General features: G+C 56.9%; 44 protein-coding genes, 4 tRNA genes and 3 pseudogenes (1 of these 51 cut by a window edge). 26 read left to right on the top strand and 25 right to left on the bottom strand.

Going from position 1 to position 52,431, the window contains the following annotated elements; all coding sequences use genetic code 11:
* Both A7Q00_RS06710 and A7Q00_RS14050 read left to right on the top strand, forming a co-directional pair.
* Window positions 1-401: pseudogene (locus tag A7Q00_RS06710) on the top strand (IS630 family transposase); the annotation flags it as partial.
* 51 nt (window positions 402-452) lie between these two features.
* Window positions 453-608, top strand: a pseudogene (locus A7Q00_RS14050) (2-oxo acid dehydrogenase subunit E2); the annotation flags it as partial.
* Window positions 609-786: 178 nt separating this feature from the next.
* On the opposite strand, the gene A7Q00_RS06705 reads toward A7Q00_RS14050, so the two are convergent.
* From A7Q00_RS06705 to A7Q00_RS06695, 3 genes are read right to left on the bottom strand one after another with little or no spacing between them, the layout of a single operon-like run.
* Window positions 787-1,653 carry a peptidyl-prolyl cis-trans isomerase gene (locus tag A7Q00_RS06705; protein ID WP_064089818.1) on the bottom strand — a complete coding sequence of 289 codons (867 nt, stop codon included), beginning with the start codon at window positions 1,651-1,653 and terminating at the stop codon, window positions 787-789.
* A 36-nt stretch (window positions 1,654-1,689) separates the two neighbouring features.
* Window positions 1,690-1,968 carry a BolA family protein gene (locus A7Q00_RS06700; RefSeq protein ID WP_064089817.1) on the bottom strand — a complete coding sequence of 93 codons (279 nt, stop codon included), beginning with the start codon at window positions 1,966-1,968 and terminating at the stop codon, window positions 1,690-1,692.
* A complete protein-coding gene (locus A7Q00_RS06695) occupies window positions 1,965-2,255 on the bottom strand; it encodes a YciI family protein (RefSeq protein WP_003824304.1) in 291 nt (96 codons plus the stop codon). The genes A7Q00_RS06700 and A7Q00_RS06695 overlap by 4 nt, the downstream gene beginning before the upstream one ends.
* Before the next feature lie 492 nt (window positions 2,256-2,747).
* Here A7Q00_RS06695 and A7Q00_RS06690 point away from each other — a divergent pair, with 492 nt between their 5' ends.
* The 4 genes from A7Q00_RS06690 (at window position 2,748) to A7Q00_RS06675 (ending at window position 7,049) form a co-directional block, all read left to right on the top strand.
* A complete protein-coding gene (locus tag A7Q00_RS06690; RefSeq protein WP_064089816.1) occupies window positions 2,748-4,862 on the top strand; it encodes a FimV/HubP family polar landmark protein in 2,115 nt (704 codons plus the stop codon).
* A gap of 420 nt (window positions 4,863-5,282) precedes the next feature.
* A complete protein-coding gene (gene truA / locus A7Q00_RS06685) occupies window positions 5,283-6,092 on the top strand; it encodes a tRNA pseudouridine(38-40) synthase TruA (RefSeq protein WP_064089815.1) in 810 nt (269 codons plus the stop codon).
* 10 nt (window positions 6,093-6,102) lie between these two features.
* Entirely contained in the window at window positions 6,103-6,348 is a 246-nt protein-coding gene (locus tag A7Q00_RS06680; protein ID WP_064089814.1) for a glutaredoxin family protein, read from the top strand.
* An 89-nt stretch (window positions 6,349-6,437) separates the two neighbouring features.
* On the top strand, window positions 6,438-7,049 hold the full coding sequence (locus tag A7Q00_RS06675; protein WP_064089813.1) for a phosphoribosylanthranilate isomerase: 612 nt from the start codon (window positions 6,438-6,440) through the stop codon (window positions 7,047-7,049).
* A 419-nt stretch (window positions 7,050-7,468) separates the two neighbouring features.
* On the opposite strand, the gene A7Q00_RS06670 is transcribed toward A7Q00_RS06675, so the two are convergent.
* The 4 genes from A7Q00_RS06670 to glmM form a co-directional block, all read right to left on the bottom strand.
* On the bottom strand, window positions 7,469-7,834 hold the full coding sequence (locus A7Q00_RS06670; RefSeq protein ID WP_064089812.1) for a hypothetical protein: 366 nt from the start codon (window positions 7,832-7,834) through the stop codon (window positions 7,469-7,471).
* A 390-nt stretch (window positions 7,835-8,224) separates the two neighbouring features.
* Complete coding sequence (locus A7Q00_RS06665) at window positions 8,225-9,853, bottom strand: FAD-dependent oxidoreductase (RefSeq protein WP_064089811.1); 1,629 nt, start codon at window positions 9,851-9,853, stop codon at window positions 8,225-8,227.
* 115 nt (window positions 9,854-9,968) lie between these two features.
* Window positions 9,969-10,649: a DedA family protein gene (locus tag A7Q00_RS06660; protein ID WP_064089810.1), complete on the bottom strand. Its 681-nt coding sequence runs from the start codon at window positions 10,647-10,649 to the stop codon at window positions 9,969-9,971.
* A 27-nt stretch (window positions 10,650-10,676) separates the two neighbouring features.
* On the bottom strand, window positions 10,677-12,008 hold the full coding sequence (glmM, locus tag A7Q00_RS06655; RefSeq protein ID WP_064089809.1) for a phosphoglucosamine mutase: 1,332 nt from the start codon (window positions 12,006-12,008) through the stop codon (window positions 10,677-10,679).
* A 396-nt stretch (window positions 12,009-12,404) separates the two neighbouring features.
* Between glmM and A7Q00_RS06650 the strand changes: the two genes are divergently transcribed.
* Window positions 12,405-12,935 carry an inorganic diphosphatase gene (locus tag A7Q00_RS06650; protein WP_003824323.1) on the top strand — a complete coding sequence of 177 codons (531 nt, stop codon included), beginning with the start codon at window positions 12,405-12,407 and terminating at the stop codon, window positions 12,933-12,935.
* Window positions 12,936-13,060: 125 nt separating this feature from the next.
* On the opposite strand, the gene A7Q00_RS06645 is transcribed toward A7Q00_RS06650, so the two are convergent.
* The 6 genes from A7Q00_RS06645 to A7Q00_RS06620 all read right to left on the bottom strand — a co-directional run bounded on the left by A7Q00_RS06645 (window position 13,061) and on the right by A7Q00_RS06620 (window position 20,443).
* On the bottom strand, window positions 13,061-13,723 hold the full coding sequence (locus tag A7Q00_RS06645) for an esterase/lipase family protein (protein WP_064089808.1): 663 nt from the start codon (window positions 13,721-13,723) through the stop codon (window positions 13,061-13,063).
* A gap of 4 nt (window positions 13,724-13,727) precedes the next feature.
* Window positions 13,728-14,084, bottom strand: coding sequence for a SpoIIAA family protein (locus A7Q00_RS06640; RefSeq protein WP_023887131.1), 357 nt, complete (start codon window positions 14,082-14,084; stop codon window positions 13,728-13,730).
* A 422-nt stretch (window positions 14,085-14,506) separates the two neighbouring features.
* Window positions 14,507-15,127 (bottom strand): ATP-dependent Clp endopeptidase proteolytic subunit ClpP, encoded by a 621-nt coding sequence (gene clpP / locus A7Q00_RS06635; RefSeq protein ID WP_064089807.1) that lies wholly within the window; start codon window positions 15,125-15,127, stop codon window positions 14,507-14,509.
* Window positions 15,128-15,327: 200 nt separating this feature from the next.
* Window positions 15,328-16,632 (bottom strand): trigger factor, encoded by a 1,305-nt coding sequence (gene tig, locus A7Q00_RS06630; protein WP_064089806.1) that lies wholly within the window; start codon window positions 16,630-16,632, stop codon window positions 15,328-15,330.
* 519 nt (window positions 16,633-17,151) lie between these two features.
* A complete protein-coding gene (locus A7Q00_RS06625; RefSeq protein WP_064089805.1) occupies window positions 17,152-18,789 on the bottom strand; it encodes a SulP family inorganic anion transporter in 1,638 nt (545 codons plus the stop codon).
* Between the two features lie 400 nt (window positions 18,790-19,189).
* Window positions 19,190-20,443, bottom strand: coding sequence for a M48 family metallopeptidase (locus A7Q00_RS06620; RefSeq protein WP_064089804.1), 1,254 nt, complete (start codon window positions 20,441-20,443; stop codon window positions 19,190-19,192).
* Window positions 20,444-20,499: 56 nt separating this feature from the next.
* Here A7Q00_RS06620 and A7Q00_RS13495 point away from each other — a divergent pair, with 56 nt between their 5' ends.
* Entirely contained in the window at window positions 20,500-20,700 is a 201-nt protein-coding gene (locus tag A7Q00_RS13495; RefSeq protein ID WP_156503764.1) for a hypothetical protein, read from the top strand.
* 294 nt (window positions 20,701-20,994) lie between these two features.
* Here the strand turns inward: A7Q00_RS13495 and A7Q00_RS06615 are convergent, their stop codons facing one another.
* Both A7Q00_RS06615 and A7Q00_RS06610 read right to left on the bottom strand, forming a co-directional pair.
* On the bottom strand, window positions 20,995-22,110 hold the full coding sequence (locus A7Q00_RS06615) for a phospholipase A (RefSeq protein ID WP_064089803.1): 1,116 nt from the start codon (window positions 22,108-22,110) through the stop codon (window positions 20,995-20,997).
* A gap of 103 nt (window positions 22,111-22,213) precedes the next feature.
* On the bottom strand, window positions 22,214-23,014 hold the full coding sequence (locus A7Q00_RS06610) for a BUD32 family EKC/KEOPS complex subunit (RefSeq protein WP_082887776.1): 801 nt from the start codon (window positions 23,012-23,014) through the stop codon (window positions 22,214-22,216).
* Between the two features lie 97 nt (window positions 23,015-23,111).
* On the opposite strand from A7Q00_RS06610, the gene A7Q00_RS06605 reads away from it, so the two are divergent.
* The 3 genes and pseudogenes from A7Q00_RS06605 to A7Q00_RS13490 all read left to right on the top strand — a co-directional run.
* Window positions 23,112-24,971 (top strand): histidine kinase, encoded by a 1,860-nt coding sequence (locus A7Q00_RS06605; protein ID WP_064089802.1) that lies wholly within the window; start codon window positions 23,112-23,114, stop codon window positions 24,969-24,971.
* A gap of 127 nt (window positions 24,972-25,098) precedes the next feature.
* Window positions 25,099-25,746, top strand: coding sequence for a response regulator (locus tag A7Q00_RS06600; protein WP_064089801.1), 648 nt, complete (start codon window positions 25,099-25,101; stop codon window positions 25,744-25,746).
* Between the two features lie 233 nt (window positions 25,747-25,979).
* Window positions 25,980-26,086 (top strand): annotated as a pseudogene (locus A7Q00_RS13490) (IS5/IS1182 family transposase); the annotation flags it as partial.
* Between the two features lie 31 nt (window positions 26,087-26,117).
* Here the strand turns inward: A7Q00_RS13490 and A7Q00_RS06595 are convergent.
* Window positions 26,118-26,879 (bottom strand): HesA/MoeB/ThiF family protein, encoded by a 762-nt coding sequence (locus A7Q00_RS06595; RefSeq protein WP_064089823.1) that lies wholly within the window; start codon window positions 26,877-26,879, stop codon window positions 26,118-26,120.
* Between the two features lie 91 nt (window positions 26,880-26,970).
* On the opposite strand from A7Q00_RS06595, the gene A7Q00_RS06590 reads away from it, so the two are divergent.
* The 4 genes from A7Q00_RS06590 to A7Q00_RS06570 all read left to right on the top strand — a co-directional run bounded on the left by A7Q00_RS06590 (window position 26,971) and on the right by A7Q00_RS06570 (window position 32,458).
* On the top strand, window positions 26,971-27,534 hold the full coding sequence (locus tag A7Q00_RS06590; protein WP_064089800.1) for a riboflavin biosynthesis intermediates N-glycosidase: 564 nt from the start codon (window positions 26,971-26,973) through the stop codon (window positions 27,532-27,534).
* 310 nt (window positions 27,535-27,844) lie between these two features.
* A tRNA-Gly gene (locus tag A7Q00_RS06580) sits at window positions 27,845-27,918 on the top strand.
* A 279-nt stretch (window positions 27,919-28,197) separates the two neighbouring features.
* Entirely contained in the window at window positions 28,198-29,538 is a 1,341-nt protein-coding gene (locus tag A7Q00_RS06575; protein WP_064089798.1) for an anaerobic C4-dicarboxylate transporter, read from the top strand.
* A 607-nt stretch (window positions 29,539-30,145) separates the two neighbouring features.
* Window positions 30,146-32,458 (top strand): TonB-dependent siderophore receptor, encoded by a 2,313-nt coding sequence (locus A7Q00_RS06570; RefSeq protein ID WP_064089797.1) that lies wholly within the window; start codon window positions 30,146-30,148, stop codon window positions 32,456-32,458.
* A 111-nt stretch (window positions 32,459-32,569) separates the two neighbouring features.
* On the opposite strand, the gene A7Q00_RS06565 is transcribed toward A7Q00_RS06570, so the two are convergent.
* Window positions 32,570-33,373, bottom strand: a complete 804-nt coding sequence (locus tag A7Q00_RS06565) for a tetratricopeptide repeat protein (RefSeq protein ID WP_064089796.1) — start codon at window positions 33,371-33,373, stop codon at window positions 32,570-32,572.
* 123 nt (window positions 33,374-33,496) lie between these two features.
* Complete coding sequence (gene hemC / locus A7Q00_RS06560; RefSeq protein WP_064089795.1) at window positions 33,497-34,435, bottom strand: hydroxymethylbilane synthase; 939 nt, start codon at window positions 34,433-34,435, stop codon at window positions 33,497-33,499.
* 127 nt (window positions 34,436-34,562) lie between these two features.
* Between hemC and A7Q00_RS06555 the strand changes: the two genes are divergently transcribed.
* Complete coding sequence (locus A7Q00_RS06555; protein ID WP_064089794.1) at window positions 34,563-34,940, top strand: hemerythrin domain-containing protein; 378 nt, start codon at window positions 34,563-34,565, stop codon at window positions 34,938-34,940.
* Between the two features lie 222 nt (window positions 34,941-35,162).
* Here the strand turns inward: A7Q00_RS06555 and folD are convergent, their stop codons facing one another.
* Window positions 35,163-36,026, bottom strand: a complete 864-nt coding sequence (gene folD, locus A7Q00_RS06550; protein ID WP_064089822.1) for a bifunctional methylenetetrahydrofolate dehydrogenase/methenyltetrahydrofolate cyclohydrolase FolD — start codon at window positions 36,024-36,026, stop codon at window positions 35,163-35,165.
* Window positions 36,027-36,415: 389 nt separating this feature from the next.
* Here folD and A7Q00_RS06545 point away from each other — a divergent pair.
* The 7 genes from A7Q00_RS06545 (at window position 36,416) to rplI (ending at window position 38,337) form a co-directional block, all read left to right on the top strand.
* Window positions 36,416-36,493, top strand: a tRNA-Pro gene (locus A7Q00_RS06545).
* Window positions 36,494-36,531: 38 nt separating this feature from the next.
* Window positions 36,532-36,608, top strand: a tRNA-Arg gene (locus A7Q00_RS06540).
* 11 nt (window positions 36,609-36,619) lie between these two features.
* Window positions 36,620-36,695 (top strand) — tRNA-His (locus A7Q00_RS06535).
* A gap of 252 nt (window positions 36,696-36,947) precedes the next feature.
* Window positions 36,948-37,322, top strand: coding sequence for a 30S ribosomal protein S6 (gene rpsF, locus A7Q00_RS06530; RefSeq protein ID WP_049259193.1), 375 nt, complete (start codon window positions 36,948-36,950; stop codon window positions 37,320-37,322).
* 10 nt (window positions 37,323-37,332) lie between these two features.
* Window positions 37,333-37,629 carry a primosomal replication protein N gene (priB, locus tag A7Q00_RS06525; RefSeq protein ID WP_064089793.1) on the top strand — a complete coding sequence of 99 codons (297 nt, stop codon included), beginning with the start codon at window positions 37,333-37,335 and terminating at the stop codon, window positions 37,627-37,629.
* Window positions 37,630-37,634: 5 nt separating this feature from the next.
* Complete coding sequence (rpsR, locus tag A7Q00_RS06520; RefSeq protein WP_064089792.1) at window positions 37,635-37,865, top strand: 30S ribosomal protein S18; 231 nt, start codon at window positions 37,635-37,637, stop codon at window positions 37,863-37,865.
* 19 nt (window positions 37,866-37,884) lie between these two features.
* Window positions 37,885-38,337, top strand: a complete 453-nt coding sequence (gene rplI, locus A7Q00_RS06515) for a 50S ribosomal protein L9 (RefSeq protein WP_064089791.1) — start codon at window positions 37,885-37,887, stop codon at window positions 38,335-38,337.
* Window positions 38,338-38,800: 463 nt separating this feature from the next.
* Here rplI and A7Q00_RS06510 read toward each other — a convergent pair whose 3' ends face one another.
* From A7Q00_RS06510 to A7Q00_RS06485, 5 genes are all read right to left on the bottom strand, one after another.
* Window positions 38,801-40,834 (bottom strand): M3 family metallopeptidase, encoded by a 2,034-nt coding sequence (locus tag A7Q00_RS06510; RefSeq protein WP_064089790.1) that lies wholly within the window; start codon window positions 40,832-40,834, stop codon window positions 38,801-38,803.
* A 227-nt stretch (window positions 40,835-41,061) separates the two neighbouring features.
* Window positions 41,062-41,313, bottom strand: a complete 252-nt coding sequence (locus A7Q00_RS06505) for a hypothetical protein (RefSeq protein ID WP_064089789.1) — start codon at window positions 41,311-41,313, stop codon at window positions 41,062-41,064.
* A gap of 489 nt (window positions 41,314-41,802) precedes the next feature.
* Window positions 41,803-43,293 (bottom strand): efflux transporter outer membrane subunit, encoded by a 1,491-nt coding sequence (locus A7Q00_RS06495; RefSeq protein WP_064089787.1) that lies wholly within the window; start codon window positions 43,291-43,293, stop codon window positions 41,803-41,805.
* 61 nt (window positions 43,294-43,354) lie between these two features.
* Window positions 43,355-46,603: an efflux RND transporter permease subunit gene (locus A7Q00_RS06490; protein ID WP_064089786.1), complete on the bottom strand. Its 3,249-nt coding sequence runs from the start codon at window positions 46,601-46,603 to the stop codon at window positions 43,355-43,357.
* Window positions 46,604-46,617: 14 nt separating this feature from the next.
* Window positions 46,618-47,892, bottom strand: a complete 1,275-nt coding sequence (locus tag A7Q00_RS06485) for an efflux RND transporter periplasmic adaptor subunit (protein ID WP_064089785.1) — start codon at window positions 47,890-47,892, stop codon at window positions 46,618-46,620.
* 261 nt (window positions 47,893-48,153) lie between these two features.
* Between A7Q00_RS06485 and mtrR the strand changes: the two genes are divergently transcribed.
* Entirely contained in the window at window positions 48,154-48,828 is a 675-nt protein-coding gene (gene mtrR / locus A7Q00_RS06480) for a multidrug efflux system transcriptional repressor MtrR (RefSeq protein ID WP_064089784.1), read from the top strand.
* Between the two features lie 352 nt (window positions 48,829-49,180).
* Complete coding sequence (locus A7Q00_RS06475) at window positions 49,181-50,416, top strand: chloride channel protein (protein ID WP_064089783.1); 1,236 nt, start codon at window positions 49,181-49,183, stop codon at window positions 50,414-50,416.
* 137 nt (window positions 50,417-50,553) lie between these two features.
* Here A7Q00_RS06475 and A7Q00_RS06470 read toward each other — a convergent pair whose 3' ends face one another.
* Window positions 50,554-51,678, bottom strand: a complete 1,125-nt coding sequence (locus A7Q00_RS06470; RefSeq protein WP_064089782.1) for a polyamine ABC transporter substrate-binding protein — start codon at window positions 51,676-51,678, stop codon at window positions 50,554-50,556.
* A gap of 401 nt (window positions 51,679-52,079) precedes the next feature.
* Between A7Q00_RS06470 and A7Q00_RS06465 the strand changes: the two genes are divergently transcribed.
* Window positions 52,080-52,431: the beginning of a metal ABC transporter ATP-binding protein gene (locus A7Q00_RS06465; protein ID WP_064089781.1), read on the top strand. It continues 377 nt past the right edge of the window; 352 of the gene's 729 nt are visible here — the first part of the coding sequence; it begins with the start codon at window positions 52,080-52,082; its stop codon lies beyond the right edge, outside the window.

The following is a 52,431-nucleotide window of genomic DNA, read 5'->3' as shown; positions in this document are numbered from 1 at the left end:
TCAGCCCGAAAGGGCAAATAGTGAAAGCGCAGATAAGTGGAAAAAGATACCAACGCTTATCTCTGGTGTCCGCACAAGTCGGCAACCGGCTGATTGCTCCGATGGTTTATCAAAATACGATGACCGGCGTCTTTTTTGAAGCGTGGTTTCAGCAATGCCTACTGCCCGCATTGACTCAAAAATCGGTGATTATTTTAGATAATGCACGATTTCACCGTATGGGTGTCTTACGGGAAATGGCAGAAAAATTGGGACATAAGGTATTGCCTCTTGCACCTTATTCACCCGAACTCAACCCGATTGAGAAGGTGTGGGCGAATATTAAGCGGTATCTGCGAACCGTATTGTCTGATTACGCCCGATTTGACGATGCGCTACTGTCCTATTTTGATTTTAATTGACTAATAATTATGAATCCTAAAAGTAGCCTCTCGGGTGTGGGCAAATTGTAGATGGAATCAGCGTGGAACGGTTCTGTCTGCAAACCGTGCCTGATGTGCCTCTTGAGCCTATTGTTTGACCACCGCGTGATCGACGGCGCAGCGGGTATGCGTTTCACCATGTTCCTGGCCAACCTGCTCAAAGACTTCTGTCGCATTTTCCTGTAAGCGTTTGGGCATGATTATAGTGGATTAAATTTAAATCAGGACAAGGCGGCGAGCCGCAGATAGTACAAATAGTACGGCAAGGCGAGCCAACGCTGTACTGGTTTAAATTTAATTCACTATAAAAGGCTACCTGAAAGTTTTCAGGTAGCCTTTTCTAATCTAGATAATGCTTAAGTGTTTAGTGGATATTGGCCTGCTGGTAGAGGCGGGCAATTTCTTGCTCGATTAGCAGGTTTTGCAAATCTTGTTGGATTTGCGGTTTCATTTGGGCAAACGGCGGTACGCGAACGGGGCGTTTGGCTTCCATATAGAAGATGGCGAAAATGCCGTTGTTTTCCACCGGAGTCTCGGTAAATTTGCCCTGGCCGAGCGATTTCACAGCGTTGTACACCATGGGTGCGCCTTCTTCCAAATCTTTCAGCGGAGTAAAGGTGGGGCTGATGCCGCCGTTGGCGCGGCTTTGCGTGTCGATGGTGTATTGGCGGGCAACATCGGTGAAGCGGCGGCCGCGTCGGAGATCGGCTATGGCTTTTTGGGCGTTATCGCGGTTGTTGAGGATGATTTCGCCGAGTTTTACTTCCTGCGTGCCGTGATAGCGGTTGGTGATTTCCTGATAAGCCTGCTGCACTTGGGCTTCGGTTACAGGATTAGAGCGCAGGATGTGCGCCACCAGGGCTTGGGCGGTTACGTTGCCTTCGAAGGTTTCCCAATCTTGGCGGAAGGTGGGTTTGCGGTCTTCGCCACTGGTGCGGGCATCGGTGCGGGCACGTTCGATGATTTGTTTGAATTCGGGGCTTTCGTTTAGGCGCAGGCGGCGTGATTCTTGAATCATCAGTTCACGGGTAACAAGGCGGCGGGCGATGTTTTCACGCAGTTCCGGCGTGTCGGCCACCTGGCCGTTGCTCTGTTCGTTAATAATCTTCACCTGCTGGTCGATTGCGGAGCTGTCGATGCGGGTATTGTTTACGGTTACAACAGTTTGAGCAGCCAGCGGGGCAGCAGCCAAAGCAGTGGTCAGCAGTAGTGCGAGTGAAGTTTGTTTCATGTTGTCGTCCTCAAGTTCAAAATGGTTATAGCCGGATTATAAAGGATTTCCCGGCTGGTATTCTTCCGGTGTTTGCGCACGGATGCTCAGTGCGTGGATTTGGGAGGGGTATAAATCGTGCAATGCCTGTTGGATGGTACGTTGGCGGGCAATGCGGTTCATGCCGGCAAATTGGGTACTGACGATATGAACCCGGTAATGTCCGCCGCCTTGGTTGCCGGCGTGGCCGATGTGCAAATGGCTCTCATCGGCCAGTTCGAGCAAGCTGGGAGAAAAGGCAGCTTCCAAACGCTGACGGATGGTTTGCGCGCTCATGCAGGCAACACTTTCTTAAACGGGCGAATGAGGATTTCGGCATATACGCCTGCTTCCACATAGGGGTCTTGCCCCGCCCATTCTTCAGCTTCGTCTAAAGAGGCAAAGTCTGCCACGATAAGGCTACCTGAAAAGCCGGTTTCGCCCTCGGGCAAGGGGCAGGGACCGGCCAAAACCAGCCGGCCGGCTTCGGCCAGCTTTTCCAGTCTGGCCAAATGAGCGCTGCGGGCAGCTAATCTGGCTTCAGTGGAGTCGGCCACATCGGAGGCCATCAGCATGAACAACATATTCGGTATTCTCTTGATCAATAAATTCGGAAAATTAGGCAAAGGCGTTTGCCGCCATTTAATCTGTAGATAAATTTGCCTGGCTGCCCACAGCTTGCATCATTTTGTATCCGGTCATTGGCAAGTGCGAGATTGGGTGTTTATCTTAAAGCAAATATGGAAATTCTGCACTTACAATATCGAAAAGCCGGGGATTGGGGGTATGTATTGGCAACAGTGTAAATATGCCAGAATATAAATGGGGGTCTATTAAATAATTAAAAATGTTTCATTCCTGTATAGAAAATCGGGCTAAATAGCAGAAATGGCTTGGCATAAATAGGAAATAAACGATATGATACCTAGGTTTAGAGATTTTAATCCGTTGCACGACAGCAGCTTTCAGGCCGGAATTTTGCTTACTTGGTTCTGTATTTCTCTGTTTATTCAGAAGGTTAGTTGTGCATTACTTTAGGTTGTAAGGGGGATTTGATGTTTTGTAAGCAGTATAAAATGAAGCTGATCGCGGCTTCACTGAGTTTGGCAGCCTCTGTTGGTGCCCATGCCGCTTTGGGCGGCCTGCAGGTTCAGTCACGCTTGAACGAGCCGTTTTCTGCCACGGTGGTGGTAACGGGTGACGAGGCGCGTGCTTTGGCTTCGGCCAAGCCAACCATCAACGGTGCCGACCTGCAAGCCACGGTATCGCGCCGAAGCGGTGACCGTGCCGTTATTCGCCTGCGCTCCAGAACACCGATTAAAGAACCGGTGATGACTTTCTGGTTGGGTGTGGGGAATCAAAACCACCAATATACTGCCATGCTGGATCCCCGGGATTACCATGCCTCCGGCAGCGCCCGTTCACGCCACGAGCGCCGTGCTGAAGCTGAGCCTGGCCGTCGCCATTCCGCTGAATCTAGACGGCACCGCCGCGCTGCCAACCGACGCGAAGCACCGGTGCAGATTAGCGGGGAAAGCTATCAAATTAAAGATGGCGAATTGCTGGTGGATATTGCACAACGTGTTAAACCGGCCGGCATGACTTTGCGTCAAACCATCAACGCCTTGGTGGCTGCCAACCCGCGTGCTTTCCGTAACGGCAACCCAGATTTGATGTATCGCGGCGCTACCCTTACCATCCCTGACGGCGATACCCTGCGCCGTTTGGCACACAATCCGCCGCGCCGCGTAAGCACCCGTGCACAGGAAGAACGCCCGGCAGCGGATACCGCTCCGACACGCCAACAGCCGCAGGTAGAAGCCCAACCGACTCCGCCGGTTACACCGCCTGCGCCCCCCGCACCACCTGTTGAGCCGACGCAACCACAGCCACAACAACCTCAACAACAAGCACAACCGCAGCAGCCTGCTCAGCCGCCGCAGCCCGCCCAGCCACCGGTTCAGCAGCAGCCTCAAGAACAGCAGCCTGCCGTTCCGCCTGTGGCTAGCGACACAGTTCCCGAAACGCCGGCTTCTGCCGCTCTGCCCGATATGGGTGTCAGCCAGCCTGAGCAGGCCTCCGATATGATGGTGTCCGAGCCGGCTGTGGAAACACCTCCGGTTGAGGTTGCCCCGCCGGTGGTGGAAACCCCGCCGATGGAAGAAGAGGGCATGGACATCACCCAGATGGCACTCTACGGTGGTGGCGGCCTGTTGGCATTGGGTGGCTTGGCTTATCTCTTGATGAACCGTCGCCGTAAAGGTGCTGCTCCTGCCCGTGGTGACGACCATGAGGATGATGACGATGGCCTCTATTTTGAAAATGTGACCGACCATTCCGATAGTCTGTCCTCCACTCCGACTGTTGTGCCGACTGCCGCCGCTCCGGCTCCCCAACCGGCTGCCCCTGCCGCAGCACAACCTGCAACGGTGAGCGAACAGGATTTGGGCTTGGATTTGAGCTACTTGGACGAACAGCAGCAACTGGGCAGCACGCCCAGCACTGAAGCGGCCGCCCAGCAAGCCGAAGCCGATGACTGGAGCTGGTTGGAAGAATCCGAACAGCCTGCCGCCCCGGCTGCGCCTGCCGCTGCCGAACCTGCCGCCTCGGATGACGACTGGCTGAACTTTGCCGCTGAAGAGCCTGCCTCGGCTCAAGCTCCCGTACAGCCGGCGCCTGAGCCGCAGGCTGCGCCGGTTGCCCCTGAAGAGTTGGATTGGGTATTGGACGAGACTCCAGCCACCCAAACCTTCCAGGCGGAAGCCCCGGCTACCGTTGAAGTGGCAGAACCTGCCCAACCGGCCGCACCGGAAATGGACAACACCATTGCCTTCGATGTACCGAGCCTGGATACTGAAAGCGTAAGCAGCGTGGCCGAAGAAGCTGCTGCCCCTGCTGCCGCATCCAATGTGATGGATTTTAATTTGGACTTTGACAGCACTCCGGCTGCCCCGGCACAAGCCGCTCCGGTGGAAGTCAGCCAGCCGGCTCCGGCAGCACGTACCGAACCGGTTAGTGCCGCCCCGCTGCCGAAAGAGGCACTGGAAGCCAAATTGGAATTGGCTAAAATGTATCTGGAAATCGACGATGCCAATACTGCCCGTCAGACCCTGATGGAACTGATTAACGAATCAGAAGGCAGCAGCATTCAGGCTGAGGCGCAGCAGTTGTTGAACGACATCGGCCAGTAATCCGGCCAGCCACAGCAACCCGGGCAGTTCCGCCCGGGTTTTTCTATACGGGGCAGCTTTTGCCGGTGTTGTTTCCGTTTTCAGGTAGCCTTCTCAAGCAATATCGTGGCTACCTGAAAAGAGTAGGCCAGCTTCGGCTTATGGTAAACAGTTGGATGGCAGGTGTAACACTGCCGTACACGGCATTCCGTTGACGTGATTATGCCTACCTGCCCAGTAGGTGCCGCTATCTCGTTTTCAGGTAGCCTTTCCCAATGTGCAGGCTACCTGAAAACATAGATGCAACGGAGCTATAGTGAATTACAATTAAGCATGCTGCTGAGTCGGCTCGCTTTGCCATACTATCTACTGTTTGCGACTTGCCACCCTGACCCATTCTGAGGTTTTAAGTCACTATAAAACCAATTAATTTGAAAAAGCATGAATCCATCTCCCATCAAACGCCGTGCCTTATTCGTCAGTTATGACGGCAGCCGTTTTTTCGGTTGGCAGAAGCAGGCAGACGGCATTGCCACCGTGCAAAGCGCCTTGGAAGCTGCTTTGAGCGAATTGGCGCAGGAACGCATCAGCGTGGTAACGGCCGGGCGTACCGATACCGGCGTGCACGCCACCGCGCAGGTGGTGCATTTCGATTCCGCCGCGCGGCGGCCGGATCAGGCTTGGGTGCGCGGTGTGAACGCGCTATTGCCCGAAGGCGTGGTCGTGTGGCGGGTGCAGGATGTGGCGCCGGAGTTTCATGCTCGTTTCGATGCCTGCGGGCGGCGTTATCGTTATCTGTTGCAGTCGGCGCCGGTGCGCTCGCCGCTGTTGGTGGGGCGTGTGGGGTGGACGCATTATGCCTTGGATATGGATGCCATGCGCCAAGCTGCCGCGCTTTTGGTGGGCGAGCACGATTTTTCCAGCTTCCGCGCCGCGGAATGCCAGGCTAAATCGCCGGTAAAAACCTTGTATCGTGTGGCTTTGTGCGGCACGCCGGAATTGATGGCGGTGGATTTCCACGGCAACGCGTTTTTGCACCACATGGTGCGCAACCTGATGGGCGCGCTGGTGTATGTGGGCTGCGGTAAGTTGAGTGTGGACGGTTTTGCCGGGCTGCTGGCCGCCCGCAGCCGCAAGCTCGCACCGCCCACTTTTATGCCCGACGGGCTGTATCTCACCGGCATCGACTATCCGCCGCAGTTCGGCCTGCCCACGCCGCCGTTACCCGCTTGGCTGTTTCCCGATTGGTGAGGAGAATCAGATGGTTTTAACTTTAATGTTTCGTGAGTATTGCAGCCTGTGCCACCACATGCGTGCCGCCCTGCAGCCGTATCAGGCAGAGTATGGTTTTGAACTGCAGGTGTTTGATGTAGATGAAGATCCGGAGCTGGAAGCGCGGTATAACGAGCTCGTGCCGGTGTTGCTGCATGAGGGCGGGGAAATCTGCCATTGGCATTTGGATGAAGCCAAACTGCTGGCGGTGCTACAAAATGCCAAGGCTACCTGAAAAATATAAGTCTCAATAAAATTATTAAGTTGATTCCTGATAAGAGGCTACCTGAAAAATATTGCCCGTCTATAGCTGAAAGGAAATCCATGCCTAAAATAAAAATCTGCGGCCTCACCCGGCCAGAAGATGCGCAGGCCGCTGCCGAATTAGGTGCGGATGCGGTTGGCTTGGTGTTTTATGCCAAAAGCAAACGCTGCGTAGATGCCGCGCAGGCCGCCGAAATTGCTGCCGCCCTGCCGCCGCAGGTGGCTAAAGTGGCACTGTTTGTGAACGAATCGGCCGACTCTATCCGTCGGATTTTGGAAACTGTGCCGATTGATATTGTGCAGTTCCACGGCGACGAAGCGCCCGAATTTTGCCGCCAGTTTGGCAAGCCCTATTGGAAAGCCGTGCGGGTGCGTTCGGCGCAGGATATTGCCGAGGCGGCCGGACGCTATGCCGATGCCGCTGCCCTGCTGCTGGATGCGCATATTGAAGGCCAATACGGCGGCACGGGGCAGGTGTTCGATTGGCGCTTGCTGCCCGAAACCATGCCGCTGTCGTGGATTTTGTCGGGCGGGCTGAACCTGGGCAACGTAGCCGCTGCCGTGCGGCAAACCGGTGCGGCTTGGCTGGATGTGTCCAGCGGGGTGGAGCAGGCGCCCGGCATCAAGAGCCGGGATTTGATGGCAGAATTTATTCGGCAGGCGCGCGGCTAGGCTTGTCGGCTGCTGCCGGTTTCCGTGTTCCCCACCCCCGAAGCGCGATAGCAAGCCAAATCGAATCTCGATGCAAGGAGATAAGCCGCAAGCGGTATGGGAATACGGCAAGGCAAACCAATGCGGCAGCGAAGGTTAAGCTGGTTTGCCCAATTTCTGCGTTGGAAGCTTTGGCTCTGCTTCTATAGTGGATTAACAAAAATCAGGACAAGGCGGCGAGCCGCAGACAGTACACACGTTACGGCAAGTCGAGGCAACGCTGTACTGGTTTTTGTTAATTCACTATACCTGCCGCCTTGCCTGGATTTTTGCCAATCTGCCAACCGAAAAAAGAGAAGGCTACCTGAAAACCGTTTTCCGTTTTCAGGTAGCCTTTTTCGATGGCGGGGCAGCCGGGGATTATGCCTGCCCCGAAATGGCTACAAACCCCTCTGGCGGAGCTCTTCCATCAGTATGCCGGCATCGCGGTAGCCTGGGAAGTTGTCTTGGCAGAATTGGCCTTTGCCGTAACGGTTGAGGAGCATTTTGCCATCGTCCACCGCTTCTTTTTGCAGTGCTTCGATTTGGGCGGGGGTGAATACGTTTTTGCACTGGCGGTCGGTGATTTGGGTGATTTTCTCCACTACGCCTTCGTTGAATGCGCAGGTTTGTTCCAAATAGCGGTTAAACGCTGCGCCTTGCAGCAGGCCTTGGCAGAAGTCTTTCTGCGTGCGGATATGAGTTACCGGCGCGGCCATGGCGGCCAGTGGCAGGCAGAGGAGGAGAGCGGGGATGAATTTTTTCATTAACGGTTTCCTTGTTGTTCAGGCCTGCTTAGGCAGGCAGGCGGATTATACGACAAACCAATTTAAACCTTCACGGCCTCCTTGGGTTGCCCTGCCGGATTGCCGTACCGCCTGCGGCGCTTGGTATTGAAAGCCGGTTCGGCTGGCTATATCGGCATAAACAACGTGCGTCATCACCCGGCTGTAATGTCTGGTTGGGATAATCTGGCTGTCGAAATATGGCGAAAATAATGCGCCCTCCTGCGGCATGGGTTTGCTGTGCCGTACCGTTTGTGTTGTCGGCAGCTTATTGCCTGGTATGAAGGAGTTATGATTCCGGCCATATGGCTGAAAAGGCTACCTGAAAAATTTCAGGTAGCCTTTTCATGCCGGTTGGTTGGGCTATCGACATTAGCGCGACAGGATTTTCCCGGCGGCTTCCACGCCCCAGTAAACGGCTTCTTCCATCACGGAGTAGCTGCTCAGGTCGCTGTGGGCGAAGGTGAGGCGGGAATGGTGTTGGCGCAGTTGGAGCAGGGATGGCCGGTTCAGGTAGCCGGGGGTGGGCACGCTCATGCCGTGGCCGCGGATGCCGATGTCTACAGAGGAAACGTGTTGCCAGAAGCGGCTGCCGTAGATTGGGACGAGGTCTTGGGCGGCGTGGGCGAGCAGTTCTTCTTCGCCTGCTTTGAGCAGCCAGCGGCGGATGTTTTGCGGGCTGTCGTGGTTGAGGGCGGTGTAGGCGGTGAAGATGGTGTGTTCGGGTTTGGCGGTGCGGATGAGCTGGTTGGTGGATACAACGTAGCCGAGGCCTTGGGTGCCGTGCACTACGTTGTCCCACGCCAATTCGCTGCGTTGCGCTTCGCGGGGGAAGCCGTTGAGCTCGAAATTGCTCACCAGCCAGGGGGCGTAGGCGGGCAGGTCGGGCGAGAAGCCGTAGCGCTGGGGCTGGGCGATGATGCGGGCGGCAATCATCAGGGGCATGGCGCAGATAACGTTTTGGGCGCGGATGAGGGCGGTGCGGCCGCTTTGGTTGTGGCGCAGGATAACGGCAACGTCTTCATCGGTTTCGCTGATTTGCAGGGCGGAGGCGTTGATGGCGGTGGGCAGGGGGAAGGTGAGCTCGGCGGTTTCAGGTAGCCTGTCGATGTTTTGCAGGCGGATATGGCGGCGGATGGCTTCGGAAAGGTGGGCGAGGCCTTCGGGCCAGGTGAGCACGGCTTCGTTGGTGTGGCCGCGGGCGGCGAAGTAGTGCAGGCCGGCGAAGGCGGATACTTGGGCGATGCCTTGGCCGTAGTCGTCGCGGCAGCAGTAGTCGAGATACCAGAGCAGGCTGGGGGAGCGGTAGTTTTCTTTTTCGAGCCAGGCGGCGAAGGTGGTTTGGTCGAGGCGGCGCCATGCTTCGTCGGCGGAGGAGTGGGCGATGGGGATGGCGAAGATTTTGCGCCCGTCGCGGCCGCGTGCGCGGCGCAGGGTTTCGATGAGGGCGTGGAAGCGGCGGCTGTCGGCATCTTCTTGCGGCAGCAGGGAATCTTGCCAGCGGTTTTGGTAATACAGGCGCTCGGCGGGGGCGTAAACCAAATCGGTTTCGCGATACAGGGGCTCGGGCCGGTCGATGCCGTCGAGTAGGATGCCGAGGTCGGATAAGAGTTGGCGCACATACACGCTTTCTTGCGAGGGCAGGGCTAAATAGTGCGCGCCGGAGGGGGCGGAGAGGCTACCTGAAACATAGGCGGCATTGTTGCCGTTGCGCTCGATGCCTTCAGCGAGGAGGAAGTTGCGATGGCCGTGTTTGGCTAGATGCCAGGCGGCGGAGAGGGCGGCGGCGCCGCTGCCGAGGATGAGGGTGTGGCAGCGGTGTTCGGATTGGGGGGTAAGGGAAACTTGGCCGTTGCGCAGCTTGTGGCCGAAGGGCAGGCCGATGCGGCGGATGTGCACGGGGGGCAGGCGGTGGAGGTATTGATGGCCTAGGCGGGAGGCTGCGGCTGCGGCGGTAAGGGCGGCGGCGCTGCCGAGCAGTTGGCGGCGGGTAAGTTTCATGTTTCAGGTAGCCTTGGGGGGGTAGGCCGGTGGCGGGCAGAAGTCTGATGGTTTATATGTTTTCAGGTAGCCTTTATCCATTAGGGCTACCTGAAAAACAAGATGCGGTGCAATGCTATTCGGCAGATTGATTTTGCCGTTGGCTGCGTTCGGCTTGCCGTTCTTGGCGCATTTCCTGCAGCTTGGCGTGGAAAAATTGGCGGCGGCGGCGTTTGCGCTGCCAGAAGTAGAACAACACCAGTGCGCCGATGCCGATGATTGCGTAGAGGATGTGCTGGAACTGGTGGGCTTTCATGAGCAGCCAGTCTTTGTTTGCGGCGCCGTAGTGGCCGAGATACACCCAGGCGGGCACGGAAATCAGGGAGGCGAGGCCGTCCATAATCAGCCAGCGCCAAAAGGAAATCCGGCCGCTCATGCCGGCGGTGATGAAGATGGGGGTGCGCAGGCCGGGCAGGAAACGCGCCACAAACAATACCCAGCTGCCGTGTTTGTCGAACTTTTCCTGCACCTGAAGATAGCGGTGCGGCGGCATCAGGCGGTTGACGAAGCGGGCTTTGAGGATGCGGTCGCCGTAGAAATGGCCGAGCAGGAACATCATGCCGTCGCCGGTGAGCACGCCGATCATGCCCACCACCACCATGATGTGCGCGTTGCTGTGGCCGAGGCCGGAAATCACGCCGCCGGCAATCAGGGTGATGTCTTCGGGGATGGGGATGCCGAAACCGCAGGCAACCAGCACCACGAATACGGCGGCGTAGCCGTATTGGGTGAACAGGGCTTCTAGAATATCCAGCATGGTTGTGGGTGTTCCTGTGAGTTGCTGTTATTTTTGACGGATGCTGGCGGCAATGCGTTCGGCGCAGTGCTGCGCGAGCTTGGTGTCGCGCGCTTCCACCATCACGCGCACCACGGGCTCGGTGCCGGAGGCGCGCAATACCACGCGGCCGTGTCCGGCCAGTTCGGCTTCCACGGCCTTCAGCTCGGCGGCGGAGGCGGTTTGCCAATCCTGCCCTTTGTTGATGCGCACGTTAATCATGGTTTGCGGGAAAGGCAGCCAATCTACGGCTGCGGCCAAATCCTGATCCAGCGTTTGCAGCGCGGCCAGCACTTGCAGGGCGGCAATGGTGCCGTCGCCGGTGTTGTGTTTGTCGAGGCAGAGTATGTGGCCGCTGGCTTCGCCGCCCAGCTGCCAGCCGCGTTGGTGCAGCTGTTCCAGCACATAGCGGTCGCCCACTTTGGCGCGGCAGAATTCGATCTTGAGCTGCGCCAAGGCCAGCTCCATCGCCATATTGGTCATCACTGTGCCGACTACGCCGCCAACCAGCGAACCGGCTTTATGGCGGGCGCGGGCAATCACGTAAATCAGCGAATCGCCGTCGTACACTTTGCCTTGTTTGTCCACCATCATCAGGCGGTCGCCGTCGCCATCGAGCGCAATGCCGTAGTCGGCTTCGTTTTGCAGCACGGCGGCTTGCAGGGTTTTGGTATAGGTGGCGCCGCATTTATGGTTGATATTGAAACCGTTGGGCTGATTGCCGATTTCGATCACGTCTGCACCCAGCTCGTGGAACACTTTGGGTGCTACGTGATAACCGGCGCCGTTGGCGGTGTCCACCACCAGCTTCAGCCCGCGTAAGTCCATATTGGCGGGGAAGGTGGATTTGCAAAATTCGATGTAGCGGTCGTCTGCACCGCTCACACGTTTGGCACGGCCGAGGTGGTCTGAGGAAACGGTGTGCATTTCCTGTTCCAGCTGCTGCTCAATTTCCTGCTCGATTTCATCAGATAGCTTCATGCCGTCTTCGGTGAAGAATTTGATGCCGTTATCGGCATAGTGGTTGTGGGAGGCGGAAATCATCACGCCGGCAGAAAGGCGCAGCGCGCGGGTTAGATAGGCCACGCCAGGGGTGGGCAGCGGGCCGGTTTGGATAACATTCACGCCGGCAGCGGTAAAACCGGCCACCAGCGCGGTTTCCAGCATATAGCCGGAGATGCGGGTATCTTTGCCGATGAGCACGGTGGGTTTGATTTCATCGTCGTGCTGGGTCAGCACTTGGCCGGCGGCATAGGCCAGCTTCAATACGAAATCGGGCGTAATCGGAAATTTGCCCACTTCGCCGCGCACACCATCCGTGCCGAAATATTTTTTTGCCATCGTGAAATCCTTTGTAGTAGCCGCTTGCAGGCCGAATGAGCGAATTGTAAAGCAGCACTCATTCTTATGCCAGCATTGCGGCGGTTAAATCGGGCAAACCTGCGGGGGAAAAGGCGTTTGAGTGGCGGCAATCAGTAGGCGGCAAAGTATTCGGCAATGAAGTTTATATCCAGCCCAAAGGCTACCTGAAAAATTAGAGCGGCGCAGAAACTCGCGCTACATTTTGATTCGTTGAAGTTTTGCTTTCAGGTAGCCTTTACCTGAATGGTGCATGTGTGACAGCGAAGCAGGTGAAGGCGGGATTATTGTCCGTTTGGAACGGCTATATATAGATTATGCCAGCGATGGCCGCTATAATCAGGCTTTTCAAACCGTTCAAACACAGAAGGAAAAGCCATGGCAGACTTCAATAAAATTCTCGACGCTGGCGATGTAGACGGCGGCATCATCAACGTAGTGGTGGAAATTCCGCAAGGCTCCAACCAGAAAATCGAATGGGACCGCAAAATCGGCGCAATGAAACTCGACCGCATCGAGCCGCAGATTTTCGCCAAACCCACCAACTACGGCTTTATCCCGCAAACCCTCGATGAAGACGGCGACGAACTCGATGCCCTGATTATTACCGATCTGCCGCTGCCCACCGGCATCTACATGGAAGCCAGAGTGATCGGCGTGATGAAATTCGTGGACGACGGCGAAGTGGACGACAAAGTAGTGGTGGTGCCTGCCGACGACCGCCACAACGGTAATGCCATCAAGACTTTGGCCGATTTGCCGCCGCAGCTGATCAAGCAAATCGAATTCCACTTCAACCACTACAAAGACCTGAAAAAACCCGGCAGCACCAAGGTCGGCCACTGGGGCGACATTGAAGAAGCCAAAGCCGTTATCCGCGAATCACAGGCCCGTTGGAAAGCGCAGTAACCTTGTGCTAGCAGTTGGCTGAATAGACTACCTGAAAAGTAGAAACCCGTTGTTCTGAATAAGAGAACAGCGGGTTTTGGTTTTTCAGGTAGCCTGATTGGGGTTGGAGCCCGGCCGGTGTTGGCTTAAGGTTTGTTGTGCTCTTCCAATTCGTGCTCAAAGCAGCCGTGGCGCAGGAAGTGGGCGGTTTGCCGGGCGACGGTGGGGTCGGTGAGCATGGCGGAGTGGTTGACGGGTAGGATGAGGTAGTCGCGGCAGTTGCCGGGGTGGGTTTCGGAGAGGAGGACGGTACCATCCCCTTCGCCTTGCAAGCCGACGATTTGGCCGACACCTAAGTGGTGGTTGCCGGCGATGCAGCCGAGTTCGAGCTGGGGCGGCCAGGGAGGGAGATTGCCGTCTAGGCCGTTCTGGTAGGCGCCGCCGATAAGTGCAGGGGCGTAGCGGTGCAGCCGGTTGGCGGTTTCGCTGCCGAGATGCGGGGTGGCGAGGGTAACACTGCGGCCGCGCACCAGTTCAGGGTAGTCGGCGGCGAAACGGCGCAACACGAGGCCGCCGAGGCTGTGGCAGATGAAGTGCAGCGGTTCTTTGTGCTGTTGGTAGTGGCGGCGGACGGCTTCGGCGAGGCGGCGGCTGTGTTGGGGCAGGGTTTGGGCGATGCTGTAGTAGCCGAAGCAGCGGCTGTGGATATTATGGCGGCGCAGTTGCCAGGCAAGCGGGAGCATCACCCAGGCGTGCATATGGATGCCGTGCAGCAGGAGGGCGCGCAGCGGGGTTTGTGGCTGGCTCATGGTGTTAGCGGCTGCCGTCGGCAAGTAGCCATTTCTGGGCCTCGGCGGCATCGTTGAAATATTTGGGATGCTGGCGGGTGAGCAGGCTGGAAATGTGGGCGGAGAGGCGTATCCAGAGGTCGTTGGTAACGATGGCAATGCGGCCGAAGTCGTTGTCGTGGTTGTTCAGGAAACGCAGTTGTTCGGCGGCCATGTCGATGGTGTAGTCGCGCAACAGGGATAGGTCGAGGAGGATGTCGGGGCGGTGTACGCGTTGGAGGCACTCGAGGATGGCGGCTTCGAGGGTTTTGAAGTCTTCAAGGGTGAATTCGTTGTAGAGGGCAACGTTGAGGCCGTAGTTTTGCTGGCGGATGGAAATCATGGCAGAACTCCTGTTGAGATGGGTTTCCCGCGAGGGGGGGTGGGAGTGATACCGGCACGCTGAGGGTGCTTACTGATTATAGTGAAATTGCCGGCAAACTGCTATGGCATGGGTTTGTATAGTGAATTAACAAAAACCAGTACAGCGTTGCCTCGCTTTGCCGTACTATCTGTACTGTCTGCGGCTCGTCGCCTTGCCCTGATTTTTGTTAATTCACTATATTGCCGCAATGAATGCGTTGTATGCGGACGGCAAAAAGGCTACCTGAAAATCTACTCGGTTTGTTTTCAGGTAGCCTTTCATAGTAAGCCAACTTAATTTTCGCTACAGCATTGGTTCGCCTTGCCGTACTTCTGTACTGTTTGCGGCTCACCGCCTTGTAGCGGAAAGTTAATTTAACTTGCTATAGATTAAGCCATTGGTTATTTGATGTCGCTGCGGCTGGACAACACTTGGTCGATGAGGCCGTAGGCTTGGGCTTCTTCGGCCGACATGAAGTTGTCGCGGTCGGTGTCGCGTTCGAGTTCGTCCAGCGTGCGGCCGCAGTGTTCGGCCAGCAGGCGGTTGAGCGTGGCTTTCAGTTTGAGCAGCTCTTTGGCGTGGATTTCGATATCGGAAGCCTGGCCGCCCAAGCCGCCGCTGATGAGCGGCTGGTGAATCATCACGCGGCTGTTGGGCAGGGCGAAGCGTTTGCCTTTGGCGCCGGCGGAAAGCAGGAAGGCGCCCATGCTGGCGGCTTGGCCGAGGCACAGGGTGGACACGTCGGGCTTGATGAAGTTCATGGTGTCGTAGATCGACATGCCGGCGGTAACGGAGCCGCCGGGGCTGTTGATGTAGAGGAAAATATCTTTATCGGGGTTTTCGCTTTCCAAAAACAGCAGCTGCGCCACCACCAGGTTGGCCGTTTGGTCGTTTACCGGGCCCACCAGGAAGATAATGCGCTCTTTCAAGAGGCGGGAATAAATATCGAAGGCGCGCTCGCCCCGGCCGCTCTGTTCGATAACGGTGGGCACCAGATAGTTGTTTTCGATTGTGGGGTTCATGGGGTTTCCTCGCGTTTGTATAGTGAATTAACAAAAACCAGTACAGCGTTGCCTCGCCTTGCCGTACTATCTGTACTGTCTGCGGCTCGTCGCCTTGTCCTGATTTTTGTTAATTCACTATATGGGATAATTTGGGCAAAAAGCACCTCGGCGGATACGGCCTTGGTGCTTTGTTTGCAACGAATTTCAGGTAGCCTGAATTACTGCTGACCCATCACTTCGTCGAAGCTCAGTTTTTTCTCGTTCACCTTAGCCTGGCCGAGCACATAATCCACCACGTTGGCTTCCACGGCCATGGAAATCGGGCCTTCCAGGCGGCTACGGTCGGCAAAGTACCAATCCACCACTTCCTGCGGATCTTCGTAGCTTTCGGAGAAGGTTTGCACCACGGCTTTAACCTGGTCGTCGGTCGGCTGCAGGTTGTGCTTGCCCACCAGGTCGGCCAAAATCAGGCCCAGTGCCACGCGGCGTTCGGCCTGCTCGGTAAACAGGCTGTCGGACAAATCCACGTCTTCCGGCTTCATGCCTTGGCTCACCAGGTTTTGGCGGGCGCTCTCGGCCATGCGGGCGGTTTCTTCGCGCACCAGGGTTTTCGGCAGTTCGACGGGGGTAACGTCCAGCAGGGCTTTCATCACGTTGTCTTTGGTTTGCGCTTCCACGCGGCGGGTTACTTCGCGCTCGATGTTTTTCTTCACTTCTTCGCGCATTTTGGCTACGTCGCCGTCTTGGATGCCCAAGGCTTTGGCGAATTGCTCGTCCACTTCCGGCAGCACGGGTTCGGCCACGTTGCGCAGGGTGATGGCGAATACGGCGGTTTTACCGGCCACTTCTTTGCCGTGGTAGTCGGCAGGGAAGTTGACGCTCACGTCTTTGGTTTCGCCTTCTTTCATGCCTTGGATGCCGGATTCAAATTCGGGCAGCATCTGGCCTTGGCCGAGGATGAAGGGGTAGTTTTGTGCGGAGCCGCCTTCGAAGGGGATGCCGTCGATGGTGCCGGCAAAGTCGATGATTACGCGGTCGCCGTCTTTGGCTTCGCGTTCCACGCGGTTGAAGCGGGTGCGCTGGCGGCGCAGGATGTCGATGGTTTTTTCCACTTCTTCATCGCCCACTTCGCACACCACTTTTTCAATTTCCTGGTCGGCCAGGCTGCCCACGGTGATTTCGGGGAACACTTCGAAACGGGCGTTTACTTTGAATACTTTTTCGTCGTCTTGCGCTTCAACGGCATCAAAAGCGAGCAGACCGGCGAGGCGGATGTCTTCGGCATCCACGATTTCGCCGAATTTGCGGCGCAGGCTGTCGTTTAAAACTTCATCGCGGATGCCCGCGCCATACATGGATTCGATCATGCGCAGCGGGGCTTTGCCGGGGCGGAAGCCGTCCACGCGGGCACGTTTTTGAGTGGCCTGCAGGCGTTTTTGCACGGCTGCTTCGATGTCGGCCCAGGGCAGTTCCAGTTGCAGGCTGCGTTCGAGACCTTCCAGTTTTTCAATAGTTACGCTCATTCGTAAGACCTTGTTTTGGTGTTAATCAAGCCGGCAGGCGGCTGCCTGCCCGGAAAAGTTTGCACTTGGCCGGCGTGTTTTTCCGCACCGGCCGTAAACGAAAGGCGCAAGTGTATCATAACTTGATGGCGCAGGCAGTATTCGGCTGAGGAATTTATGCGGCAAAACGGGTTTCAGGTAGCCTTTTTAGCGAGGGCGTGAGGCTGGTGGGAAATGGGTGGGTGCTAAAAGCGTAGGCTACCTGAAAACAGAGTTTGAGTTTCAGGTAGCCTTTATAGTGAATTAAATTTAAACCAGTACAGCGTTGGCTCGCCTTGCCGTACTATTTGTACTGTCTGCGGCTCGCCGCCTTGTCCTGATTTAAATTTAATTCACTATAATTTGGGCAGATTTGGTTTGAGGCTTGGCCGCTAACATGATGGAGTTGCTTTATTTTCAGGTAGCCTTACAGGGGTGCGGCAGGCTAGCTGAAAATGTAGCAGCAATTTTTGCTTTTCAGCTAGCCTGTTTGGTATTCCATCAACTTGCCGCTCCAGCCTTACTTTCCGCGCGCAGCATGGCGGCAGCGTCGTCGAATTCGCGGATGAAGTTGCCTTCGCCGAGCAGGGTAACGATGCCGCTGCGCTCCAGGCCGGTGCGTACTTGCTCATTGGCGCCGGTAACGATAACGCGGATACCGCGTTTTTGCAGGCCGCTGATAACGCGTTCTAGGGTGAGGATGCCGGTAATGTCGATATAGGGCACCCAGCGCATCCGCAGCACCACGGCGCGCGGCTGGGTGTTGATATCGGCCAGCGTGGTTTCGAATTTTTCCATCGCGCCGAAGAAGAAGGGGCCGTTCACGATAAACATCAGCACATTATCCGGCAGAGCGGCGGCATCGCGGCTGTGTTCTTCCTTGCGCACTTCCACCGCTTTGGCCATCTGGCCGATAAAGTGCAGGGTGGACACAATCACGCCGATGTTTACCGCCACCACCAAATCCACCAAGATGGTGAGGAAAAAAGTGATGAAAAACAACACGACGGCAGCACGCGGGGCGCGGCGTAGGATGCGGATACAGCGTTTGGACTCGCTCATGTTCCAGGCTACCTGAAACAGGATGGCGGCCAACGCAGCTAACGGGATATCGGCAGCCAAAGGCGCGGCTGCCAGCAGGATCAGCGCCAGCGTGAGGGCGTGCACCACACCGGCCAGCGGGCTGTTGCCGCTCTGGCGGATATTGGTGGCGGTGCGGGCGATGGCGCCGGTGGCGGCGAACCCGCCGAAAAACGGCGTGATGATGTTGGCCAGCCCCTGCCCCACCAGCTCCTGATTGGCGCTGTGGCGCGTACCGGCCATGCCGTCGGCCACCACGGCGGAGAGTAGCGATTCGATCGCGCCGAGCATGGCAACGGTGAAGGCGGGCAGAATGAGCTGGGCGGTTTGCGCGGCGGAAAAGGCGGGCAGGGAAAAATGTGGCAGGGCGCGCGGAATAGCGCCGTAGGCCGAGCCGACGGTGGCCACGCCCTCGAAGCGGAACAGGCTTTGCAGCACGGTGGCGCACAGCAGCACCCACATCGGCGAAGGCAGGCGGCGCAGCAGCGGCACTTTGGGCATCAACAGCAGCAGCGCGAGCGAAAACAGCCCCAATGCGGCGGTGGCCGGATGCAGGTTCGGCAGGCTGTGCAGCAGCGACCACAGCTGTTGGTGGAAATGCTCGCCGCCGGCTTTGGGCAGGCCGAAAAACGCCGCCCACTGCCCCACGAAAATCACTACGCCGATGCCGGCAGTAAAACCCATAATCACCGGCATGGCGATGAAGCGGATCATGCCGCCGAAGCGGAACAAGCCCATAAACAACAATATGATGCCGGCAAGGAGAGTGGCGATTTGCAGGCCGTCGAAGCCGAATTTGGCGGTGATGCCGGAGAGGATGGCGATAAACGCGCCGGTGGGGCCGGCAATCTGCACGCGCGAGCCGCCGGCCACGGCCACAATCACGCTGGCCACGATGGCGGTGTAAATCCCCTGCTCGGGTTTCACGCCGGTGGCGATGGCGAAGGCTATGGAAAGCGGCAGCGCCACCACGCCCACGATAATGCCTGCCACAATATTGTTCGCCCAATGGGCGCGGCCGAGCAAACCGGCGCGGCTGGCTTCCGTCCAAGCAATCATGTTTGATTCCGTGTGATTCTGTAAAAAAATGTGAATTGTACGCTGGTGGGGTGGGAATGACAAAGGCTGCCTGATAATTCAGGTAGCCTTTGTTTGAACGGGATTGAATGGTAAAGGCGATGCTGAAGTCATTAAATAGATAGGGTGTTTGCGTAGGTAACGGGTTGCCTGAGTGAGGTGCCGATACGGAAAGGCTACCTGAAACGTTAGCTGCGCAGAAACTCACGTGGTTTGTTTTAGCAGCGCTGAAGGTGGCGCTTTCAGGTAGCCTTTATCTTGCTATAGTGAATTAACAAAAACCAGTACAGCGTTGGCTCGCCTTGCCGTAACGTGTGTACTGTCTGCGGCTCGCCGCCTTGTCCTGATTTAAATTTAATTCACTATACGTCAGTCGAGGCTTTCAGCTAGCTTGCCCGCCCTGCCGCAGGGCGGCGATACGTTCGCGGGCGTTGGGGTGACTGTCGTACCAGCGGGCATACCAGCGGTCGTTCACCAGGCTGGCGGCGTTGCTGCGGTAGAGTTTGATTAGCGCGGAAATCAGGTCTTCGGCATGGGTGTGCGCGGCGGCGAAGCGGTCGGCTTCGAATTCGTTGCGGCGTGAGGAAAAGCTGCCCAGCGGGGCGAAGGGGAAGGAGAGCACGGGCAGCACCAGCATCATCAACAGCAGCGCCATGGCGTGGCTGGGGTAGGCCACGCCCAAACCGTGATACACGGCGGCGAAGTGGATGATTTGCCCGAGCGCAAACAATACTAAGAGCGCGAGCAGGAAGCGCACGGCGATTTGTTTCACGATGTGGCGGTGTTTGAAATGCCCCAGTTCGTGCGCCAACACGGCTTCCACTTCTTGCGGCTGCATACCTTTGAGCAGGGTGTCGAAAAACACGATGCGTTTGTTTTGGCCGAGGCCGGTGAAATAGGCGTTGGCGTGGCCGCTACGCTTGCTGCCATCCATCACGAAAATGCCGTTGCTGGCAAAGCCGGTGCGCGTGAGCAGGTTGGTGATGCGCTGTTGTAAGTCTTCATCGGCCAGCGGTTCGAAGCGGTTGAACAGCGGGGCAATCCATTTGGGAAACGCCCACAGCATCAGCAGCGAGAAACCGAGCCACAACAGCCACACCCACAGCCACCATGCATTTCCGGCCGCGCCCATCAGATAAATCACGGCATACAGAAGCGGAATACCGATGGCCGCGCCCAGCAGCAGGCCTTTGATTTGGTCGGTAAAAAAAGTGCCCAAGGTCATGTTGTTGAAGCCGAATGCGGCTTCGAGCTGGAAGCTGCGGTAGAGCGCGAAGGGCAGGGACAACAGGCTGCCAGCCAGCGAAAACAGTACTATCAACAGCACGCCTTGGTTCAGTGGCGAGGCGGTGAGGCGGTTGGCCGTTTCTGCCAGCAGGTTCAGCCCGCCGCCGAGGGTAAACATCAGCAGCAGCAAGGTTTCATACAGAATATGCCAACGCGAAAACCGCTGTTTGGCCAGCGCGTAGTCGGCGGCTTTTTGGTGCTCTTCCAGCGAAATCACGTCTTTAAAATCGCGCGGCACGCGGCCCCGGTGCAGCAGCACGGCACGGCTCTGGCGCAAAGAGAGCAGCAGTTGCAGCAGGGTGGAAAAGGCGGTGAAGCCGAGAAAGAGGTAAAACACGGTGGCGGACATGGGTTGCTCTGAATAAAAAACGGGCGGCAGTATAGTGCGATTTGGGGCGCTGGGCTATGGCGTCGGTTTGGTTTGCTGCAGCGGATAGGGAATATGCGGTTGGTGTTGATTTGGAGGCAAGTGTTTGTTTGGCTGATTCATATTTGAATGCGCCAAGCAGCGGGAAGATTTATGCGGTGAAGTGGGCAAAAAAAGCGGCGCATATTGAAAAATATGCGCCAAATCTACAAAGGAGAAATAGAGGAGAAACTTGTTAAGCAGTCATCCCTGACTACCTAACGGGGCGAATTATAGGGCTGTTCGAGAGGGAAGGCAAGGCTAATGCTATGATTTAACCTGCTTTTTCCTGATTGTAAGTAAATGTGAATGCGAAAAGCTAGCGGTATGAAACTAAAATAAAAATTAAATATACTGATTTGCTCGGAATTCAGGCTGGATATGGGTTTGAGAGGGGTATTGGCATTTTATGGCTGTTTGTGCACTAAATCATGCAATAAATTTTCAGGTAGCCTGTTTGGATAAAAAGGCTACCTGAAAAATAAGCGTGCGGTTTAGAAACCGTCCCAATCGTTTAGCAGTACGCCCAAGCCGATGCTGTTGTGTTTGTGGTTGTAGTCGAGCAGGCTTTCGCCGTAGCCGTGGAAGGCCTGCACGTAGCCCTTGAGCCGGCCGGCGATGGGGAAGGTGTAGTTTAGCTGCAGCCCGCCTTTGCCGCTGGCGGGATTGTAGCGGGCGAGGGCGCCGAGGCTTTGGCGGTCGTTGAAGCGGTAGTACAGTTGCAAATCGCCGTAGCCCATGTAGCGGTTGATGTCGGAGTTGTCGTCGTCACTGCTTTTTTCGGGGATGCGCCACCACAGGCGTGGTACGATGGTGAGTTTGCCCCATTCCATGCCGGCCATAACATAAATGCGGTTCCAGGAGCGGGAGAGGGGGTCGCTTTGGCCGTTGGATTGGTGTACGGCGCCGATGCCGAGCATCCGCAGGCTGCCGCCGCCGGGCAGGTCGGCTTTCACCGGCTGGGTGAGGAAGAGTTCGGGCTCGTAGTCGGTGTTGCGGAAAGGGGAAGACATGGAGCCTTTATATACCTGCCAGTGGGAAACTTGGGTGTAGCCGAACCAGAGGTCGGCATTGGTGCCGAACAGGTCTTGCAGCAGCTTGGTTTTGAAGGAAACCTGCATTTTGGCTTCCACATGGTTTTGGCGCTGCTGTTCGGGGATGGCGGAAGTGTGTTCGGGGGAAGAGGGGTTGCGGTTGGGCGAGCTGTTGTACCAGCCGGGCAGGAGGTAGAGCGGGCGGTGGGCGCGCACGCTGAGGATGCCGGATTCGTGGTTGACGTCTAAATCGTAGGCGAGGCTGAGCGGGCTGAAGGCCTGCGGCTGGGTGGGGGCGGCAGGGGCTTCGGCAAGCACCACTTTGGGCGTGCTCTCGGCCCGGCTTTGCTCGATGCTTTGTTGGATATCGATGGCGGCCTTGGTTTCGTCGGGCTCGGGCAGCGGCTGGGTGGGCGGCAGCTGTGCGCCCATGCTGCGGTCGTAGCAGGCGAGGCGGGCGGCGGGGTCGCTGATTTGGGTGCAGGCCAGGGTACCGGCGGGGGCTTGGGTTTGGGCGGCGCTGTGGGCGGAAACCAACAGGGCGGCGGCGATGAGGCGGAGGCGGGATGTTTGCATGATGGTCGGGGGTGGGAAACGTAAGCTTTAAGGCTACCTGAAAAATAGCGTAGCTTTCAGGTAGCCTTCTTATTGCCGATTAAAGGCTACCTGAAAATCTGTTTCAGATTTCGCCCATGCGGTAAAACAAATCGGCCAGGGCGGCCAGGCGCAGGGTGTCGCAGCCCCAGCGTTCGGATTGGATGCGGCGCATCCACAAAATGGGGCGCACGCTGCGGCACAAGGTTCGGATTATAGCGGGATTTTGCCTTTGCAGGCAGGCTTTGCAATGTTCGGCTGCCTGATCGAGCAGTCCGCCGCGCAGGAGGATGTCGGCGGTGGATTGCAGGTAGCACAGCCAGTCGCGGCTTTGGCACTGCTGCAGGCTGAGCACGGTGGCGGGGTTGTCTTCGAAGTCGATAAAGCCGATGCCGCCGGTTTTGGTCAGCACCATATTTCGGGCGAAGGCTTGGCTGAGGAATTGGTTTTGCCGGTGTACGGCTTCGATGGCACGCAAGCCTTGCAGCCAGCCTTCAAGGCTGCCGGCTTCGGTTTGCTTTTCGATGGCGATGAGCAGGGTTTGTTCGCCCACATGGCTCATCAAGAGGGCATTTTCTTGCACGGCCAATAGTTTGGGCGCGGGAATGCCGGCTTCGGCCAGCTCGCGCAGGCGGCCGGCTTCAATGGCGATGCCGGCCTCACCGCCGGGATTGGGCACCGGGGTGAGCACGCCCAGGCGGCACACTTTGGCTAGGCCGTTGAGCAGGCTGTATCGCCAGGCGGCTTGGCGCGGGGCGGCTTTGCGCAGCCACACGGTTTCGCCGTTGTCTAAACGGTGGCGGGCGATGGTTTCGGTTTGGGCGGCGGCGAGGGCGGCCAGCTGGGCGGCGTAATTCATGGCGGTGCGGGAAAAGGAAAGCGGCATTATATAGCGAAATGGTTTGGGCGCACTGTTTTCAGGTAGCCTCTTTCGGAAAGCGACTATAATACCTGCTCGATATTGATTCATCCGATTGCCCGCCATGCCCAAACACATCGTTTCCGGCGAAACGCCGCTGTTTTCAGGTAGCCTGCCGCCGCAGAATGCATTGCGGCGCAGCCTGTCGGCGCGGCTGCTCACGGCGATTTTGCTGTGGGCGGGCGGCTTGCTGCTGTTTGTGTCGATGACGGTGGTGGCCACCTGGCGGTTGGAAGAGCGGGCGGGCGCCATCCGCCAGGCCGGACGGCTGAACGACCAAGTCCACCGCCTTACCATGGCCGCCGTCCAACATCCCGGCGCGCCTCTGCCCGTGCAGCAGGTGGCAGACACGTTCAAGGGGCTGGACAGCAGCCAGCATGCCGTGTGCTGCACCTGGTGGGACGAACCGGCCTCGCGCCAGCTCGAACAGGTGCGCCGCGACACCGAAGCCCTGCTGCAAACCGCCGCGAAATCAGACACTGCCGCCCTATTGGAGCAGGCCGAACGCCTGCACACCGGCATCGACGCCTATGCCCGGCTGCTGGAAGAGCAAAACACCCGCAGCATCGGCTGGCTGCGCAGCGGGCGCATCGGGCTGATGCTGCTGATCCTGCTTTCCGCCGCCGTCAGCTTCCGCCTGCTGCGGCAAGTGGTGTTGCGCCCGCTCGGCACGCTGTATCAAGCCATGAACCAAATCACCCACGGCCGTTTGGGCACGCGTATTGCCAGCCCGAATTCCGGCGATGAATTCGAAGCCGTGGCCGACGGCTTCAACCGCATGGCCGATAACCTGCAGGAAATGTATGCCCACCTGGAGGACAAAGTCGCCGAGAAAACCGCCGCCCTCTCGCGCCAGAAAAGCGAGTGGGAAATGCTGTATTACGTTACCTCCTACCTGCATAAGCAAAGCTTCAGCAGCGAAGTGGAACAAGCCTTTCTGGAGCGGATGCTGCGCCTTTCCCACAGCGGGGGCGGCGGCATTTTCTGGCAGGCGGAAAAAGGCTTTGCCGCCGCCTGCGCCATCGGTTTGCCGGAGGGTTTGGCCGAACGCCTGCCGCACACCCACACTGCCGAGCAGGAAAGCGAAGCGGGCAATATGGTGTGGATGCAGGGCGAGGAGGGCGATTTGGTGGCGCTGGTGCCCATTTATGCCTTGGGCGGTTTCCAAGGCTGGCTGGCGCTGTCTAAGCCGACCGTGCCGCTGCTTTCCGCGCAAAACGCCGGTTTGATGCGTTTGTTGTGCACCCAGCTGGGCATTGCCCGCGAAAACGCCGCCATGACCCTGCTCAAACAGCAAAACGCCGTGCTCGAAGAGCGCAGCCGCATCGCCCGCAGCCTGCACGATAGCTTGGCGCAGTCGCTGTCGTTCATCAATATGCGCTTTCAGATGCTCAGTAAAAACAAGCTATTGCCGGACGATAAATCCGTGCGCGACAACATCGAGATGATTCGCGACGGCATTCAATATTGCTACGAAGACGTGCGCGAACTGCTCGACCATTTCCGCGCCAAACCGCAATACGGCAACTTCGCCGAAACCGTGCGCAGCGTAATCGAGCGCAGCCGCAAGCAAGCCGGCATTCCCGTGGTGCTGCACATTAGCGGCGGCGACTGCCTGCTCAACAGCGAGCAGCAAACGCAGGCGCTGTTTATTTTGCAGGAAGCCCTGTCCAATATCCGCAAACACGCCGCCGCGCGGCAGGCCGAAGTGCTGCTGGAAAACGGCGACGGCTTCACCATGACCGTGCGCGACGACGGGCAGGGCTTCGACCCGGAAAGCCGCGCCGAAGCCGAGCCCGGCCAGCATATCGGCCTGAGCGTGATGCACGAGCGTGCGGAAAAAATCGGGGCGGAAATCAGCATCCGCTCCCGGCCCGGCAGCGGCACCGAAGTGCGCCTGCATATTCCCGGCGATTTCAGCTAGCCTGCCGCCTTTGTGCCCTGTTTGTCTGCACGGCAGGGATGGCGCGGAACAAACTGTTCGCACCATAAAGCTTTGTGTTTGATTTGCCGCAAGTTTATATATCCACACACTATTTTCAGGTAGCCCCATGACCGAATCCAACATCCGCATCCTCCTGGTAGACGACCACCCCCTGTTCAGGCGCGGGCTCAGTTTTCTGCTTGCGCAGGAATACGGTTTTGAAATTGTTGCCGAAGCCACCGACGGCCTCGAAGGCGTGAAGCTCGCCCGCTTCCACCGACCCGATTTGGTGCTGCTCGATGTGGAAATGCCGGTGATGAACGGCCCGGAAGCCCTGGCTCAAATGCTGGATTTCCAGCCCGGGCTGCCGGTGTTGATGCTCACTATTTCCGAAGATGCCGACAATTTGAAAAAGTGCCTAGAGCTGGGCGCGCGCGGCTATATTTTGAAAAACGCTGACACCGATTTCCTGGTGGGCGCCATCCGCCAAGCCGTGGCCGGACAGCAAACCGTGTCGCCCGAAATGAACAGCGCCGGGCAGAGCATTCCGCCCGAACATTCTGCCATCCTCGATTCCCTCACCCAGCGCGAGCGCGATGTGTTGCGCTACGTGGCCGGCGGCATCAGCAACAAAATGATTGCCCGGCGGATGTTTTTATCCGAAAACACGGTGAAGGCGCATATGCAGAATATCTTTCGCAAACTCAACATCGACAACCGCGTACGCGCTGCCGTGTACGCCCGCGAATTGGGCTTGGATAAGGAAGAGGAGTGATGTGGTTGGCGGTTTCAGGTAGCCTTTGGATGAGGCTACCTGAAACTGAAAGGTGGAAGGCCAGCGGCGTTTGCTGCTGTTAATGGCTGGCTGGTGTTGGGTTCCGGTATTCGGCCTACAGTGAGTTATCAGTAATCTGTAATTAGTAAAGGCTACCTGAAAAATGTTTCAGGTAGCCTTTTTGTATCTAGTTTGGGTTGAAAGCTGCAATGCAACGTTTTTGGTTGTTTGTATATAGTGAATTAAATTTAAATCAGGACAAGGCGGCGAGCCGCAGACAGTACAGATAGTACGGCAAGGCGAGGCAACGCTGTACTGGTTTAAATTTAATTCACTATACGATGCCTGCGGCTAAACCGATACGGATGCTTTCAGGTAGCCTCTTCAGCCTTTTTATGCCCGCCGCACACTTTGCAGGCGGGGTTTTGGGGGATGGCGAAATGCTGCCATTGGCCGCTGAGTGCGTTGTAGCAGCGCAAAACGCCGTTTTCGGCAGGCAGGCCGAGTAGGATTTTCAGGGCTTCGGCGGCTTGGGTGGTGCCGATGATGCCCACCAGCGGGGCGAATACGCCGAACAGGGCGCAGGCGCCGTCGTTGTCTTGTTCGCGGTCGAACAGGCAGGCATAGCAGGGCTGGCCGGGCAGGTCGGGGCGGTAGGTGGCGATTTGGCCGTCGAAGCGGGTGGCGGCGCCGGAAACCAGCGGGGTGCGGGTGGCGCAGGCGGCGGCGTTGAGGGCTTGGCGGGCGGAGAAGTTGTCGCTGCAATCGAGCGCGGCCCGGCATTGGGGCAGCAGGCGCAGCAGGGCGGCTTCATCCAGTTTGCCGTGGGTTTCGATTTGGCAGGCGGGGTTGAGCTGTTTCAGGCAGCCTGCCATGGCTTCGGTTTTGAGGCGGCCGATGTCGGCTTCGCGGTAGGCGGTTTGGCGCTGGAGGTTGGTTTCGTCAACGCAGTCGTGGTCGGCAATAATCAGCCGCCCCACGCCGGCAGCGGCCAGATAGGGCAGAGCGGCGCTGCCCAGCCCGCCGCAGCCGAGCACCAGCACGCAGGCATCCAGCAGTTTTTGCTGGCCTTCGGTGCCGATTTCGTCGAGCAGGATGTGGCGGCTGTAGCGCAGCAGTTGACGGTCGTTCATGGCGGGAATCCAGTGGTGGAAAAGGCGGAGATTATAGCGAAACGGCAGGGAGGCCGATACAATACGGCTTCCCATTTGAATGAGAATTAAGATGGATGTAATTCACGACTTGCCTTCACTACAACAGGCCTTCCGCCGCAAACAGAAGCTGAAGTTTCTCTATTTCTGGGGGCATACGCCCAGGCAGGCGGGCGTGGTGGACCAGGCGGTGTTCAGCCAGTGGTATCCTGCGCCATTCGAGCTGGCGGGCGAACGTTATGCCACGGCTGAACATTATATGATGGCGGAGAAAGCCCGCCTGTTTGGCGCGGAAGCCGTCCGCCGCCAAATCTTGGCTTCGGGTTCGCCTGGCCATGCTAAGGCGCTGGGCAGGCGGGTGGAGGGTTTTCGGGAAGATGTATGGAACGCGCAGCGGTGCGAAATCGTGCGCCGTGGCAATTTAGCGAAATTCAGCCAGCATCCGGCTTTGCGCGCCTTCCTGCTGCAAAGCGGCAGCCGTGTTTTGGCGGAGGCCAGCCAGGTGGACAAGATTTGGGGCATCGGCCTGACGGCAGACGATCCGCGTGCGGCCAACCCGTTGCAATGGCAAGGGCTGAACCTGCTGGGGTTTGCGCTGATGGCAGTGCGTGAGGAGTTGCGCGGGAAGGGCGGTTGAGGTTTTCGATAGATGACGGGAGGCCGTGCGCGCTTTAGCCGGGAAGGTTGTACGGCCGGTTGGGGGGTGACAATCCGGCTGTTTGTTGCCTGTGGCTGCAATGCAAAGGCTACCTGAAAGCGGGTTTGCGGGTTTCTGCGAAGCCGAAAATATTTCAGGTAGCCTTTGCCGTGGGCGGCCTGCTGGGGCAAATGGTGCATCCAATCAAATTGCCGCAGCCGATTATGCCTGCCTGATGTGGGGCAGCCATGCCCGGGCGCGGGCTGGCGGTTTGCCGGGAAATCCTCTATACTGCGCGCACTCCTGTTTTGCGGGTATCGTCTAATGGTAAGGCACCGGCTTCCCAAGCCGACTATGCGGGTTCGATTCCCGTTACCCGCTCCAATTTCTTTCCCATGCCGTTTTTCCCGGCATGGGATTTTTATTGGCTGATTTGTTAAGAGATGTTTGCAGATGGGTGTATGGAATGAGGAATGGATAGTTTTGCCGGACGGGGTGTGCAGGATAGGGGATGATTACGGGGAGTTGAAAATTTATTATTTAGATACACTGTATTAGATTGTATAAAGGCTACCTGAAAATAAAATCCGTTTTATTTGTGTGATAAAGTTTGGTAAACTCAGCGCCATTTTTTGCATACATAAGTTTACTTTGGAGACCATAATGAGCTTCTTTGCTCAACATGCGCAGTTTTTTATCCAGTTTGCCGTGGTGCTGTTGTGCATCCTGGCCGGCGCCCAAGTGGGCGGTATTGGCCTGGGCGTGTTCGGCGGCATCGGCTTGGCCATATTGTCGTTCGGTTTCGGCCTGGAGCCCACCAGCCCGCCGATTGATGTGATGCTGATGATTATGGCGGTAGTGTCGGCAGCGGCGGCCATGCAGGCAGCCGGCGGTTTGGACTATATGATTAAAATCGCCACCCGCGTGCTGCATAAAAACCCGAAATACATCACCTTTATCGCGCCGATGGTTACCTACACCTTCACCGTTTTGGCCGGCACGGGGCATGTGGCTTATTCCGTGCTGCCGGTGATTGCGGAAGTGAGCCGCAAAAACGGCATCCGACCGGAGCGCCCGCTCACCATGGCGGTGATTGCTTCGCAGTTTGCCATTGTGGCCAGCCCGATTGCGGCGGCGGTGGTGGCCTGCGTGAGCTACCTCGAACCGCAGCATATTACGATGGCGGACGTGCTCAAAGTGAGTGTGCCCTCCACCATCATCGGCATCGGTATCGCCTGCGTGCTGGTAAACCGGATGGGCAAAGAGCTGAAAGACGACCCGGAATACCAACGCCGCCTGCAAGACCCGGCCTACAGCAAGCTGTATGACACGGAAACCGTATCCGCCGATGCGCAAGTGAGCGGCAAGGCTAAGGTTTCGGTGGGGATTTTCCTGTTTGCCGCCATTTTGGTGGTGTTGCTCGGCGCGATGCCCTCGCTGCGCCCGGTGTTTAACGATAAGCCGATGGGTATGGCGCACACCATTGAAATCGTGATGCTTTCCGCTGCCGCGCTGATTATCCTCACCTGCAAACCGGACGGCAATGCGATTACGCAGGGCTCGGTGTTCCATGCCGGTATGCGCGCCGTGATTGCCGTGTTCGGCGTGGCCTGGCTGGGCGATACGCTGATGCACGGGCATTTGGACGAAGTGCAGCAGGCGGTATCCGGCCTGGTGCAGAGCGCGCCGTGGGCGTTTGCCTTTGCGCTGTTTGTGCTCTCCGTGCTGGTAAACAGCCAGGGCGCCACCGTCGCGACGCTGTTCCCGGTGGCCATTTCGCTGGGCGTACCCGCGCCGATTATCATCGGCACATTCGTGGCGGTGAACGGCTATTTCTTCATTCCGAACTATGGCCCGATTATTGCCGCCATCGATTTCGACAGCACGGGCACGACGAAAATCGGCAAGTTTATTTTCAACCACAGCTTTATGCTGCCCGGCCTGCTGAGCATGGGCTTCAGCTTGGCCTTTGGATTGTTGTTCTCCAAGATGTTCTTCGGCTGAACGGTTTGATGGGAATACACACGCCCGAGCTTTGGCTCGGGCGTTTTGCTTGGGGAGAGGGCTACCTGAAAGAGAAAATGGAAAGGGGTTTGGAATAAAATTTATCCTTGATACACGGGTCTATTTTTATGTGCATCAACAATACAAACCAACATATTTTTGAAACGAGCTGACCCACAGATGGCACACATGCATGGTAAGGCGAGCCAATGCCGTATTAGAAGCATGTTGATTTGCTATGAAAAAGAATAAATATATTTGATATGTATTGAAAAATTTATTTTGCCTCTTTAATAACGATCTACTGTCTTTAAAGTTATAAATTACCCTCTACCATGTAGATAGTAGTTTGTTTTTATATTATAAAAAATTCATTAAAGTAAAATATTTATAAAGTAAATGAATTTTACTTGAGAATAAAATCTGTTTTTGTGGAGAGGAATGCTGCTGCGGTGGTCAGACTGGAGTGGTGACATTGAAATTTTCATCCCGGGCTTCTCTTTTCTAAGCTTTGGAATTAAGCCGTTTGGCTGATAAGAGGAGATTTCCTTTGCCGATAGAATACGAAAATTAAAATAATTTAACCTATTGGTAGGAAATATAAAAAATGAGTTGTTCGAGATTCCGCATGAGCCTGATTGCCTCTATGTTATTAGGTTTCCATACCATGGCGGTTGCCGAGGAAGTTGAAGTGCCTGCGGTGTTGGAAGACATCTATGTGCAGGGGAAAAACCGCAGCACGCGTACTGAAAACCGCGATTCGTTCACCACCTCCGCCATGCGTACCACCACGGGTTTGGCTTTGTCGCCCAAAGAAACGCCGCAGTCGGTCAGCGTCATTACCAAAACTCAGATTGAAGGGCAGGGCATTACCCGTTTGGAAGATGCGCTGAAGGCCACTACGGGTGTTACCGTTGTGCGTGATTCCGACCGCTCGCGCTTCATGTCGCGCGGTTTCTATATCGACCAAATAGAAGAAGACGGCGTTTCTTCCGATGTTTCCAGCTATGTGGGCGAAACCATCCTCAATGCCGAGAGTCAGACCGATTTGTCGGTGTACGACCACATCGAAGTGGTGCGCGGTGCCACCGGTTTGACGCAGGCCAACGGCGAGCCGGGCGGAACCATCAATGCGGTACGCAAACGGCCGACTTCTGCACGGCAGATACAGGGCAGCGTGAGTGCGGGGCGTTTCGACACTTACCGCAGCGAATTGGATGTTTCCGGCAGCCTCAACAGCAGCCGCACAGTGCGCGGCCGTTTGTTGGGCGCATGGGAAAAGGCCGGTTCTTTCATCGACCGCGTCAATAGCCGGCAAAACGTGGTGTACGGCGTGCTTGATTTCGATTTGGGCGAAAAAGCAGTTTGGACGGTGGGCAGCCTGTATCAAAACCGCCATGCGGTGCCGGATGTGTACGGCCTGCCTGCGGGCAGCGAGGATCATCCGCTGCATCTGCCGCGCAATGCTTATTCCGGTGCGCCGTGGAACAACAGCCGCTTCACCAAATTCAATTTATTTTCGGAGCTGCGGTACGATTTCAACGATAACTGGCGGGCTATCGGCTTGGTCGATTATCGCCGCGACACGGCATTTCGGGAGTATGCCGCGCTCAGCAGCGGTCCGAGCTGGCAAAACAGCAGCGGCACCATCTGGGGCAGCGGCAACCGCCTTGCCGACAACAAAACCACGCAATGGACGGCGCAAGGCAAGCTGACCGGCCGCTTTGAGGCATTGGGACGCCAACACGACGTGTTCGCCACATACAGCTACAACAAACGGCGTACCGACTCCGAAACCATGCAGCATTGGAATTTGTGGGCAGACCCGTCCGACTCTTGGAACCAGTTTTGCGCATCGCGCGGCTGGCCGAACTGGTGCGACCCTAACTTGAGCCGAGATTTCCCGCTGGATCCGTTTGACGGTTCCGTTATCCCGCGCCCCGATTGGAGCAAGCTGGCCGATTTGGATTACCGCTTCAACCCCATCCACCGACACACCGAGGAACATACCCGTTCCCATGCCGTCAGTGCCGGTATCCGCTTTAATCCTACCGACAAACTGCACCTGCTGGCCGGTTTCCGCTACACCCGGTGGCGTTATCGGCAAAACACCGATGACATAATCGACCCGGCCAACCCTGCTCCTTTGGAGAGTATGACACGCCGCATTAACCGCAATCGTTTCGTGCCCTATTTGGGTATTACCTGGGATGTAACGCCGCATCACAGCCTGTATGCCAGCTACACCTCGATTTTCAAACCGCAGCTCGAATATAAAGATGCCGGCGGCAACGATTTACCGCCCGTTATCGGCACCAACTACGAAATCGGCTGGAAATCCGCTTGGAACAACAAACGCCTGAACACTGCCGTCGCCTTGTTCCAAATCGATCAGAAAAACCGCGCCGTTTATGGCGGAGATGACGGAATGGGCAACGGCTACTATATCAACACCGGCCGCGTGGTCAGCCGAGGCTTGGATGCGGAAATTTCCGGTAATCTGACCGATAACTGGAAACTGTTTGCCGGCTACACCTACAACGACAGCAAATACCGCAATGATGAAGAAGACTACCAAGCCGGGCAGAGATACAGCCAGCACACGCCGCGCAGTATCTTCAGGCTCTACACCAATTACCGGCTGCCCGGTGCCGCGCACCGATGGAGTATCGGCGCAGGTATGAGCGTGCAAAGCCGCACCGGTAACCTGCACGACCAGCCTAACCTCAAGCAGGGCGGCTACACCTTGTGGCATGCCGATGTGCAATACGCGCCGACCGACCGCATCCGTTTGAGCCTGATTGGCAACAACCTGTCGAATAAGCGTTATTTTGAAAACAACGCCAACCGCAGCAACGGCGCTTATAATTTTTACGGTATGCCGCGCAATATCATGTTCAAACTGAACTGGCGGCTGTAATCCCCTTAATCGGCAATCGGCAGGAGCAGGCCGGATGATAAAATCCTACCTGTACCTGCCGATTTTTTGTTTCAGACGGCCTTCTGCAAAAGAGCCGTCTTAGGCTGGTATTTACTTATCCAGCCGCTTCAACCGTTTGGCGGCATATTTGTTGCCTGCCTCGGCGGCACGGCGGTAGTAGCGGACGGTTTTTTTCAGACGGCCTGCGTCTTCATACAGGATGCCGAGGTTGGATAAGGCAAGGATGCTGCCCGCGCGGGCGGCGAGCTTGTACCATTTCTCCGCCAGTTTTTTGCTGCGGCGCACGCCTTTGCCGTTATGGTAGAGGAAGCCTAGGTTGTTGCAGGCGGTGGCATCAGCCTGCAGGGCGGCGCGGGTGTACCATTTGCGGGCTTTGGTATGGTTTTTGGGCAGGCCGAGGCCTTTTTCGTACAGGTAGCCGAGGGCGCGTTGGGCATCAGCGTGGCCGTTTTTGGCGGCGCGGCGATAGAGTCGATAGGCTGTCTGAATGTCTTTTTTGCCGCCGAGACCTTTTTCATGCAAGTAACCGAGGCGGTAGGCGGCATCGGGGGCGTCGCTGCTGCGTTGGGCGGCGGCGCGGACGTACCATTTGCGGGCGCGGCGGTAGTCGGGCTTTTCGGCAAATTCGTATAGGCAGCCGAGGGCCTCCTGTGCTTCGGCGTGGCCGAGTTTGGCGGCACGTCGGTAGTATTTTTCGGCTTTGGCTCGGTTCGGTTTGACGCCGTAGCCGTACTGGCGGGCGCGGCCGAGGCCGAACCAGCCATCGGGGCAGCCTTTTCTGGCGAGTTGGCGATAGCTGCGATAGGCGGCGCTGGCTTCGGCCGGGTCAGCGGCAAAGGAGGCGCAATAGAGGTATTCGAGCAGGGCGGCGCGGTAGGGGGATTCGGGGTTCATGGTTTCTGCCTTTCTGGATGTTTTCAGGTAGCCTCAAGCACAGGCTACCTGAAAACGTTTGGCGCATTTGTTTTGCTTTTGCTGAAATACTGCCCTGATGCCGTTCGGTTTGATTCCTACTTTTCAGGTAGCCTGCCCGGCCAGCACGGCGGCGATGAGCTCTTGGGCGCCATTGTCGGCCAGTTTTTTGGCAACGGCGCGGCCGAGGGCATCGGCGTATTCGCGCGGGGCTTGGGCTTCTTCTCGCAGGATGACGGAGCCGTCGGGATGGCCGACCAGGCCGTGCAGGGTGAGCAGACCGTCTTGCTCGGTGCAGTAGGCGGCCAGCGGCACTTGGCAGCTGCCGCCCAGCGTGCGGGCAAGGGCGCGTTCGGCGGTAACGCAGGCGGCAGTTTGGGCGTGGTTCAGCGGGGCGAGCAGGGACAGCAGTTCGCTGCGGTGTGCGGCAATTTCGATGCCGAGCGCGCCTTGGCCGGCGGCGGGCAGGCTGTCGGCGGGGGAGAGGGTGTGGCGGATGCGCTGCGTGAGGCCGAGGCGCTTGAGGCCGGCTTTGGCCAGGATGATGGCGGCGTAGTCGCCTCGGTCGAGCTTGGCAAGGCGGGTTTGCACGTTGCCGCGCAAAGGGGCTACCTGAAGCTGCGGAAAACGGGCGCGCAGCTGGGCTTCGCGGCGCAGGCTGGATGTGCCGACAATGGCGCCGGCGGGCAGGTCTTCAAGCCGCCGGTAGTCGTTGGAAACGAAGGCATCAAACGGGCTTTCGCGTTCGCAGATGGCGGCCAGGGTAAAGCCTTCGGGCAATACCATCGGCACGTCTTTAATAGAGTGTACGGCAAGGTCGGCACGGCCGTCGGATAGGGCTTGTTCGAGCTCTTTCACAAACAGGCCTTTGCCGCCGATTTTGGAGAGAGTTTTATCGAGAATGCGGTCGCCTTGGGTGGTGAGGCCGAGGATGGATACTTCGCAGCCGGGGTAGAGCGCACGCAGGCGGGATTGGATGTGTTCGGCCTGCCACATGGCGAGGGCGCTTTCGCGGCTGGCGATAACGAGTTTGTGCGGGGTCATTTCAATTAGGAAAACGGAATGGCAAACGGCGGGCAGTCTATCATGAAACGGCGGTGTGTTTGTGGGCGTTTTGCGCTGCCCGCTATATAATCCGGCTATCGTACAACCACTTCGGGCTACCTGAAAAATGAAACGCCATTCCCTGCTGATTCCGCTGTCGCAAGACCACCACCATTCGCTGGCTATGTGTGCCCGCATCCTGCGCGACCCTGCCGCCGACCACCGTGCCGATTTTGCCAAGCAGAAAGATGATTTGCTGGTGCATTTTACCGAAGAGGAAGCGCTGTTTGCGCCGTGGTGGGACAAATTGGCGCAGCCGGAAATGCAGCGGCGTTTTGAGGAAGAACATGCGCTGTTGCGCCGAATGCTGGCCGCGCCCGAGTTCGACAATCCCGATTGGATGAAGGCTTTTGCCGAAACCCTGCGTGGGCATGCACGTTTTGAAGAGCGCGAGCTGTTTCAGGCGTTTCAGGAAATCTTGGGGGAAGAGGGAGAGGCTACCTGAAAATATAGTGAATTAACAAAAACCAGTACAGCGTTGACTCGTCTTGCCGTAACGTGTGTACTGTCTGCTGCTCGCCGCCTTGTCCTGATTTTTGTTAATCTACTATATTGTGTGGCTTACTCAGCAGAGTTTCAGGTAGCCTTTTGGTGATTAAATCATTTAGAAAAACAAGGGCAAACAGTCGATATGGCTGTTTGCCCTTTATTGTGCACCGATATGCGCCTAGGCTGCCGGTTGGTCGTGCAGGGTGGCTGCGTAGAAGGTGTTTTCCAACAGGGTAGCGATGGTCATCGGGCCTACGCCGCCGGGAACAGGGGTAATCATGGAAGCGCGTTCTTTGGCGGCTTCAAAATCCACGTCACCACAGAGTTTGCCGTCTGCCAGCCGGTTGATACCCACATCCACCACCACGGCGCCGGGTTTAATCCAGCTGCCCTGAACCAGTTTGGGCTTACCCACGCCCACCACCACTATATCGGCTTCAGAAACTTCATGTGCCAAGTTTGCGGTGAAGCGGTGGCATATGGTAACCGTGGCCCCGGCCAGTAGCATTTCCAGTGCCTGCGGGCGGCCGACAATATTGGATGCGCCCACGATCACGGCTTTTTTGCCGCGCAGCTCCACGCCGTAAGTTTCCAATAAGGTCATCACGCCCTTGGGGGTGCATGGGCGCATTAGCGGCATTTTCACGGTCAGGCGGCCAACGTTGTAGGGGTGGAAGCCGTCCACGTCTTTATTAGGCTGGATGCGCTCGATTACCGATTGGCTGTTAATGTGTGCCGGTAAGGGCAGCTGCACCAAAATACCGTCCACATCGGGAGCAGCATTGAGTTCGTCAATCAGTTGCAGCAGCTCTTTTTCGGTAGTGGAGGCCGGCAATTCGTAGGAACGGGAGTCGCAATGAGCCTTTTCGCAGGCAATTTTTTTGTTGTTCACATACACAACACTGGCAGGATCACTGCCAACCAGCAAAACAGCCAAACACGGGGGGCGCAAGCCTTGTTTGCGGCGATCGGCCACTTTGTCGGCAAGTTTCAGCAGACGTTCGTTAGCAACGGCTTTACCATCGAGAATCTGGGCTGTCATGGGCTGTTCCTTTTTTGTCGGGTTGGGTGGGGAAGTAAAACGGATGGGCTGAATGGCTGCATCAGATAAAATCAAGTTATATTTCAATTTATTGATAATAAATAAGAAATAATTCATGCAACAATATATGCTACAGCCGGCGGTTTTGCTGGGGTTTCAATCATAGTTGGCTGGGCGATTATAGCATGTTGCTCATAACACTTTGGGGTTGGTAGGGGCTTTGTCTGTGTAATTTGCTTAATGTATATGCGCCGGTGTTGCGAAGCAGATTGTAATTAACAGATTGTTATTGAACATAAAGCGATAGCCATTCAATCAAACCGATATTTAATTTCGAATTGCCTGCTTGACAGGGCGAAAGCAGTATGAGTAGAATTCGCCTTTCTTATCGGGGCGTAGCGCAGTCTGGTTAGCGCATCTGCTTTGGGAGCAGAGGGTCGTGAGTTCGAATCCCACCGCCCCGACCAAAGTTCTCCGAAAAATTGTGAACGACAGGATAGGTAGAGCGCCCGTAGCTCAACCGGATAGAGCACCCGCCTTCTAAGCGGGCGGTTACAGGTTCGATTCCTGTCGGGCGCGCCAAAAGTTTTATGGTGGCTGTAGCTCAGTTGGTAGAGCCCCGGATTGTGATTCCGGTTGTCGTGGGTTCGAGCCCCATCAGCCACCCCAAATTGAAACCCGTATGCCTCGGCATACGGGTTTTTGTGTCCCAAGCCCAGCGTCAAACCATTGAATCTTCTTTTTTTCAGGTAGCCTGTGTTCATTGTGTGAAATATTGCACATATACCAAGCCACCGCCGCCACACTCTACCCAGCAAATGCTTGCTTACGCTGTATTTTGCCGATATAATGCCGCGTTTTCCACCCCTTGCCCGCTGTTTCCGCATGACGGCGGGCTGTATTTAGCCATAAGGAGATAACATGCGTCATTACGAGATTGTATTCATCGTTCATCCCGACCAGAGCGAGCAAGTGCCCGCCATGGTTGAACGCTACAAAACCTTGATTACCGAGTCTGGCGGCCATATTCACCGCTTGGAAGACTGGGGTCGCCGCCAGTTGGCCTATCCCATCAACAAGCTGCACAAAGCACACTACGTGCTGATGAATATCGAGTGCACCCCGGCTGCCATCGAAGAGCTGGAAACCGGTTTCCGCTTCAACGACGCCGTATTGCGCCACCTGACCATCAAAATGGACGAAGCCGTTACTGAAGCTTCTCCCATGATGAAGGAAGAAAAATCCAAAAACCTGCTGAACGGCCAGCCTCAGGAAGAAGCTGCCGCCGAAGCCTAAGCGTGAGATTTTGAACAATACTGTAAGCCTTACCGCCCGCATCAAAGATGCCGACACCTTGCGCTACACCCCGGCCGGCACAGCCGTATTGGGATTGATGCTAGAGCATGAATCGTGGCAGACCGAAGCAGGCGAACCCTATCTGGCCCGGTTTGAACTCCAGGCGAAATTAATCGGCGAACAGGCAAAACTCTGGCAACACAAAGCAGGCAGTATGGTGGATATATCCGGATTTCTTGCGGCTTACAGCCAAAAATACCGTCGCCCCATATTGCATATACAGACAATTATTGAAAATAAAGGTTGAATGAGATGGCTCGTCAAACATTTAAACGTAGAAAATTCTGCCGCTTTACCGCAGAAGGCATCAAACAAGTAGATTACAAAGCAGTTGATTTGCTGAAAGACTTCATTTCTGAAAACGGCAAAATCATCCCCGCCCGCATTACTGGCACCAAAGCTCACTATCAGCGCCAGCTGTCTGTGGCCGTAAAACGTGCCCGTTTCCTGGCTCTGCTGCCCTACACCGACCAACACAAATAATTAACGGAGAATTTATATTATGCAAATCATTCTGTTAGAAAAAATTGGCGGCTTGGGCAATCTGGGCGATGTAGTAACCGTAAAAAACGGCTATGCCCGCAACTTCCTGATTCCTCAAGGTAAAGCTAAGCGCGCTACCGAAGCTGCTTTGGCCGATTTTGAAGCCCGCCGTGCCGAACTCGAAGCCCGTCAGGCTGAAATCCTGGCCGATGCACAGGCTCGTCAAGCCAAATTGGAAGGCCAAACCATCACCATCGCCCAAAAAGCTGGCGTGGATGGTCGTCTATTCGGCTCTGTAACCAATGCCGACATCGCCGAAGCCATCCGTGCATTTGGTGTGGAAGCTGTTAAAGCTAACGTACGCCTGCCCAATGGCCCGTTTAAAGCAGTTGGCGAATACGCAATCGAAATCGCCCTGCATACCGATGCCGTGGCTAATATTACTGTGGTTGTTGTACCGACCGCAGAATAAGTCTGCATTGTTGTCTGCAGCAACAAAAAGGCTACCTGAATATTTCAGGTAGCCTTTATTTTATGGCTGAGGGATGAAGAAATTTTATAGTGAATTAACAAAAACCAGTACGGCGTTGGCTCGCCTTGCCGTAACGTGTGTACTGTCTGCGGCTCGCCGCCTTGTACTGATTTTTGTTAATCCACTATAATTCGCTACAGTGCTTATGCTCATAAGAAGCTATCCGGCGAGACGGCAATGGAATATGGTGGGGAGCTTAGCGAGACGTTGATTTCTTCATGGTTTCTTTATCCGATGCTATTGCCCTCTGCCGTATTTCTATGCTGCCTATGATTGTAGTTGCCTCTCGATGTCTATTGGGTGCGACTAGAGTTGATGCAACAAACAGGCTACCTGAAAACGAAGCGAGGCGCAGTTTCTGCAACGCTAAAATTTTCAGGTAGCCTTTTCTCTATCCTACGGTTTAGGCAGCATTCAAATCGAAGCCGCTATGGCGGAGTAGGGCATCGATGTTGGGGGCGCGGCCGCGGAAGGCTTGGAAAGATTCGGCGGCGCTGCGCGAGCCGCCTACGGCGAGGATTTCCTGCCAGAAGCGGTGGCCGCATTCGGCCACATTGCCGCTTTCTTCAAATGCGGCGTAGGCATCGGCGCTGAGCACTTCAGCCCAGGCATAGCTGTAGTAGCCGGCCGAGTAGCCGCCGGCGAAGATGTGGCCGAAGCTGTTGGCGAAACGGTTGTAGGCGGGCGGCTGCACCACGGCCACTTCGCGGCGCACGTTGTCCAACACTTGAGCCCAGCTGGCAAGGCGGGCGGGATCGGTTTCGCTGTAAATCAGCATATCGAATAAGGCGAATTCCATCTGGCGCACGAGGAACATGCCGCGTTGGAAGTTCTTGGCGGCGAGCATTTTGTCGAACAATTCCTGCGGTAGCGGTGCGCCGTTGTCTTCGTGTTCGGACATGCCGCGCAGCACATCGTATTCCCACACGAAGTTTTCCATAAACTGACTGGGCAGCTCCACAGCATCCCATTCCACGCCATTGATGCCGCTCACGCCCAATTCGTCCACTTGGGTGAGCAGATGGTGCAGGCCGTGGCCGGTTTCGTGGAAAAGGGTGAGGATTTCGTCATGGGAGAGGCGGGCTTCTTTGCCTGCTGCGGGCGGGGTGAAGTTGCACACCAAATAGGCGGTGGGGCTTTGCAGCTGGCCATTGGGCAGGCGGCGGCGGCCTTTATAGTCGTTCATCCATGCGCCGCCGCGTTTGCCTTCGCGGGCGTACAAATCCATATACACGCCGCCGATGTGCGCGCCGTTTTGCGAGAGCTCGAAATAACGCACGTCGGGGTGCCATACGGGCACGGTTTTTTCGGTGAAATCCACGCCGTAGAGCCGTTTGATTTGGGCGAACAGGCCAAGGAGCACTTTGCTCACGGGAAAGTATTTTTTCACTTCGGTTTCGCTGAACGAATATTTGGCCTGGCGCAGTTTTTCGGAGGCATAGGCCAAATCCCAGGGCTGCGGGTTTTCAATGGCGAGGGTGTCGCGGGCGAAGGCCTGCACAGCGGCAAAATCCTGTTCGGCGAAGGGCTTGGCGCGTTTGGCCAAATCGCGCAGGAAGTCCAGCACTTGCGCGGGCGAATCGGCCATTTTGGTGGCCAGCGAGAGCTCGGCGAAGTTGGCGTAGCCCAGCAGCTTGGCTTCTTGCAGGGTGATTTCCAGGCGGCGGGTGATGTTGGGGCTGTTGTCGAACCGGCCTTCGTTGGAAAGCTCGCTGGCGCGGGTAACGTAGGCGCGGTATACCTCTTCGCGCAGTTCGCGGTTGTCGGCGTATTGCATCACGGCGAGGTAGTGCGGCATTTGCAGGCCGATTTTGTAGCCGCTTTTGCCTTCGGCTTGTGCGGCAGCGGCAAATATGGCCATGGCGTCTTCAGGTAGCCCGGAGAGCGGCTCGGCATTATCGAAATAAAGGGCGAAGGCATCGGTGGCATCAAGCACGTTCTGTGAGAATTTGGCAGCCAGCTGGGCGCCTTCGGTTTGCAGGGCGGCGAATTCGGCCTGCTTTTCGGGCGGCAGCTCGGCACCGCTGAGCACGAAATCGCGCAGGTCATGGTTGAGCTTGGTTTGCTGCGCCGGGCTTAGGGTGGCGAATTCGGGGGAGCTTTTGATGGTTTTGAAGCGCTGGTAGAGCTCGATGTCTTGGCCGATTTCGGTGAAGAATACGGTGATTTCCGGCATCAGCTCGTTATACACGGCGCGCAGTTCGGGGGTGTCGGCCACGGAATTGAGGTGCGATACCACGCCCCAGATGCGGCCGACGCGCTCGGTGATGTCGGTGAGTTTTTCCACGGTATTGGCCCAGGTGGCTTCGCTTTGAGCCTTGACGGCAGCAATGCCGGCCCTGGCTTCGGCAAGGGCGGATTCGAGGGCAGGGCGGATGTGGGCGGTTTGGATTTGGTCGAAACGCGGCTCTTCGCCGAGTTGGAGCAGGGGATTCACGGGTTGTCCTTTTGATGATGGGGGATGATACGGGCAAATAGGGGCGGGGTGGGTTTTCACAAGGGCAGGGGCAGGGTTAATTGGTGTTTTCAGGTAGCCTGGGTTTGAATCGGCTTGAGGCTACCTGAAAATGAACATCCAGCTGTTGCGGGATAGGGCGGTTTGAGTTTGTTGCGCTTAGTCATGCGGTTTCAGGTAGCCTGCGGAAGGGCTGTGTGGCAGATGACTCAATGGGATGCTTGGTGGGCTTTTAGCAGCCGGTAAAACAGTTCTACTGCTTGGGCGTGCTGCTGTGCGGAAATCGGCTGGGATAGAAAATTCGGCCAATCGATATCGGCAGGGCTGAAGCCGTAGACGTAGGCCAGGATCATGTTGGCAAAGCCGGCGGTGGATTCGGCATAGCCCAGTTGTTGGGCAACGAAATTGTGGAAGGATCGAAGGGTGTCGGGTTCGTCGATATGGTGGCAGCGGGTGGCCATGGTGTAGCCGCTGATGAAGTTCAGCAGGCTGGGAAGCGTGGGCGGGTTGATATAGTGGATTAAATTAAAACCAGTACAGCGTTGGCTCGCCTTGCCGTACTATCTGTACTGTCTGCTGCTCGTCGCCTTGTCCTGATTTAAATTTAATTCACTATATATACCGAGCCGGTTTTGCATTTGGAAAAGCAAGGCGGAAAGGGTGTGGGGAAAAGGCATGGTGCGGATTGGGGCTACCTGAAAAGTGGGCAGGATTATAGCCAAAGCGCATTTCACTTCCTGCCGCATGAACCTGTCTCGCGGTGCTGGTGGTGCTGCCTTCGGCTCGGTAGGAAAAATCATGGTTATGGCCAAAGTACCGGTTTCAGGTAGCCCCAAATTTTCAGGTAGCCTTGGTTGCGGTGAATCCGGATAAAAAACTGCCGGCCTTTCCATATATGTGTGGAAGGGTCGGCAGGGCAGGCTACCTGAAAACGTAATCGGGCAGCCGGATTATTTGCTATCGGCAGGGGCGGAAGCAGCTTCTGCAGTGGCTTGGGGCGGCGTTGCCGCTGCGGCCGGGGCGGCTTCGGTGTGTTGCTTGAGGCCGCCGCCGAGGGCTTTATAGAGGTCGGCCAGGTTTTCCAGCATGGAAAGTTGGGTGGCGAGCACGGCGGCATCGGCGGAGTAGCTGCTGCGTTCGGCATCGAGCACTTCCAGCGAGCTGGACACGCCGTGGCGGTAGCGCAGATTAATCAGGCGCAGGCGGTCGTTGTAGGCTTTTTGGGTTTGCACGCGGGCATCGTATTGCTGTTGCAGGGTTTCGCGCGCCACCAAGGCGTTGGATACGTCTTGGAAGGCGGACTGCACGGCTTTTTCATACGCGGCCACGGCCGATTGCTGGCGCAGTTTGGCCACATCCAGGCTGGCGCGCAGGCTGCCCCAGTTGAAAATGGGCACTTTGATGGTGGGGGAGAATACCCAGGTGCGGTTTATGCCGTCGAACAGGCGGTTCATCTCGGTGCTGCCGGTGCCGATGTTGCTGGTGATGCTGATGCTGGGGAAAAAGGCGGCACGGGCGGCGCCGATATTGGCGTTGGCCTGGCGCAGGTTGTGCTCGGCGGCGCGGATATCGGGGCGGTTTTGCAGCAGGTCGGAGGAGAGGCCGGCGGGCAGGCGAGTGATGCGGAACTGCTTGTTCAGCGGCAGGCCGGCGGGCAGGTTGTCGGGCACGGGCTGGTTAATCAGCACGGCCAGGGCGTTGTGTGCCTGCTCGCGGGCGCGCAGGGCGGCAGCGTAGTCGGCTTTGGCCGATTCAATCAGGGCTTCCATTTCGCGCAGGTTGACGGCAGAAATCACGCCGGCGTTGTGCTGGATTTGGTTGAGCCGGTAGGTTTGCTCGCGGGTTTGCAGCACCCGCTGGGCGAGCTTCATGGATTCTTCGGCGTAGCGTTCGTTGAAATAGGCTTTGGCCACGGCGGAAACCAGCGCGAGGTGGGCGGAATCGCGGGCGGCGGCGCTGCTGAAGTAGCCTTGCAGTGCGGCTTGGTTGTTGCTGCGGGCTTTGCCGAACAGGTCGAGCTCGTAGGAGGCGATGCCGAGGCCGACGCTGTAGGATTCGGCAATGTAGGAGCGGCCGGTGGCGCTCAAATCCTGCGCCACGCGGGCACGTTGGCCGGTACCGCTGGCGTTGATGCCGGGCAGGGAGGCGGCGCGGGTGATGGCGTATTGGGCGCGTACCGCTTCGGCATTCAGGGCGGCCATGCGCAGGTCGGGGTTGTTTTGCAGCGCCAGGGTAATCAGGGATTTGAGGCGCGGGTCGGCAAAGTAGTCTTCCCAGCCGGTGTCGGCGGCACGGCTGCTTTGGCTGGCGGCGGTGTCGTAGCGGAAATTGGCGGGCACGTTTACTTCGGGCTGCTGATAGCGCGGCGCAAGGGTGCAGGCGGAAAGCAGCAGGCTGAAGGCGAGGCTGCCGGCAATCGGTTTTAAAACAGTTGTTCTCATGTGCTTGGTCCTTATGGTTTTCAGGTAGCCTCCAATGCGGCAGAGGCTACCTGAAAACGTTTTACTGGTCGTTATGCAGGTCGCGTTTCTCTTCTTCGCTCAGCCCTTGTTCAGCGGCGGCAACGTAGAGTTCGGCCTGCTCGGGGCTGATGTTGGTGTGGGCGGCGGCCATTTCGGTTTCGTGTTGGGACGGTTTAGACAGTTTGCGTACCAACACGTAGAACAGCGGCACCAGGAATACCGACAGCAGTGTACCGACAGACATCCCCCAGAATACGGTGGTGCCGATGGCGCGTTGGCTGGCGGAGCTGGCGCCGGAAGCGATATACAGCGGCACCACGCCCAAGATGAAGGCGAAGGAAGTCATTAGAATCGGGCGGAAGCGCAGGTGAGCGGCAGCCAAGGCCGATTCCATCGCGCTCTTGCCTTGCGCTTGCAGGTCTTTGGCAAATTCGATAATCAGAATCGCGTTTTTCGCGCTCAAGCCGACCACGGTAATCATACCGACCATGAAGTAGATGTCGTTGAAGAACACCTCTCGGATGTGGAATACGCCGTTGAATAGGTTGCGGCCGAACACGCCCACCACCACACCGAGGAAGCCCAAGGGAGCAACCAGAATCACGGCGGCGGGAATCGACCAGCTTTCATACAGGGCGGCCAGCACGAGGAAGGTGGCCAGCAATACGAAGCCGTAGAGCATGGTGCGCTGGGAAGAGCCGCTGGCCTGTTGGCGTGATTCGCCCGCCCATTCCACGCTGTAGCCGTCCATCTGCGACACGATGCGCTCCACTTCGGCCATGGCGTCGCCGCTGGAGAAGCCGGATTTGACCGCGCCGCTGATCGACATGGCGGGATAGCCGTTGAAACGGGTGCTCTGCTCCATACCGGTTTCCCACGAGGCACTGACCACGGTGGAAAGCGGCACGGCCACGCCTTGGCCGTTGGGCACGGTCATGGCCAGAATCTGCTCGGCCTGCATACGGGACTGGGGCACAGCCTGCACGTACACTTTTTGCAGGCGGCCGCTATTGGGGAAGTCGTTCACATACGCCCCGCCCAATGCGGAACCCAAGGTGCTGCGGATGGAAGACATGCTGATGCCTTGTGCGGCGGCGGCGGCACGGTCGATGGTGAGCTTAAGCTGCGGCGCATCTTCCAAACCGGCGGCGCGAGTGTCGCCGAACATTGGGTTTTTACGCATTTCGGCAATCAGCTTGTTGCGTGCTTCCACCAAGGCTTGGTGGCCGCGGCTGTTGCGGTCTTGCAGGTAGAACTCCAAACCGCCGTTACCCAGCTCGCGGATGGGCGGCGGATTCACGGCAATGGCGAAACCGTCGCGGATCAGGCCGCTGGCCATGAATGCGCCGGTGAGTTTTTGGGTGATGCTGGCGGCATCTTCGCCCGGGCCTTTACGCTCGTCCCAGTTTTTCAAAATCACAAAGCCCATGGCCATGTTCTGACCGCTACCTGAAAAACTGAAGCCGGATACGGTAAACACGTCTTTCACGCCGGGTGTATTTTGGGCAATCTGCTCCACGGCCAGCAGGGTTTGGTCGGTACGCTCTTTGGTGGCGCCGGCGGGCAGCTGGATGCTGACCATCAGGTTACCTTGGTCTTCCGACGGCAGGAAGGAAGACGGGATGCGGGTGTAGAGCAGGCCGGCAGCGGCCACCAGCGCCAAGTACACAATCAGCATACGGCCGGCACGGTGCAGCAGGGCGGCCACCCAGCCTTCGTAGCGCTTGTTGCCGGCGGTGAATTTGCGGTTGAACCAGCCGAAGAAGCCGGTTTTTTCCTCGTGATGCCCTTTCTCAATCGGTTTGAGCAGCGAGGCGCACAAGGCCGGTGTGAGCGATAGGGCGAGGAAGGCGGAGAAGGCGATGGAGATCACCATGGTGATGGCAAACTGCTGGTAGATTTTGCCGGTAGCACCGCTGAACATGGCCAGCGGTACGAACACGGAAATCAACACAGCGGTAATGCCGACCACGGCGCCGGAAATCTGCCCCATGGCTTTATGCGTGGCTTCACGCGGCGGCAGCCCTTCTTCCGACATGATGCGTTCCACGTTTTCCACCACCACAATGGCGTCGTCCACCACAATACCGATTACCAGCACCATGGCAAACATTGTGAGCACGTTGATTGACATGCCAAAATAGTAAATACCGGCAAAGCCGCCCAAGAGCGAAATCGGCACCACGATGGTGGGAATCAGGGTATAGCGGATGTTTTGCAGGAACACAAACATCACAATGAACACCAATACCATGGCTTCCACCAAGGTGTGTACCACTTGTTCGATGGAGATTTCCACAAAGGTGGAGGTATCGTACGGGGCGCTCCAGGTAACATCGCCGGGGAAATACTGCTCCAATTTGGCCATGCGTTCTTTTACCAGCGCGGCAGTGGCGGTGGCGTTGCCACTGTTGGACAGCATCACGGCCATGCCGACGGTGGGTTTGCCGTTGAGGCGGGTACTGGCGGAGTAGTCTTCCGAACCCAGCTCGATTTTGGCCACATCGCGCAGATAAACGTTGGCACCGTTTGTGTTGCTGCGCAGGATGATGTTGCCGAACTCTTCCGGCGTGCTGAGCTGGCCGTCGGCAGTGATGGTGGCGGTAATGGTTTGCCCCTGGCTGGCCGGCAGCGAGCCGAGCGAACCGGCGGAAATTTGCACGTTTTGCGCGCTGATGGCAGAGGAAACGTCGGCAAAAGAGAGGTTGAAGTTTTGTAGTTTCTGCGGGTCTACCCAAATACGCATGGCGCGTTCTGCTGCAAACAGACGCACTGCGCCCACGCCTTCAACACGCTGCAATTCGGGCACGATGTTGCGTTTGGCGTAGTCGGCCATTTCTTCCAAATCTTGGGTTTGCGAAGAGAGTGCCACCACCATCAGGAAGTTGGAGCGGGATTTGGATACGTTCACACCGTATTGCTGTACGGTGGCGGGCAGGCTGGACAACACTTCGTTCAGTTTGTTGTTCACTTCCAGCTGCGCCACGTTTTCATCGGTATCGGGAGTGAAGGTGAGGGTAACGCTACCTGAACCGCTAGAGTCGGCGGAAGTGGACATATAGTCCAAGCCTTCCACGCCGTTCATATTGCGTTCGATTACTGCCAACACACTGTCTTCCATCACCTGGGCGGAAGCGCCGGGGTAGGTGGCGGTCAGGTTGAACGTGGGCGCGGCAACAGACGGATATTGCGATACCGGCAGTTTTCGGATGGCCAGCACGCCCGCCAAAATAATGAAGAGAGAGATAACCCATGCGAACACGGGCCGGTCGATAAAGAATTTAGCCATTTACACACGCCCCTTTATTTGGCTTGGGAAGCGGATTGGGCGGCCGGAGCGGAAGCTGCCGCGCTGGATTGGGCCGGAGCGGAAGCGTTGTTGGGCTTGGCCGGGGCGGCAGGCGCGGCGGATTGCTGCGGCTGCGAAGCCTGCCATTCTTGGGTTTTCACTTTTTGCGCACCCATCATGCCGGCAATCATGGTGCCGTCCATGGCCACTTTATCGCCGTCTTTCAGCCCGCCTGTAACAATCCAGTTGTTGCCGTTCTGGCCGGCAATGGTTACTTCCTGCGGGCGCATCGAGCCGTCGGCGGCCACGACAACCACGGTATCTTTCGCCCCTCGGGTAACGGCGCGCTGCGGAATGAGGTAGGCGCGGTTGGCCTGTGCCTGCGGCAGGCGCACGCGCACATACAGGCCGGGCAGCAGGATGTTGTCGCCGTTCGGCACTTCCACGCGCAGGGAAACCTGTCCGGTGGTTTCGTTCACGGTCGGGTCGGTAAACAGCAGGCGGCCTTTTTGCGGATACTCGCTGCCGTCTTCCAAAATAATGGTTACCTCTACTGCACCGTTTACTGCGCTCATCTGGCCTTCGGCAATCTGGCGGCGCATTTTCATCACATCCAGCGCAGACTGGGTAACGTTCACATACATCGGATTGGTTTGCTGAATGGTGGCCAGCACGGTTGTACCGCCGGCAGTGAGCAATGCGCCTTCGGATACGTTGGAGCGGCCGATATAGCCGGAAATCGGCGCGGTGATGCGAGCGTGGTTCACATTAACCTGTGCCGAGCGGATGGCGGCGTGGGCGGCGTTCACATTGGCTGCGGCAGAGCGTTGTGCGGCCACGGCGGCATCGTATTCCTGTTTGCTGATGGCATCGGCGGCCACCAACGGCTGGTAGCGTGCCAAGTCGGCATTGGCTTTGGCCTGGGCGGCTTCGGCCGCGGCCAGCTGGGCGCGCGCGCTGGCGAGGCCGGCGGAATAGCTGGCGTCGTCCAGTTGATACAGCGGCTGACCGGCCTGCACATAACTGCCTTCTTGGAACAGGCGGCGTTTGATGATGCCGCTCACCTGCGGGCGCACTTCGGCGGAACGGAAAGATTCCAAGCGGCCGGGCAGCTCGGTGCTGATGGTGGTGTCTTCTGCTTTCACGGTGAGCACGCTGACCACTAATTCCGGTGCTCCTTGTTGTTGCTGTTGTGCGCCTTTACCGCAGGCAGACAGCGCCAATACGGCAGCTACGGCGATTGCGCTCAGCCTGAAGCCCGTTTTCCCTGATATGCTGAAATATGTCATTATGATGGCCTTAAATTAAGTTGATGTTTAATTAATGAATTATGGCCGCTTGGAGCCTGAGGGGCAAAAGCAGCCGCAGAGAATAAAACTAGCATTTTACATACATCAATGTATGTCGTCTATGGCTATCTGAATGAAGAAATGCTAATATACTAAAAAGCAACATTATTGCGCAGGCAGGCTGAAAGGGAACTTGAAAGCCTGCTCTAGGCATGACAGAATTAATTAAAAAATAAACCAGTTAATGATCTAGAAATAACGATGAGAAAAACGAAAATCGAAGCGCAGAAAACACGCAACTACCTACTTAAGGCAGCCTTAGACACATTTTATACAAGAGGGGTTGGCCGTTCATCTTTAAACGAAATCGCTCAAACCGCCGGTGTAACCCGTGGTGCGCTGTATTGGCATTTCAAAAACAAAGAAGATTTGTTTGAAGGTTTGTTTCAACAAGTATTTGCTGAAATATCAAGCGAGCTGGCGCACGATATAGAAAACCAGTCGCCGGATATTTGGGAAAGTTTTGAAGTGGCCACCATTAATTTGTTTCGCAAGGTGGAAACAAATGAAACGGTAAGGAAGTTTTGCAATATTATTCATCTGAAGTGCGAATATACCGAGCAGAACCATTCCGTAGTGAAAATTATGCGCAGCTATCAGGATATGTGGCAGCGCCAGCTGACCGATGTGCTGACCCTGAGCCTGCAACAGAAAAAACTGCCGGAAGATTTGAATATTAATTTGGCCGTGATATTTATGATGTCGGTAATCAGCGGGCTGATGAGTATTTGGATGAATATGCCCGAGCAATTCAGCATCGGCAAAATTGCGCCGCAGGTTATCCGCACTGCCATGGGTGCATTGCAGAATGCGCCAAGTTTGTGTACCCAGTCTTCCAAACCCCTGCCGTTGAGCATGCGGCAGCATAAGGCTTAATATTTCCATACCCATACAGGCTACCTGAAAACCGTCTGCCGAAAGATGCAGAGATTTTCAGGTAGCCTGAAGCCGTTTTATAGCAGGATTTTTGCAGGCAAGGCAGCCGCATATGCTAATGCTGCAAAGCAGTCTGGTTTGCTGCAATCCGCTATACAGGCTACCTGAAAACCATCTGCATAACCGGCCTGGCAGGTTTCAGGTAGCCTAAAGCCGTTTATAGTGAATTAACAAAAACCATTACAGCGTTGGCTCGCCTTGCCGTAACGTGTGTACTGTCTGCGGCTCGCCGCCTTGTCCTGATTTTTGTTAATTCACTATATTACCGTTCTAGTTTCTCAACATCCGCCATATGAAAACCTTGTCTTCCAAATTAATCTTCTCCCTGTTGCTTATCGGCGCGGCGGCGGGCCTGACCGGCATTGTGCTGACGCTGCTGCTGCACACGGTGCAGCATTTGGCGTTTGGTTATCCGCTGAATGCAGAGTTATCGTACCGCGTGATGGTGGAGGAGAGCTCGTCGCTGCGGCGCTTGATGGTGCTGCTGTTGTGCGGCGGTTTGGTGGGGGTGGGCTGGGTGATGCTGCACAGGCTGGCCTCGCCTTTGGTATCGATTAAAACGGCGGTGGCGAACGGGCAGAAAATGCCTTTGGCGGCCACGTTGATTCATGCGCTGCTGCAGATTGTTACCGTGGGCTTGGGCTCGCCGCTGGGGCGTGAAGTGGCGCCGCGTGAAATCAGTGCGGCGCTGGCGGAGCGTTGGGCGGCATCGCGGGGTTTGGATGATGAAGAGCGCAAAATCCTGCTGGCCTGCGCTTCGGGTGCGGGTTTGGCGGCGGTGTACAACGTGCCGTTGGCGGCGGCGGTGTTTGCTTTGGAAACCTTGTTGTTGTCGTGGTCGCGCGAGCGGCTGCTGGCGGCGCTGTTGGCTTGCGGCACGGCGGTGTTGGTGGTGCGCGCGGCGTTGGGCGATGTGATTCAGTATCCGTTGCCGGATTTTCCTTTGCCGGACGGGTGGTTTAATGCGTGGGCGCTGGCGGCCGCGCCTTTGCTGGCGCTGGGTGTGTGGGCATTTGAGCGGAACGCGGAAAGGCTACCTGAAATTCCGCGGCGCAAACCGGCGATGGTGTGGGTGGCTTTGCTGTCGTTTGCGTTTATCGGGCTGCTGGCCTGGTATTTTCCGGAGATTATGGGCAACGGTAAGGCGGGTAACCAGTTGAGTTTTCAGTCGGCTTTGGGCTGGCGGCAGGCTTTGGGGCTGCTGGCGGCGAAGTGGGCGGCTCTGTTGTTGGCTATGTTGGCCGGGGCTTACGGCGGGCGGATTACGCCGTCGATGATGCTGGGCGGGCTGATTGCGTTTTTGGCGGCCTGCGCGTGGAACGTCCTGCTGCCGGGGGTAGACATGGGTGCGGCGGCATTCGTGGGGGCAACGGTGTTTTTGGGTGTGGGGCAGAAAATGCCGATTACCGCGCTGGTGTTTATGTTGGAGTTGTCGCGCCAGTCGCCCGCGCTGTGGCTACCGCTGTGTTTGTGCCTGGGTGCAACCCTGCTGGTGTATCGGGCGTTGCCGGTGAAGCGGGCGGCTTGAGGGCGGGGCGGCTTCACACCCGCTGCGGCAATTGCTTGTTGCACGCCGACTGAAGAGTGGTCTGTCCCTACGGCGGACATGGCAAAAAGGCTACCTGAAATTTTCAGGTAGCCTTTTGTGGTTTGCTGGCTTTGCCGTTATTTGATTGCCATCAGCCTTTGATAAAGCTGGGTCATCAGGCGGCTGGTGTGCGGGTCTTTGGGCAGGATGACGAAGCTGTTGGCCATGGCTTCTTCGCTGGGGAAGATGGATTCGTTGTTGCGGTATGCCTCGGGCATCAGCTCGCGGGCCGGTTTGCTGGCGGGGGCATAGGTCACGAAGCTGCCGTTGGCGGCGGCCACTTTGGGGTCGAGGGTGTAGTTGATATATTTGAGGGCGTTGGCGGGGTGGTGTGCGTCTTTGGGAATCATCAGGGAGTCGATCCACACCGCCAGGCCGTTTTTGGGCACGAGCACTTGGATGTCGATGCCGTTGCCGGCTTCGATGGCCCGGTTGCGGGCGATGTTCAAATCGCCGCCGTAGCCCACGGCCACGCACAGGTTGCCGGCGGCGAGGTCGTTGATGTAGGTTGAGGCGGTGAAGATGCGGATGTCTTTGCGTACGGCGCGCATCATGTCGGTGGCTGCTTGCAGGTCTTCGGGCTTGGTGCTGTTGGGGTCTCTGCCCAAATAGTTGAGCGCCAAGGGGTATTGCTCAAGCGGGCTGTCGAAATAGGAAATGCCGCAGGATTTGAGCTTGGCGGTGTATTCGGGGTTAAACACCAAATCCCACACGTTTTCGGGCATGGGTTTGCCGCCCAAGGCTTTTTGCACCATTTGGGTGTTGATGGCCAGCGTGTTGATGCCCCAGAAATAGGGCACGGCGTATTTGTTGCCGGGGTCTACCTGCTCCATCAGCTTGAGCAGCTGCGGGTCGAGGTTGCCGTAGTTGGGGATTTGGCTTTTGTCGATGGGTTGGTAGGCGCCGGCTTGGATTTGGCGGCCTACGTTGGAAATGGAGGGCACCACCAAATCGTAGCCGCTGCTGCCGCTGAGCATTTTGGCTTCGAGGGTTTCGTTGTTGTCGTAGTAGGCGGAGCGGACGGTGATGCCGGTTTTCTCGGTGAAGGCGGTGAGGGTGGCGGGGTCGACATAATCCGCCCAGTTGTAGAGGTTGAGCAGGTTGGCGTTGTTGCCTTCGGGGGCGGAGGCTTCGCTTGGGGCTTGGCCGCCGCAGGCGGCGAGCAGGCCGGCGCAAATAGCGAGCAGGAGCAGTTTCTTCATCGTTATTCCTTGGTGGGCGGGGGAAGGAGGGGTAAGTAGGCGCAAGTAATCTAGTCATTATAGCCAAACGCTTGTCTACTTCATACCTTGTGCAAGGGAAACGGCGCGGCGGGGTGGCTGGGGCAACTGCGCCGTGCGGCAAGTATTTTTTCAATCTTACCAATAAATTGGCATTTTATCTGCGCTAAATTAACGCAGCGGCATTTTCTGCCTGCTTTTCAGGTAGCCTTCCGGCTATGGAAAAAGCACATGTTATAGAGTATCATGCCGCCCGTTACAACATAACACTCAGCACACGCTATGCACTCTTGGTTACTTCGCGGCGCCGGCAGCCGCCTGCTTTTGGCCGTATTGCTCATCGCCCTGATGCTGGGCGTGTTTGCTTGGACGGGCGCCGCATTATGAGCATCGTGTTCGACAACCTCACCGTGAGCTACCGCCGCCATCCCGCCGTGCACCACATTTGCGGCGAATTTGCGCCGGGCAGCATGTGGGCGGTGTTCGGCCCCAACGGCGCGGGCAAATCCACCCTGCTCAAAGCCATCATGGGGCTGTTGAAAACCAGCACCGGCAGCGTGCAATGGCAAGGCCTCGCCCGCCGCGACATCGCCTATCTGCCCCAGCAGTCCGATATCGACCGCAGCCAGCCCATTTCCGTGTATGAGCTGGCCGCCATGGGCTTGTGGTATGAAATCGGCTTTTTCGGCGGCACCAAACCCGCACAGCGCGAACGGGTGCACGCCGCGCTCGAGC

The organism is Eikenella halliae (assembly GCF_001648475.1).
In the GTDB taxonomy this organism is placed as follows: domain Bacteria; phylum Pseudomonadota; class Gammaproteobacteria; order Burkholderiales; family Neisseriaceae; genus Eikenella; species Eikenella halliae.
Note: the sequence above shows the minus strand (reverse complement) of the source record. Positions and strands in the feature narration are given on the sequence as shown.

What these genes read in the sequence shown, in the direction of transcription:
- A7Q00_RS06705 (WP_064089818.1), bottom strand. Translation starts at nt 1,653, where the DNA reads ATGAAACAAACTTCACTCGCACTACTGCTGACCACTGCTTTGGCTGCT.
- A7Q00_RS06700 (WP_064089817.1), bottom strand. Translation starts at nt 1,968, where the DNA reads ATGAGCGCGCAAACCATCCGTCAGCGTTTGGAAGCTGCCTTTTCTCCC.
- A7Q00_RS06695 (WP_003824304.1), bottom strand. Translation starts at nt 2,255, where the DNA reads ATGTTGTTCATGCTGATGGCCTCCGATGTGGCCGACTCCACTGAAGCC.
- A7Q00_RS06690 (WP_064089816.1), top strand. Translation starts at nt 2,748, where the DNA reads ATGAAGCTGATCGCGGCTTCACTGAGTTTGGCAGCCTCTGTTGGTGCC.
- truA (WP_064089815.1), top strand. Translation starts at nt 5,283, where the DNA reads ATGAATCCATCTCCCATCAAACGCCGTGCCTTATTCGTCAGTTATGAC.
- A7Q00_RS06680 (WP_064089814.1), top strand. Translation starts at nt 6,103, where the DNA reads ATGGTTTTAACTTTAATGTTTCGTGAGTATTGCAGCCTGTGCCACCAC.
- A7Q00_RS06675 (WP_064089813.1), top strand. Translation starts at nt 6,438, where the DNA reads ATGCCTAAAATAAAAATCTGCGGCCTCACCCGGCCAGAAGATGCGCAG.
- A7Q00_RS06670 (WP_064089812.1), bottom strand. Translation starts at nt 7,834, where the DNA reads ATGAAAAAATTCATCCCCGCTCTCCTCCTCTGCCTGCCACTGGCCGCC.
- A7Q00_RS06665 (WP_064089811.1), bottom strand. Translation starts at nt 9,853, where the DNA reads ATGAAACTTACCCGCCGCCAACTGCTCGGCAGCGCCGCCGCCCTTACC.
- A7Q00_RS06660 (WP_064089810.1), bottom strand. Translation starts at nt 10,649, where the DNA reads ATGCTGGATATTCTAGAAGCCCTGTTCACCCAATACGGCTACGCCGCC.
- glmM (WP_064089809.1), bottom strand. Translation starts at nt 12,008, where the DNA reads ATGGCAAAAAAATATTTCGGCACGGATGGTGTGCGCGGCGAAGTGGGC.
- A7Q00_RS06650 (WP_003824323.1), top strand. Translation starts at nt 12,405, where the DNA reads ATGGCAGACTTCAATAAAATTCTCGACGCTGGCGATGTAGACGGCGGC.
- A7Q00_RS06645 (WP_064089808.1), bottom strand. Translation starts at nt 13,723, where the DNA reads ATGAGCCAGCCACAAACCCCGCTGCGCGCCCTCCTGCTGCACGGCATC.
- A7Q00_RS06640 (WP_023887131.1), bottom strand. Translation starts at nt 14,084, where the DNA reads ATGATTTCCATCCGCCAGCAAAACTACGGCCTCAACGTTGCCCTCTAC.
- clpP (WP_064089807.1), bottom strand. Translation starts at nt 15,127, where the DNA reads ATGAACCCCACAATCGAAAACAACTATCTGGTGCCCACCGTTATCGAA.
- tig (WP_064089806.1), bottom strand. Translation starts at nt 16,632, where the DNA reads ATGAGCGTAACTATTGAAAAACTGGAAGGTCTCGAACGCAGCCTGCAA.
- A7Q00_RS06625 (WP_064089805.1), bottom strand. Translation starts at nt 18,789, where the DNA reads ATGATTGCTTGGACGGAAGCCAGCCGCGCCGGTTTGCTCGGCCGCGCC.
- A7Q00_RS06620 (WP_064089804.1), bottom strand. Translation starts at nt 20,443, where the DNA reads ATGTCCGCCACCGTGTTTTACCTCTTTCTCGGCTTCACCGCCTTTTCC.
- A7Q00_RS13495 (WP_156503764.1), top strand. Translation starts at nt 20,500, where the DNA reads ATGGCGTCGGTTTGGTTTGCTGCAGCGGATAGGGAATATGCGGTTGGT.
- A7Q00_RS06615 (WP_064089803.1), bottom strand. Translation starts at nt 22,110, where the DNA reads ATGCAAACATCCCGCCTCCGCCTCATCGCCGCCGCCCTGTTGGTTTCC.
- A7Q00_RS06610 (WP_082887776.1), bottom strand. Translation starts at nt 23,014, where the DNA reads ATGCCGCTTTCCTTTTCCCGCACCGCCATGAATTACGCCGCCCAGCTG.
- A7Q00_RS06605 (WP_064089802.1), top strand. Translation starts at nt 23,112, where the DNA reads ATGCCCAAACACATCGTTTCCGGCGAAACGCCGCTGTTTTCAGGTAGC.
- A7Q00_RS06600 (WP_064089801.1), top strand. Translation starts at nt 25,099, where the DNA reads ATGACCGAATCCAACATCCGCATCCTCCTGGTAGACGACCACCCCCTG.
- A7Q00_RS06595 (WP_064089823.1), bottom strand. Translation starts at nt 26,879, where the DNA reads ATGAACGACCGTCAACTGCTGCGCTACAGCCGCCACATCCTGCTCGAC.
- A7Q00_RS06590 (WP_064089800.1), top strand. Translation starts at nt 26,971, where the DNA reads ATGGATGTAATTCACGACTTGCCTTCACTACAACAGGCCTTCCGCCGC.
- A7Q00_RS06575 (WP_064089798.1), top strand. Translation starts at nt 28,198, where the DNA reads ATGAGCTTCTTTGCTCAACATGCGCAGTTTTTTATCCAGTTTGCCGTG.
- A7Q00_RS06570 (WP_064089797.1), top strand. Translation starts at nt 30,146, where the DNA reads ATGAGTTGTTCGAGATTCCGCATGAGCCTGATTGCCTCTATGTTATTA.
- A7Q00_RS06565 (WP_064089796.1), bottom strand. Translation starts at nt 33,373, where the DNA reads ATGAACCCCGAATCCCCCTACCGCGCCGCCCTGCTCGAATACCTCTAT.
- hemC (WP_064089795.1), bottom strand. Translation starts at nt 34,435, where the DNA reads ATGACCCCGCACAAACTCGTTATCGCCAGCCGCGAAAGCGCCCTCGCC.
- A7Q00_RS06555 (WP_064089794.1), top strand. Translation starts at nt 34,563, where the DNA reads ATGAAACGCCATTCCCTGCTGATTCCGCTGTCGCAAGACCACCACCAT.
- folD (WP_064089822.1), bottom strand. Translation starts at nt 36,026, where the DNA reads ATGACAGCCCAGATTCTCGATGGTAAAGCCGTTGCTAACGAACGTCTG.
- rpsF (WP_049259193.1), top strand. Translation starts at nt 36,948, where the DNA reads ATGCGTCATTACGAGATTGTATTCATCGTTCATCCCGACCAGAGCGAG.
- rpsR (WP_064089792.1), top strand. Translation starts at nt 37,635, where the DNA reads ATGGCTCGTCAAACATTTAAACGTAGAAAATTCTGCCGCTTTACCGCA.
- rplI (WP_064089791.1), top strand. Translation starts at nt 37,885, where the DNA reads ATGCAAATCATTCTGTTAGAAAAAATTGGCGGCTTGGGCAATCTGGGC.
- A7Q00_RS06505 (WP_064089789.1), bottom strand. Translation starts at nt 41,313, where the DNA reads ATGGCCACCCGCTGCCACCATATCGACGAACCCGACACCCTTCGATCC.
- A7Q00_RS06495 (WP_064089787.1), bottom strand. Translation starts at nt 43,293, where the DNA reads ATGAGAACAACTGTTTTAAAACCGATTGCCGGCAGCCTCGCCTTCAGC.
- A7Q00_RS06490 (WP_064089786.1), bottom strand. Translation starts at nt 46,603, where the DNA reads ATGGCTAAATTCTTTATCGACCGGCCCGTGTTCGCATGGGTTATCTCT.
- A7Q00_RS06485 (WP_064089785.1), bottom strand. Translation starts at nt 47,892, where the DNA reads ATGACATATTTCAGCATATCAGGGAAAACGGGCTTCAGGCTGAGCGCA.
- mtrR (WP_064089784.1), top strand. Translation starts at nt 48,154, where the DNA reads ATGAGAAAAACGAAAATCGAAGCGCAGAAAACACGCAACTACCTACTT.
- A7Q00_RS06475 (WP_064089783.1), top strand. Translation starts at nt 49,181, where the DNA reads ATGAAAACCTTGTCTTCCAAATTAATCTTCTCCCTGTTGCTTATCGGC.
- A7Q00_RS06470 (WP_064089782.1), bottom strand. Translation starts at nt 51,678, where the DNA reads ATGAAGAAACTGCTCCTGCTCGCTATTTGCGCCGGCCTGCTCGCCGCC.